The sequence below is a fragment of the Verrucosispora sp. WMMA2044 genome, from assembly GCF_027497155.1.
In the GTDB taxonomy this organism is placed as follows: domain Bacteria; phylum Actinomycetota; class Actinomycetes; order Mycobacteriales; family Micromonosporaceae; genus Micromonospora; species Micromonospora palythoicola.
Map to the genome: position 1 here is coordinate 4,765,583 of NZ_CP114913.1, position 55,222 is coordinate 4,820,804.

At 72.1% G+C, this 55,222-nt stretch carries 59 protein-coding genes and 1 tRNA gene (2 of these 60 cut by a window edge); 23 read left to right on the top strand and 37 right to left on the bottom strand.

Features of this window, described 5'->3' with window-relative positions:
• Window positions 1-1,081, bottom strand: the 5' portion of a protein-coding gene (gene metG, locus O3597_RS21615) for a methionine--tRNA ligase (RefSeq protein WP_281602222.1). 722 nt of this gene lie to the left of the window's left edge; only the first 1,081 of its 1,803 coding nucleotides appear in the window; it begins with the start codon at window positions 1,079-1,081; its stop codon lies beyond the left edge, outside the window.
• 158 nt (window positions 1,082-1,239) lie between these two features.
• On the opposite strand from metG, the gene O3597_RS21620 reads away from it, so the two are divergent.
• Entirely contained in the window at window positions 1,240-2,166 is a 927-nt protein-coding gene (locus O3597_RS21620; RefSeq protein WP_281602223.1) for a hypothetical protein, read from the top strand.
• A 9-nt stretch (window positions 2,167-2,175) separates the two neighbouring features.
• Here O3597_RS21620 and rsmI read toward each other — a convergent pair whose 3' ends face one another.
• Window positions 2,176-3,024 (bottom strand): 16S rRNA (cytidine(1402)-2'-O)-methyltransferase, encoded by an 849-nt coding sequence (gene rsmI / locus O3597_RS21625; RefSeq protein ID WP_281602224.1) that lies wholly within the window; start codon window positions 3,022-3,024, stop codon window positions 2,176-2,178.
• Between the two features lie 192 nt (window positions 3,025-3,216).
• Here rsmI and O3597_RS21630 point away from each other — a divergent pair, with 192 nt between their 5' ends.
• Window positions 3,217-4,797: a phospholipid carrier-dependent glycosyltransferase gene (locus tag O3597_RS21630; RefSeq protein ID WP_281604607.1), complete on the top strand. Its 1,581-nt coding sequence runs from the start codon at window positions 3,217-3,219 to the stop codon at window positions 4,795-4,797.
• Between the two features lie 267 nt (window positions 4,798-5,064).
• On the opposite strand, the gene O3597_RS21635 is transcribed toward O3597_RS21630, so the two are convergent.
• Complete coding sequence (locus O3597_RS21635; protein ID WP_208020853.1) at window positions 5,065-5,445, bottom strand: hypothetical protein; 381 nt, start codon at window positions 5,443-5,445, stop codon at window positions 5,065-5,067.
• Window positions 5,446-5,679: 234 nt separating this feature from the next.
• Here O3597_RS21635 and O3597_RS21640 point away from each other — a divergent pair, with 234 nt between their 5' ends.
• Window positions 5,680-6,336, top strand: a complete 657-nt coding sequence (locus O3597_RS21640) for a 4'-phosphopantetheinyl transferase superfamily protein (protein ID WP_164446201.1) — start codon at window positions 5,680-5,682, stop codon at window positions 6,334-6,336.
• Window positions 6,337-6,430: 94 nt separating this feature from the next.
• On the opposite strand, the gene O3597_RS21645 is transcribed toward O3597_RS21640, so the two are convergent.
• The 9 genes from O3597_RS21645 to O3597_RS21685 all read right to left on the bottom strand — a co-directional run bounded on the left by O3597_RS21645 (window position 6,431) and on the right by O3597_RS21685 (window position 17,846).
• Window positions 6,431-8,854 (bottom strand): DUF4132 domain-containing protein, encoded by a 2,424-nt coding sequence (locus O3597_RS21645; RefSeq protein WP_281602225.1) that lies wholly within the window; start codon window positions 8,852-8,854, stop codon window positions 6,431-6,433.
• The gene (locus tag O3597_RS21650; protein WP_281602226.1) at window positions 8,854-9,249 is read right to left on the bottom strand and encodes a hypothetical protein; all 396 of its coding nucleotides are present in this window, start codon (window positions 9,247-9,249) and stop codon (window positions 8,854-8,856) included. Before O3597_RS21650 ends, O3597_RS21645 begins: the two co-directional genes overlap by 1 nt.
• Window positions 9,250-9,306: 57 nt before the next feature.
• Window positions 9,307-10,752 carry a family 43 glycosylhydrolase gene (locus O3597_RS21655; protein ID WP_281602227.1) on the bottom strand — a complete coding sequence of 482 codons (1,446 nt, stop codon included), beginning with the start codon at window positions 10,750-10,752 and terminating at the stop codon, window positions 9,307-9,309.
• A gap of 390 nt (window positions 10,753-11,142) precedes the next feature.
• Window positions 11,143-11,219: transfer RNA gene (locus tag O3597_RS21660), tRNA-Ala, on the bottom strand.
• Between the two features lie 216 nt (window positions 11,220-11,435).
• A complete protein-coding gene (locus tag O3597_RS21665; protein WP_281602228.1) occupies window positions 11,436-12,368 on the bottom strand; it encodes a hypothetical protein in 933 nt (310 codons plus the stop codon).
• A gap of 184 nt (window positions 12,369-12,552) precedes the next feature.
• Complete coding sequence (locus O3597_RS21670; RefSeq protein ID WP_216592750.1) at window positions 12,553-13,161, bottom strand: GNAT family protein; 609 nt, start codon at window positions 13,159-13,161, stop codon at window positions 12,553-12,555.
• Between the two features lie 61 nt (window positions 13,162-13,222).
• Window positions 13,223-14,536, bottom strand: coding sequence for a gephyrin-like molybdotransferase Glp (glp, locus tag O3597_RS21675; protein WP_164446207.1), 1,314 nt, complete (start codon window positions 14,534-14,536; stop codon window positions 13,223-13,225).
• Entirely contained in the window at window positions 14,533-15,486 is a 954-nt protein-coding gene (locus O3597_RS21680) for a UTP--glucose-1-phosphate uridylyltransferase (RefSeq protein WP_281602229.1), read from the bottom strand. The genes glp and O3597_RS21680 overlap by 4 nt, the downstream gene beginning before the upstream one ends.
• A 236-nt stretch (window positions 15,487-15,722) precedes the next feature.
• Entirely contained in the window at window positions 15,723-17,846 is a 2,124-nt protein-coding gene (locus O3597_RS21685) for a diguanylate cyclase (RefSeq protein ID WP_281602230.1), read from the bottom strand.
• A gap of 91 nt (window positions 17,847-17,937) precedes the next feature.
• Between O3597_RS21685 and O3597_RS21690 the strand changes: the two genes are divergently transcribed.
• On the top strand, window positions 17,938-18,594 hold the full coding sequence (locus O3597_RS21690; protein ID WP_281602231.1) for a 5-formyltetrahydrofolate cyclo-ligase: 657 nt from the start codon (window positions 17,938-17,940) through the stop codon (window positions 18,592-18,594).
• A 61-nt stretch (window positions 18,595-18,655) separates the two neighbouring features.
• Entirely contained in the window at window positions 18,656-19,045 is a 390-nt protein-coding gene (locus O3597_RS21695; RefSeq protein WP_164446210.1) for an FmdB family zinc ribbon protein, read from the top strand.
• Between the two features lie 134 nt (window positions 19,046-19,179).
• Here O3597_RS21695 and O3597_RS21700 read toward each other — a convergent pair whose 3' ends face one another.
• Window positions 19,180-19,341: a hypothetical protein gene (locus tag O3597_RS21700; RefSeq protein ID WP_164446010.1), complete on the bottom strand. Its 162-nt coding sequence runs from the start codon at window positions 19,339-19,341 to the stop codon at window positions 19,180-19,182.
• A 176-nt stretch (window positions 19,342-19,517) separates the two neighbouring features.
• On the opposite strand from O3597_RS21700, the gene O3597_RS21705 reads away from it, so the two are divergent.
• Window positions 19,518-19,913: a hypothetical protein gene (locus O3597_RS21705; protein ID WP_281604608.1), complete on the top strand. Its 396-nt coding sequence runs from the start codon at window positions 19,518-19,520 to the stop codon at window positions 19,911-19,913.
• Window positions 19,914-19,966: 53 nt separating this feature from the next.
• On the opposite strand, the gene O3597_RS21710 is transcribed toward O3597_RS21705, so the two are convergent.
• Window positions 19,967-20,452, bottom strand: coding sequence for a DUF2231 domain-containing protein (locus O3597_RS21710; protein WP_164446211.1), 486 nt, complete (start codon window positions 20,450-20,452; stop codon window positions 19,967-19,969).
• Between the two features lie 127 nt (window positions 20,453-20,579).
• Between O3597_RS21710 and O3597_RS21715 the strand changes: the two genes are divergently transcribed.
• Window positions 20,580-21,446 (top strand): oxygenase MpaB family protein, encoded by an 867-nt coding sequence (locus tag O3597_RS21715; RefSeq protein ID WP_164446212.1) that lies wholly within the window; start codon window positions 20,580-20,582, stop codon window positions 21,444-21,446.
• A 25-nt stretch (window positions 21,447-21,471) separates the two neighbouring features.
• On the opposite strand, the gene O3597_RS21720 is transcribed toward O3597_RS21715, so the two are convergent.
• The 11 genes from O3597_RS21720 to O3597_RS21770 all read right to left on the bottom strand — a co-directional run bounded on the left by O3597_RS21720 (window position 21,472) and on the right by O3597_RS21770 (window position 30,170).
• A complete protein-coding gene (locus tag O3597_RS21720; protein ID WP_164446213.1) occupies window positions 21,472-22,404 on the bottom strand; it encodes a PD-(D/E)XK nuclease family protein in 933 nt (310 codons plus the stop codon).
• Window positions 22,405-22,447: 43 nt separating this feature from the next.
• Window positions 22,448-23,062 carry a MarC family protein gene (locus tag O3597_RS21725; RefSeq protein ID WP_164446214.1) on the bottom strand — a complete coding sequence of 205 codons (615 nt, stop codon included), beginning with the start codon at window positions 23,060-23,062 and terminating at the stop codon, window positions 22,448-22,450.
• A 40-nt stretch (window positions 23,063-23,102) separates the two neighbouring features.
• Entirely contained in the window at window positions 23,103-23,963 is an 861-nt protein-coding gene (locus O3597_RS21730) for a PHP domain-containing protein (RefSeq protein WP_164446215.1), read from the bottom strand.
• A gap of 24 nt (window positions 23,964-23,987) precedes the next feature.
• Window positions 23,988-25,190 (bottom strand): hypothetical protein, encoded by a 1,203-nt coding sequence (locus O3597_RS21735; RefSeq protein WP_164446216.1) that lies wholly within the window; start codon window positions 25,188-25,190, stop codon window positions 23,988-23,990.
• Window positions 25,191-25,246: 56 nt separating this feature from the next.
• Window positions 25,247-26,050 carry a SigE family RNA polymerase sigma factor gene (locus tag O3597_RS21740; protein WP_281602232.1) on the bottom strand — a complete coding sequence of 268 codons (804 nt, stop codon included), beginning with the start codon at window positions 26,048-26,050 and terminating at the stop codon, window positions 25,247-25,249.
• A 102-nt stretch (window positions 26,051-26,152) separates the two neighbouring features.
• Window positions 26,153-27,028 (bottom strand): PH domain-containing protein, encoded by an 876-nt coding sequence (locus O3597_RS21745; protein ID WP_164446217.1) that lies wholly within the window; start codon window positions 27,026-27,028, stop codon window positions 26,153-26,155.
• Between the two features lie 6 nt (window positions 27,029-27,034).
• A complete protein-coding gene (locus O3597_RS21750; RefSeq protein WP_007455302.1) occupies window positions 27,035-27,193 on the bottom strand; it encodes a hypothetical protein in 159 nt (52 codons plus the stop codon).
• A gap of 116 nt (window positions 27,194-27,309) precedes the next feature.
• Window positions 27,310-28,008, bottom strand: a complete 699-nt coding sequence (locus tag O3597_RS21755) for a DUF6758 family protein (protein WP_348650302.1) — start codon at window positions 28,006-28,008, stop codon at window positions 27,310-27,312.
• Window positions 28,009-28,175: 167 nt separating this feature from the next.
• Entirely contained in the window at window positions 28,176-28,799 is a 624-nt protein-coding gene (locus O3597_RS21760; protein WP_281602234.1) for an RNA methyltransferase, read from the bottom strand.
• Between the two features lie 244 nt (window positions 28,800-29,043).
• Complete coding sequence (locus tag O3597_RS21765; RefSeq protein ID WP_281602235.1) at window positions 29,044-29,511, bottom strand: hypothetical protein; 468 nt, start codon at window positions 29,509-29,511, stop codon at window positions 29,044-29,046.
• A gap of 143 nt (window positions 29,512-29,654) precedes the next feature.
• Window positions 29,655-30,170 (bottom strand): MaoC family dehydratase, encoded by a 516-nt coding sequence (locus tag O3597_RS21770; RefSeq protein ID WP_164446220.1) that lies wholly within the window; start codon window positions 30,168-30,170, stop codon window positions 29,655-29,657.
• Between the two features lie 589 nt (window positions 30,171-30,759).
• On the opposite strand from O3597_RS21770, the gene trxA reads away from it, so the two are divergent.
• From trxA to O3597_RS21785, 3 genes are all read left to right on the top strand, one after another.
• On the top strand, window positions 30,760-31,122 hold the full coding sequence (gene trxA / locus O3597_RS21775) for a thioredoxin (protein WP_164446221.1): 363 nt from the start codon (window positions 30,760-30,762) through the stop codon (window positions 31,120-31,122).
• A 148-nt stretch (window positions 31,123-31,270) separates the two neighbouring features.
• Window positions 31,271-31,711 (top strand): hypothetical protein, encoded by a 441-nt coding sequence (locus O3597_RS21780; protein ID WP_164446222.1) that lies wholly within the window; start codon window positions 31,271-31,273, stop codon window positions 31,709-31,711.
• Complete coding sequence (locus tag O3597_RS21785) at window positions 31,708-32,646, top strand: HTTM domain-containing protein (protein WP_281602236.1); 939 nt, start codon at window positions 31,708-31,710, stop codon at window positions 32,644-32,646. The genes O3597_RS21780 and O3597_RS21785 overlap by 4 nt, the downstream gene beginning before the upstream one ends.
• A 66-nt stretch (window positions 32,647-32,712) precedes the next feature.
• Here O3597_RS21785 and O3597_RS21790 read toward each other — a convergent pair whose 3' ends face one another.
• Window positions 32,713-33,111: a DUF393 domain-containing protein gene (locus O3597_RS21790; protein ID WP_164446223.1), complete on the bottom strand. Its 399-nt coding sequence runs from the start codon at window positions 33,109-33,111 to the stop codon at window positions 32,713-32,715.
• A gap of 91 nt (window positions 33,112-33,202) precedes the next feature.
• On the opposite strand from O3597_RS21790, the gene O3597_RS21795 reads away from it, so the two are divergent.
• Entirely contained in the window at window positions 33,203-35,263 is a 2,061-nt protein-coding gene (locus O3597_RS21795) for an intein-containing Rv2578c family radical SAM protein (RefSeq protein ID WP_281602237.1), read from the top strand.
• Window positions 35,264-35,305: 42 nt separating this feature from the next.
• Entirely contained in the window at window positions 35,306-35,713 is a 408-nt protein-coding gene (locus O3597_RS21800) for a CoA-binding protein (RefSeq protein WP_281602238.1), read from the top strand.
• Window positions 35,714-35,717: 4 nt separating this feature from the next.
• On the opposite strand, the gene O3597_RS21805 is transcribed toward O3597_RS21800, so the two are convergent.
• Window positions 35,718-36,914, bottom strand: a complete 1,197-nt coding sequence (locus tag O3597_RS21805; RefSeq protein WP_281602239.1) for an acyl-CoA dehydrogenase family protein — start codon at window positions 36,912-36,914, stop codon at window positions 35,718-35,720.
• A gap of 183 nt (window positions 36,915-37,097) precedes the next feature.
• Here O3597_RS21805 and O3597_RS21810 point away from each other — a divergent pair, with 183 nt between their 5' ends.
• Window positions 37,098-37,574 carry a DUF4190 domain-containing protein gene (locus O3597_RS21810; protein ID WP_164446227.1) on the top strand — a complete coding sequence of 159 codons (477 nt, stop codon included), beginning with the start codon at window positions 37,098-37,100 and terminating at the stop codon, window positions 37,572-37,574.
• A 6-nt stretch (window positions 37,575-37,580) separates the two neighbouring features.
• On the opposite strand, the gene O3597_RS21815 is transcribed toward O3597_RS21810, so the two are convergent.
• The gene (locus O3597_RS21815) at window positions 37,581-38,486 is read right to left on the bottom strand and encodes an SDR family NAD(P)-dependent oxidoreductase (protein ID WP_281602240.1); all 906 of its coding nucleotides are present in this window, start codon (window positions 38,484-38,486) and stop codon (window positions 37,581-37,583) included.
• A 122-nt stretch (window positions 38,487-38,608) separates the two neighbouring features.
• Between O3597_RS21815 and O3597_RS21820 the strand changes: the two genes are divergently transcribed.
• Window positions 38,609-39,157, top strand: a complete 549-nt coding sequence (locus O3597_RS21820) for a DUF4190 domain-containing protein (RefSeq protein ID WP_281602241.1) — start codon at window positions 38,609-38,611, stop codon at window positions 39,155-39,157.
• A gap of 55 nt (window positions 39,158-39,212) precedes the next feature.
• On the opposite strand, the gene O3597_RS21825 is transcribed toward O3597_RS21820, so the two are convergent.
• Window positions 39,213-40,169 carry a CoA ester lyase gene (locus O3597_RS21825; protein WP_281602242.1) on the bottom strand — a complete coding sequence of 319 codons (957 nt, stop codon included), beginning with the start codon at window positions 40,167-40,169 and terminating at the stop codon, window positions 39,213-39,215.
• 112 nt (window positions 40,170-40,281) lie between these two features.
• Here O3597_RS21825 and O3597_RS21830 point away from each other — a divergent pair, with 112 nt between their 5' ends.
• Both O3597_RS21830 and O3597_RS21835 read left to right on the top strand, forming a co-directional pair.
• Window positions 40,282-41,133 (top strand): SDR family NAD(P)-dependent oxidoreductase, encoded by an 852-nt coding sequence (locus O3597_RS21830; RefSeq protein ID WP_281604609.1) that lies wholly within the window; start codon window positions 40,282-40,284, stop codon window positions 41,131-41,133.
• Window positions 41,134-41,193: 60 nt separating this feature from the next.
• Window positions 41,194-41,913, top strand: coding sequence for a GNAT family N-acetyltransferase (locus O3597_RS21835; RefSeq protein WP_164446231.1), 720 nt, complete (start codon window positions 41,194-41,196; stop codon window positions 41,911-41,913).
• A 15-nt stretch (window positions 41,914-41,928) separates the two neighbouring features.
• Here O3597_RS21835 and O3597_RS21840 read toward each other — a convergent pair whose 3' ends face one another.
• Window positions 41,929-42,855 carry a DMT family transporter gene (locus O3597_RS21840; protein ID WP_166458255.1) on the bottom strand — a complete coding sequence of 309 codons (927 nt, stop codon included), beginning with the start codon at window positions 42,853-42,855 and terminating at the stop codon, window positions 41,929-41,931.
• Between the two features lie 142 nt (window positions 42,856-42,997).
• Between O3597_RS21840 and O3597_RS21845 the strand changes: the two genes are divergently transcribed.
• A complete protein-coding gene (locus tag O3597_RS21845) occupies window positions 42,998-43,708 on the top strand; it encodes an HAD family hydrolase (protein ID WP_281602243.1) in 711 nt (236 codons plus the stop codon).
• A gap of 43 nt (window positions 43,709-43,751) precedes the next feature.
• Here O3597_RS21845 and O3597_RS21850 read toward each other — a convergent pair whose 3' ends face one another.
• Window positions 43,752-44,276 (bottom strand): hypothetical protein, encoded by a 525-nt coding sequence (locus O3597_RS21850; protein ID WP_281602244.1) that lies wholly within the window; start codon window positions 44,274-44,276, stop codon window positions 43,752-43,754.
• A 22-nt stretch (window positions 44,277-44,298) separates the two neighbouring features.
• Window positions 44,299-45,168, bottom strand: coding sequence for a PhzF family phenazine biosynthesis protein (locus O3597_RS21855; protein ID WP_164446234.1), 870 nt, complete (start codon window positions 45,166-45,168; stop codon window positions 44,299-44,301).
• A 108-nt stretch (window positions 45,169-45,276) separates the two neighbouring features.
• On the opposite strand from O3597_RS21855, the gene O3597_RS21860 reads away from it, so the two are divergent.
• The 3 genes from O3597_RS21860 (at window position 45,277) to O3597_RS21870 (ending at window position 48,423) form a co-directional block, all read left to right on the top strand.
• Entirely contained in the window at window positions 45,277-46,587 is a 1,311-nt protein-coding gene (locus O3597_RS21860) for a CBS domain-containing protein (protein WP_281602245.1), read from the top strand.
• Window positions 46,580-47,209 (top strand): DUF1003 domain-containing protein, encoded by a 630-nt coding sequence (locus O3597_RS21865; protein ID WP_164446235.1) that lies wholly within the window; start codon window positions 46,580-46,582, stop codon window positions 47,207-47,209. Before O3597_RS21860 ends, O3597_RS21865 begins: the two co-directional genes overlap by 8 nt.
• Before the next feature lie 65 nt (window positions 47,210-47,274).
• The gene (locus O3597_RS21870; RefSeq protein WP_164446236.1) at window positions 47,275-48,423 is read left to right on the top strand and encodes an Mrp/NBP35 family ATP-binding protein; all 1,149 of its coding nucleotides are present in this window, start codon (window positions 47,275-47,277) and stop codon (window positions 48,421-48,423) included.
• 65 nt (window positions 48,424-48,488) lie between these two features.
• On the opposite strand, the gene O3597_RS21875 is transcribed toward O3597_RS21870, so the two are convergent.
• Together O3597_RS21875 and O3597_RS21880 are read right to left on the bottom strand one after the other, a co-directional pair.
• On the bottom strand, window positions 48,489-48,908 hold the full coding sequence (locus O3597_RS21875) for a preprotein translocase subunit TatB (RefSeq protein ID WP_164446237.1): 420 nt from the start codon (window positions 48,906-48,908) through the stop codon (window positions 48,489-48,491).
• 75 nt (window positions 48,909-48,983) lie between these two features.
• Window positions 48,984-50,303, bottom strand: coding sequence for a trypsin-like peptidase domain-containing protein (locus O3597_RS21880; protein ID WP_281602246.1), 1,320 nt, complete (start codon window positions 50,301-50,303; stop codon window positions 48,984-48,986).
• A gap of 186 nt (window positions 50,304-50,489) precedes the next feature.
• Between O3597_RS21880 and O3597_RS21885 the strand changes: the two genes are divergently transcribed.
• A complete protein-coding gene (locus O3597_RS21885; RefSeq protein WP_281602247.1) occupies window positions 50,490-51,164 on the top strand; it encodes an O-methyltransferase in 675 nt (224 codons plus the stop codon).
• Between the two features lie 84 nt (window positions 51,165-51,248).
• On the opposite strand, the gene O3597_RS21890 is transcribed toward O3597_RS21885, so the two are convergent.
• On the bottom strand, window positions 51,249-52,718 hold the full coding sequence (locus tag O3597_RS21890; RefSeq protein ID WP_281604610.1) for a leucyl aminopeptidase family protein: 1,470 nt from the start codon (window positions 52,716-52,718) through the stop codon (window positions 51,249-51,251).
• Window positions 52,719-52,868: 150 nt separating this feature from the next.
• Window positions 52,869-53,036 (bottom strand): DUF3117 domain-containing protein, encoded by a 168-nt coding sequence (locus O3597_RS21895; RefSeq protein WP_013283866.1) that lies wholly within the window; start codon window positions 53,034-53,036, stop codon window positions 52,869-52,871.
• A gap of 190 nt (window positions 53,037-53,226) precedes the next feature.
• Between O3597_RS21895 and O3597_RS21900 the strand changes: the two genes are divergently transcribed.
• Window positions 53,227-54,051 carry a PaaX family transcriptional regulator C-terminal domain-containing protein gene (locus O3597_RS21900; protein WP_164446239.1) on the top strand — a complete coding sequence of 275 codons (825 nt, stop codon included), beginning with the start codon at window positions 53,227-53,229 and terminating at the stop codon, window positions 54,049-54,051.
• Window positions 54,048-54,839 carry an enoyl-CoA hydratase-related protein gene (locus O3597_RS21905; protein ID WP_164446240.1) on the top strand — a complete coding sequence of 264 codons (792 nt, stop codon included), beginning with the start codon at window positions 54,048-54,050 and terminating at the stop codon, window positions 54,837-54,839. The genes O3597_RS21900 and O3597_RS21905 overlap by 4 nt, the downstream gene beginning before the upstream one ends.
• A 45-nt stretch (window positions 54,840-54,884) precedes the next feature.
• Here O3597_RS21905 and O3597_RS21910 read toward each other — a convergent pair whose 3' ends face one another.
• Window positions 54,885-55,222, bottom strand: partial view of a hypothetical protein gene (locus tag O3597_RS21910; protein ID WP_164446241.1) — the 3' portion only. It continues 286 nt past the right edge of the window; 338 of the gene's 624 nt are visible here — the last part of the coding sequence; its start codon lies beyond the right edge, outside the window — the gene reads right to left on this strand; it ends in the stop codon at window positions 54,885-54,887.

Consider the following 55,222-nt stretch of genomic DNA (forward strand, 5'->3'; position numbering starts at 1 on the left):
AGATGACCACCCGGCGCGAGGAGGAGAACTTGCGTCCCTCCATGGTCAGGAACTCGCTGGAGACCACCTCGGTGGGCAGGTTGAGCCGTCCCAGCCGGCCCGGCTCGCCGTCGCGACCGCCCTCACCGGAGTAGCCGGCCAGCAGCGCGGGCCAGATCACCGAGTGGAAGACGATGTTGTCCTTGCCCATGAAGTAGTACGCCTGCGAGTCCTTCCCCTCCCCGTCGGTGGACCACCACTTCCGCCAGGCCTCGGGGTCACCGGTGCGCCGGGCCCATTCGATGGACGCGGACAGGTAGCCGATGACGGCGTCGAACCACACGTAGATCCGCTTGTCGGTGCGGTCACGCCAGCCGTCGAGCGGAATCGGCACCCCCCACTCCAGGTCCCGGGTGATGGCCCGGGGGTGCAGGTCGTCCAGCAGGTTCCTGGAGAAGCGCAGGACGTTCGGACGCCAGCCCTCCCGGGTGTCCAGCCACTGCCGCAGCACGTCGGCCAGGGCGGGCAGGTCGAGGAAGAAGTGCTCGGTCTCGACGAACTCCGGCGTCTCCCCGTTGATCTTCGACCGTGGGTTGATCAGGTCGATCGGGTCGAGCTGGTTGCCGCAGTTGTCGCACTGGTCGCCCCGGGCGCTGTCGTAGCCGCAGATCGGGCAGGTGCCCTCGATGTACCGGTCGGGCAGGGTCCGACCGGTGGACGGCGAGATGGCGCCCATGGTGGTCTTCGGCACGATGTACCCGTTGCGGTACATCCCCTCGAACAACTCCTGCACCACCGCGTAGTGGTTGCCGGTGGTGGTGCGGGTGAACAGGTCGTAGGAGAGGCCGAGCCCGTGCAGGTCCTCGACGATCACCCGGTTGTACCGGTCGGCCAGTTCCCGTGGCTTCAGCCCTTCGGCGTCGGCCTGCACCTGGATCGGGGTGCCGTGTTCGTCGGTGCCGGAGACCATGAGCACGTCGTGGCCGGCCATCCGCATGTACCGGGCGAAGACGTCGGAGGGAACGCCGAAACCGGAGACGTGGCCGATGTGGCGCGGGCCGTTGGCGTACGGCCAGGCCACTGCCGCGAGAACGTGACTCATGGACAGAAAGCCTAGTGACCCCCGCGAGGTGACCGCGAACCAATAGGGGTCCCTGGCCGGCAGGATGACCCGACCACCCCCGGCAGATAGTCCGAATTGTCGTCGACACGCTGCTTGAGCTGCCCGATCAACCACCATCAGCGGTGTCAAATGAACGCGTGACTGGCAGCCGAGCCGCCCGAGACCACTCCGACGGCCCTTCCCCCGACGCCGGGCCGGACTCCACCGCGTCGCTCACCCAGGTGGTGGCGCCCCAGCCCCGCGCGGTGCCCTCGGCGGCGCCGGACGGTGCGGCCGGGCCGGACCGGACCGACCCCGCGACGGTCGAGTCACGGACCGGAGTCGAGGTGGAGCCGACGACCGGTGCACCGGTGGACACGCTGCCCCGGCGGGTTCCGGTCCGGCCTGTCGGGCGTCGCGGCCGTCGGCACCGCTCGCGCGACGACGGTACGCCGGACGAGGACACCTTCTGGGCACCGATCGAGCAGGTCCACTGGGACGGCACGCCGGTGCGGCAGGACACGCCCGGCGGCACCGATCCGTGGTGGCAGCGGTTTCGGCCGGCGCGTCGACGCCGGGAGCGGAGCAGCCATCCACCGGATCCCCTGGCGGGGTTGTCCGCGTTGATCGGGTTGAGCCTCGCGGCGGCCTTCTTCGCCTGGGTCAGCGCCGGCCCGTTCTGGCTCGCGGTCGGGCACGCCACCTCCGGCACCGTGGTCGTCACCAGGTGCTCCGGCGACGGACTGACCCAGCGGTGCCGGGGCATCTTCACGGCGACGCAGGAAGAGTTCCGGATCCACGGCGTACGGGTCAGCGGGGTGCCCCGGGAAAGTGCGGTGCCCGGTTCGGTGCTGCCCGCCCGGGTGACCGGCCCGGACGGTCACGTCGCGTACACCGACCGTGGGGTGGGCGCCCAACTGCGCTGGCTGCTCGGGATGCTCACGGTGCTCGGCTGCGCGCTGGGCATCGCCCGTTGGACCGGCGCGACCCGGCTGCCCGATCCGACCGAGCGACGCTGGGCGATCGTTGCCTCGCTGGCCGGCCCGCCGCTGACCGCCCTCGGCTTCCTGATCGCCGCCTGGTGACATCCGGCTTCACCGATGCACGAGCGTGTAGACGTCGCGCCGGCGCAACCCGTACTCGGCCGCGACGTCGGTGATCGCGTCCCGGCGACTACGACCCGCCGCCTCCCGCTCGGCCACCTCCGCGCGCAGCGCGTCGTCGTCGGGACGGATGGCGGGTGCGGCGGGGGCGCCCGCCACCACGAGGGTGATCTCGCCGCGCGGGTCGCCGTCGGCCGCCCATCGGGCCAACTCACCGAGGGGGCCACGCCGCACCTCCTCGTACGTCTTGGTCAGCTCGCGGCACAGGGCGGCGGGCCGGTCGGCACCGAACGCGTCGGCCAGGTCGGCGAGTGCGGCGACGATGCGGTGCGGGGCCTCGAAGAGGACGAGCGTCCGTTCCTCGGCGGCCAGGGCCCGCAGGCGGGCCCGCCGGGCGCCCGGGGCACGCGGTAGGAAACCCTCGAAGCAGAACCGGTCGCAGGGCAGCCCGGACAGAGCGAGGGCGGTGGTGACGGCGCTGGGGCCGGGCGCGGCGGTGACCGGCACCCCGGCCTCCAGCGCGGCACGGACCAACCGGTAGCCGGGATCGGAGACGCTCGGCATGCCGCCGTCGGTGACCAGCGCGACCACGTATCCCTCGGTGAGCACGTCGACAAGTTCCGGGGTACGCCGCTCCTCATTGCCCTCGAAGTACGAGACGATCCGGCCGGCGATGGTCACGTCGAGGTCGCGGGCGAGCCGGTTCAGTCGGCGGGTGTCCTCGGCGGCGACCACGTCGGCGGCGGCGAGCGTGTCCCGCAGTCGGCTGGAGGCGTCGGCCGGGTTGCCGAGCGGCGCGCCGAGCAGAATCAGGCGACCGGTTTCGGACATTCCACCCACAGCAGCGCACTCCTTCATCGACGGGCGTACCGGATATGGGGACGACGGGCGCCAGCGGCCCCCTTGGCAGCCTACGATCGCCGGGTGACGAGTGCGTCGACAGCACAGAGCGCGAGCCCCGACCAGCCCTCGGAGCCGGCGGCGAGCCCAGCCACCGCCCCCGGACCAGCGGAAAGTGGCGTACCGGCGACGATCCGCCGCCGGCTGGCCACCGTCGAGGCCGGGCTGGACGACCGTTCATGGCTGGCCACGGCGGTGGTCGTGGTCATCGCGGCGGTTCTCCGGTTCGCGAATCTCAGCCATCCGCCGGGCAAGATCTTCGACGAGGTCTACTACGCCCGGGACAGCTGGGGGCTGATCGACAGGGCCGTGGAGTGGAACTACACCAACAACACGCCGTCGTACGTGGTCCACCCGCCGCTGGGCAAGTGGTTGATCGGGTTCGGCGAGTGGGCCTTCGGCTACAGCGACGCCGAGCACGGCATCTCGGTGCCGGGTCACCTGTTCACCACCGCCCCGGAGTTCGGCTGGCGTTTCTCGGCGGCGCTGCTGGGCACCCTGTCGGTGCTGCTCATGGTCCGCATCGGTCGCCGGATGTTCCGTTCCACGGTGCTCGGTTGCGCCGCCGGCCTGCTGCTCGCGGTCGACGGATTCCACCTGGTGCTGTCCCGCACCGCGCTGCTCGACATCTTCCTGCTCTTCTTCGTCCTGGCCGCCTTCGGCGCGCTGGTGCTCGACCGGGACGCGACGCGACGCCGGTGGGCCCGGGCCCTGGAGTCCGGGCTGGATCCGACCGCCCGGGGGCGGGCCGGCCGGCCCCCCGGCGGCTGGCGGAACTGGCCCTGGTGGCGGCTGGCCACCGGGGTGCTGCTCGGCTGCGCCTTCGCAGTGAAGTGGAGCGCGCTGTTCTTCGTACCCGTCTTCGCGCTGCTGATGGTCCTCTGGGACGTCGGCGCCCGGCGCTCGGCCGGCGTACCCCGGCCGTGGCGGGACACCCTGCTCGACGGCGTGCCCTGGATGGTGCTCGCCGGTCTGCTGATGGCGGTCACCTACGTCACGACGTGGTCCGGTTGGCTGTTCAGCCAGGAGGGCTACTACCGGCTCGCCGAGCGGTACCCGGACGCCGGGCTCAGCGACGCACCGATCGTCGGCCCGCTGTGGAACCTGATCCAGTACCACCAGGCCGCGCTCGGCTTCCACGGCCAGCTCGACGAACCGCACAAGTACCAGTCGTGGCCGTGGCAGTGGCTGCTGCTGGGTCGGCCGGTGGCGTTCCACTGGACCGGCGAGGGCCCATGCGGTGCGCCGACCTGCGCCGAGGAGGTGCTGCTGCTGGGCACCCCGCTGCTGTGGTGGTCGTTCCTGCCGGCGCTGGTGGCGCTGGTCTGGCTCGGCCTGGCCCGGCGGGACTGGCGGGCCGGAGCGCTCCTGCTCGCCGTGGCGGCCGGGCTGCTGCCCTGGTTCTGGTTCGCCCTCGACGGCCGGACGATGTTCTCCTTCTACGCCGCGCCCGCGCTGCCGTTCCTGGTGCTCGCCGTGGTCTACGTGCTGGGTGCCATCGCCTCACCGGCGGGACCGAGCGGCAGCCTGGCCGTGACCGGCGCGGACGAGGAGGCGAGCCGCGACCGCCGGCTGGTCGGCGGGGTGATCGCGGGGGCGTACGTGGCGCTTGTCGTCCTCTGCTTCGCGTACTTCTATCCGATCTTCGTGGGCTGGACGCTGCCGTACGACGACTGGTCGGCGCGCATGTGGTTGGGCGGCCGCTGGATCTGACACCAGAAGGGCCCGTACGCCTCGGCGTACGGGCCCTTCGTGGGTAAACAGGACGCGCCCCGATCGCCTGCCACGGGGGAAGCGGGCGATTGGGGCGCGCACCTGCAGCTTAACCACCCACGACCGGGGGCACAACGGGGCGGCGTGGGTCAGATTTCCGACGATCGCTGAATGCGACAAGAATTCGGGGTCGCCGCTGCCGCTGCGTGACGTCTCGCGGACGCTGCGCCTAGCAGGCACCGCCCAGGGCCCTGCTGAACCGATGCGTCATGCCGGTCGGCTTTCCGCGGCATCGCCCGGCGTCGAATTGTCGTCCGGGCGGGACGACCCGCCCGACAGGTAGTCGTGTCGTCGCGGGCGGCGCGGCAACCAGCCGAAGAACCGGTCCTGCAACGACGTCGCTCCGGCGACGTGCAGGTCCTCGGCGGCGGCGGCGAGACAGGCGCCCAGGTAGACGCTGAGCATCGCCCGATCCACGCCGTACTCGGTGAGCAGCTGTTCGCGTCTGGGCGCACAGGGCCAGTCGGCGGCGCAGGTGCCACACGTCCAATCGGGGGTCACCGGAGCGTGCGCGCCCGCCCACCCCGGGGCGGCGTCTCCGTTCGCCGCCGCCGTCGTGACACCCGAGCGATCCGTAACACCCGTCATCGCGCTCCTTTCCGCCTCCACCGGTGGCGGCGGGCATGCCCACCCACCGCCGGGTCGAACATGCCCGTGCGCACCTACAGCGTCCGGGAACGCTGCGCCGTTACGTCGTTGCGGTACGTTGACCAACCATGGCCGCCGCGACCTGCCCCAGGCATCGCCTCAACCTGCTGCGTCCATCGTCGCCGGTCGCTGGTGCCGTCACCACTGACCGAAAGCACGATCCCGGAGCCGCAGGTGCGTGACCTGCTCCCGCCCGCCGTCGCGGTGGCCGTGGCGGGTCCGGACGACTGGTCCGGGCAGTTGCACCCGGCCGAGGCGACCTGCCTCGGGGACCGCGCGGTGGACAGCCGCCGCCGCGACTTCACCGCCGGGCGGGTGTGTGCTCGCCGGGCGATGGCCGCGCTCGGTCTGCCGCAGGTGGCCGTACCGGCCGCCGCCGACCGCTCACCCGTCTGGCCGGCGGGCCTGGTCGGCACCATCACCCACACCCGCGGCTACTGCGCCGCGGCCGTCGCGCGCAGCGACGAGATCCGCGCGGTCGGCATGGACGCCGAGCAGAACCGCGAACTCGGTCCGGGAGTACGCCGACTGATCTGCCTGCCCGAGGAGGACGAGCAGGTCGAACGGCTACCGCCGGGCACCTGCTGGCCCGCGGTGTTCTTCAGCGCGAAGGAAACCGTCTACAAGGTGTGGCATCCGGTCGTCGGCAGCTGGCTGGACTTCCACGACGCACTCGTGCACCTCGATCCCGATGCCGGGACCTTCACCGCGCGGATCTCACCCACCCGGGTCGCCGACGCGGCGACAGCCCGGCCACCCGCGCTGATCAACGGACGCTTCGCGGTCGACGCCGCGCTCGTCCGCACCGCCGCCGTACTCACCCCGCCGTAGGGAGCGGGTGCCACCGACGGACGCCGGCACCGCCCTGGACGCCGAGCCGACGGCCGCACCTCGTGCTGAGGTGCCCACACGGCCTGCCCGACGGTCACCCGGTGGATCTGATCTGGCGGGTGATCGACGCGTCGGTGATCTCGGTGTCCCTGGCCAGCAGGATCGCCTTGCTGAGGATGACCGCGAGCAGGCCGTCGCCCTCGAACGGCAGGAACTGCTGCTCCCCCGCCCGGCCCGCGCCCCGGTCCGGCACGATGCAGAGGTACTCGTCGTTCGGGCTCATCAGGATGTTGCCCGAACCCAGGTGGATCCGGTACGTGCGCAGGTCACCGTCGACCACCAGGAAGCGGCCGTCGATGCGGGCCCGCCGGCCCACCGCCAGCCGGGGCAGCAGCTTGGCCAGCAACTCCCGTCGGGTCTCGGCGGTAGCGGACAACTCCCCGAAGCTGTACGACGACCAGTAGTCCCGGAACCGGCCCTGCGGGCCGCCGTCCGACCAGGTCGGATCGTTGCCGACGCTGGCCACCCCGACGAAGAGGTCGACGTCCCGCATGACCTCGCTGAACACCAGCGGCGGGATCCGGTCCAGCGGCAACGGATCCCCCGGCCGGGCGGCCGTCCACCGTGCTGCCGAGTAGCCGCCACCGGAGGCGTGCGACCAGTTCTGCGCTGCGGCGATCGGGTAGAAACGCACCTGGTCGGTGACCAGCCGCAGATAGGACCCGCTGTCCGTGGTGTCGGTCGTCCAGTCGTCGCCGATCCCCTCCACCCAGTATTCGGCGCGCAGCCCCCACCCGGGTAGCTCCTGGAAGGTCGGCGGGTAGGAGTCGTCGACCATCAACCGCAACCGGTCCGTCCAGCCTCGCGCCGCGGCCAGGGCGTGGAACTGGTGCTGACGCAGGATGTGCCCGGCGAACCGGTTCGAGTACGTGCCGGTGGTCTCCTCGGCCGGCGTGAGCAGGTAGACCTCCCGATGTGCCTGCTTGAACGGCTGGACGATCCGGTGGCGGGTCAACCACTCCCGCCAACCGACCACCTCCGGCACCGGCCGGCCGATCGGGTGCCAGATCCGCACCTCGGCGTCGTCGCCGGCGACCACCGCGGTGTCGTCCACGGTGCGCAGCGCGCCGTCGGCCCAACCGCAGGGTGCCCCGTCGACCAGCCACAGCAACCGGCGGGCCAGCGTGCCGACCAGCGGGTGATCCAGGTAGCGCTGCCGCCACTCGGCCATGGTCCAGGTGCGCTGAGCCAGGAAGAGCCGGTCCAGCCGGGCAACCTGGGCGGTGAGCATGCCGCCGATCTCCTTGGCCAGGGCCTTCAGGTCGGCCAACTCCGCCGCGTGCTCCCGGCGTACCGACGCCGGTGGGCTCTTCACCTGCCGGCCGGCCTCGGTGTACCAGGTCAGCGTGACACCTGTGGACACGATCGACAGCTCGGCCCGGCAACCGCCGAGCGGTACCTCGTGCCGCCCCACCCCGGTCAGGCCGTAGTCCGGGACGGCCAGTTCCTCGATCTCGTCCCGGCTGATGCCGAGGGCGGCGGCACGAGCGTCGAGCGCCTTGTCGATCTCCTTGCGGGTGCCCTTGAAGGTGACCCGGGCCGACAGCCGAGCGAGTTGCGCCAGCGCCGGCCCGCCGTCGAGCCGCCCGAGCACCCCGACCGCCGCGTTGGCCACCTTCGGGCAGGCCGGTCCGACGCCGGGTAGTCGACGCAGCATCGCCTCGACGAGTCCGCCGATCCGGCGTACCTGCTCCGGTGCCGGTCCGGTCCGCTCGACCAACCAGAGCAGGCCGCGCAGCAGGTCGGCGTTCACCGAGCTCGGCGGTGCGTGCGGGACGCGGGAGGCGCTGGCCAACCACCTGTCGATGAGCTGCCCAGCCTCGTGCGGGTCCACCTCGGCGAGCAGCCGGGTCGCCTCGGTCGACCAGCCGGCGCTCGGGCGGGGCATGGTGGCGGTGCTGGCGTGGCCGACCAACTGCCGCCACGCCGGGTCCAGGGTGGGCAGCTCGGTGAGGATCTGCCGGGCCCAGGGGTCGTCCGGGTCGAGCCGTGGCCCGGCCACCTCGGCGATGAACTGCCGCAACCGCTGGCTCTCGTCGGACCGGTCGACGAGCGCCTCCATCAGGTCGGCCGGAATCGGGCCGGTGGCGGCCAGGCCACGGGCCACCGTCTCCAGCGCGGTCGGTGACAACGCGTACGGCTCGTCGACGGCGAACGCGGCGAGCTCCTGGAGCTGCTCCGGTGCCAGCTCGGTGGGCAGCCGGCGGGACAGCTGGCCGATCAGGTCGCGCGGCGGCCAGGCGTGGACCCGGTCCTGCCGCACGAGGGCGGACATGGCCAGCACGAGACGCGTCACGTCCGGACGGGACAGTGCGCGCAGTGCGGCGCGTACCTCGGGGTTGTCGCGGCAGAGCCGGGCATGCGTGTGCAGGTGCCCCGCCAGCTTGTCCAGGTCGTTCGCGGCAACCAGCTCGCGTGCCCGGTCGGCGTACCAGACGGGTTCGGTGGTGGTGGTCATCAGCCGCCGACCAGCGGGACGAGCTTGAGGAAGGTGACCTCGGTGTCGCGACGCAGATCGACCTCGTCGTCCAGCTCCTCGACCTGGCGGTCGCCGACCAGCACCACGAAACCGTTGCTGCGGAACGCCTGCTCGGCGAGGGCGATCTGCCGCTGCGGGTCGACCCGACGCCGGGGCCGTTCGCCCGGGTCACCGTTGAGTGCCCGCTCGGTCGAGGTCGGCTGCACCAGCGCCCGGCGCGGCTGCGGGCTGGCCGCGTTGTGCTCGGCGACCTCCTGGTGGATCCGCCGGCGGATCAGCTCACGAAGCGTCAACCGCTCCTCGAAGATCTGCAAGGCCCACGCGGGGGTCCGGGCCCCCGCGGTGCTCTCGTCCACAAAGGTCACCGTCGCCATGTCGCGTGAGTCTAGGTAGGTCCTCCGACAGTCCGGCCCGACGCGGTCGCGGACGGGCTACTCCAGGGCGAAGGTGGCCGACGCGCGGGCGGCCGTGTCCGGCACCGCCTCCAGGTAGAGCAGGCCGTCGCGGTGACGGACGTACTGGCCGGGGAAGTTGACCGACTCCAGGGAGACCTTCGTCGGGTCGGCGAGCCCGGCGCGGCGGGTGAAGGTGGCGTCCTGCCGGAAGAGGTTGGAGCCGTCGTTGCGTTCCACCCAGATCTGGTGGTTGCGGTGCCGCAGGAAGTAGCCGGGGTAGTTCGTCGACTCCAGCGAGATCGCCGCGGAGTTCGACAGGCCGGCGACGATCCGGAACTGCGAGTCGGCCAGGTTCGTCACGTTCGGCTCCAGCCGGACCCGGAACTCCCAGTGCCGCAGGTAGCGATCGGGCAGGTCGTGGGCGCGCAGCCGGACCGGGGTCAGGCCGTCCGGCACCGGTACGCCGAAGTTCGGGGTGCCGTCGGCGTTCCAGTAGACCCGCTGGATCCGGGTCCGCCGGTTCGGGTCGTTGAGCGGGTCGTAGCCGTTGCCGAGGTACCGATCGTAGTTGCGGGAGTGGTAGACGATCACGTCGCTGCCGTCCTCGGCGACGGTGAACGAGTTGTGCCCCGGGCCGTACTGGCCGGTCCGGCTGTCGCTGGCCAGCACCGGTGTGCTGCGCTTGCTCCAGGACGCCGGGTTCAGCAGGTCGCTGTTCGCCGAGGCGGTGAGCAGCCCGACGGCGTAACTGGCGTCGGTGGCGCTCGCCGAGTAGGTCATGAAGACCCGGCCGTTGCGGATCAGCACCGCCGGCCCCTCGTTCACCCGGTAACCCCGGGTTTCCCAGGCGTACGTCGGGGTGGCGATCAGGGTCGGGGTGCCCGCGTACGTCCAGGGGTTGACGGCCCGGGCGAGGTAGATGTTCGAGTTGTTGCCGGCGTACTCCGCCCAGGCCAGGTAGCGCTGGCCGTGGTGCACGAAGGTGGTGGGGTCGAGGGAGAAGCTGTTGCGCGCCGGCTGGAGTTGGCCACGCTCCGTCCACGGGCCGTCCAGCGGGTTCGCGGCGCCGCTCTCCAGCACGTACGGCCGGATGGCCCAGATGTCGTCGGTGCGGCCGGCGGCGAAGTAGACGTACCACCGGCCGTCGATGAAGTGGATCTCCGGGGCCCAGATGTGCGCGCCCATCTCGCCGCTGCCGTGCCGGCGCCAGATCACCCGCTCGGCCGCGGTGGCGAGCCCCTGGAGCGTGGTGGCGCGGCGCAGCACGATCCGGTCGTACTCGGGCACCGTGGCGGTGAAGTAGTAGTAGCCGTCGGTGTGCCGGTAGATGTGCGGGTCGGCGCGCTGCTCGGCCAACGGGTTGGTGAACGTGACGGCGGCGGCCCGCGCCGGAGCGGCCGGCCCCACCAGGGAGCTGATCGCCGCCATCACCAGGGCGGTCACCGCTGCCCAGCTGCGGTACATAAGCTTCCGACGCGCCATCGCCTTCGCCCTCCCACCCACCCACCGCGAGCCGGTCATCCGTGACGGGCACGGTCCCCGTCCGACCGTGCCCGCCGTGCCCGCTACCCCATTGATAGCGTTAACATTCATGGACGTCAAGGAAATGACATCTATCCGAATCTCGGCCGTAACGCGCAGGCCGCAGCAACACGGCCGTCCCGCAGCCAGGCCTTGCTGATCGCCCACGCAGGACGGACGTGAGGTGGGATGCTGTTCAAAAGGGGTGAAACTGCTCGAAGGGTGGCCCGGCCATCGACTCGGTCACCCCACATCCGGTCAGTCCGTACCGCCTGCGGCGCCGGCATTGCCGGTCAAACGATCAAGGCGGATTCCCGATCATCCGAGAACCCGCCTTTGAACTGCTGATACTGGTGGAGCTGAGGGGATTTGAACCCCTGACCCCCTCGATGCGAACGAGGTGCGCTACCGGTCTGCGCCACAGCCCCTCCGCCGGACAACCGGCGTCGGTCCCACCCGGCTGTCACCGGGCGGGCCGGCGACAAGGCTAACAGGTCGAGCGCTGCCGCCGCGAACCACCCCGCCCACCCGCGTCTCGCACGATCGCGCAGTTTCCCCGATAGTGCGGCCTTCGGCCGGCCCGAGCCAGCGCTTTCCCCGAATCTGTCGCCTCGCCCGTCGAGGGGCGTGAGCGCGGGGCGGGGTCAGGCGCTGTTTGAGCCGGGGCCGGCCTCGTAGGGGCGGCCACGCAGGCCGCCGGCACGGCGGTAGGAGACCGAGCCGCCGTTGGCCGCCTGCGGCAGGTCGGCCGGGCGGTCCAGGCCCATCGCACTGCGCCGGACGGACTCCCGCTGGGCTGCCAGGCGGCGCTGCGCCTCCCGGCGGGCCGCCGCCCGGCGCGCCTGCTCCCGGCGTACCTCTGCCTGACGGGCGGCCAGCCACGCGGCCTCGCGGGCCAGGGCCCGGCGGCGACGGCGGTCGGCCACCGCGCGGGCGCGCAGGTGTACGACGTACACGATCAGCAGGGTGGCGGTCACCGCGAAGCTGATCCAGAAGCCGGGGCCCACGACCAGCACGCCGACCAGCTCGACGGCGTTGAGCAGCACCAGCGCGGCCAGAACCCGGCGACGGCGGTAGATGGCGGGGGTGTGGTGGTGCCGGCGGTCGGGGCGACGGCGGGGACGGTTCCCGCCCGCCGGCACGGCGCGCAGCCGGCTGGGCCTTGCGGAACGTCGCGGCAGCGCCCGTCCGGCGGCCCCACCGCGCGCTGCCGCATCGCCGGAGGAGACAGCATCTGGCGCACCGGCGGCACGCGAGCGCGGTACCCTGCCGGGTGCCTCGCCTGAGCGAGGCGGGGCGGGAACCGCACGCCGCAGGGCCGGCGGACCGGAGACCGGAGTGGCGAGTTCCCCCGAGTCGGGATCCTCGCTGAGGGTGATGACCAGGGCGCGGGACGGGTTGACCGGCCGCCGTCCCGGGACAGTGCGGCGACGTCGGGGGCGCTGGAGCACCCGCGCCGTCGACTGCGCCCGCTCCGCCACCAGCCGCTCGGCGGCGTCGTACCGGCGGACCAGCGCCGGCGCGAGGGCGAGCAGCCCGGCGGCGGCGAGGACGGCGAGGAGCACCGAGGTCGGCACCCTCACCCCTCCCGTCACCAGATTCGGAGCAAACGCGAGCCGGCCGCAGGATCTTCCACCGATCGGCGTCGGCGACGTGAATCGTGCGGAGCGGGCAGCGCCTGCCGCAGCTTGCAGTTACCTGAGGTTACGGGTCACCGTCGCGGGAACCGCCGCGCCGCGCCGATCCCGCACGTGGGACGGCTCACGGGGTACGGGCGCGCAGCCGGTGCCAGCGGGCCAGCAGGCCACCCTCGGCGGCGATCTCCTCGCTGGTCATCGCGTAGCCGATGTGGTCGCGCCAGGCACCGTCGATGTGCATGTAGCGCGCGTGGTACGCCTCCTCGCGGAAGCCCAGCTTCTCCACCACCCGACGGGACGGCCGGTTCTCCGGGCGGATGTTGACCTCGATCCGGTGCAGACCGCCGGGGCCGAAGGCGTGGTCGACGGCCAGGGCCAGTGCGGTGGGGATGACACCTCGGCCGGCCACCCGCCGGTCCACCCAGTAGCCGACATATCCGGAGCAGAAGGCCCGGCGCACGATGTTGCCCACGTTGATGTGGCCGACCAGCCGCTCCACACCGTCGGAGTGCAGGCAGACCGCGAACGGCATCCCCTCGCCGGTGCGGGCCGAGCGTCGCTGGTCACGGTAGACCCAGCGGAACGTCGCCGGGGAGTTCAGGTCGTCCCAGTCACCGGGTAGCGACGACTCCCAGGGGGCCAGCCACTCCCGGTTGGCGCGGCGCACCTGCGACCAGGCCGCCGCGTCCGACCGCCGGTACGGCCGCAGGAGTACCGGGCCGTCGGAGAGCACCGCCGGCCAGCCAGGCGCCCGTCGGAACACCGAACCTCCACTCCCGAGCGTCACCGGTGGGTCACCGGCGGCGGTCCAGCAGCAACACGTCGACGGTGGAGCCGGCGGCGGCGGCGGTCACCCGCTCGCCGAGAACGAGAAGTCCGTTCGCCTCTGCCAGGCCGGAGAGCGTGAACGGGCCGCCGTTGAGCGGCTGGACAGTGTAACCCCCGCCACGCCGCTCGGCGACGTGCGCGGGCCGGAACTCGCGCAGCCCGGCCGGCGAGGCGACGGTCTCCAACAGGTGCGCCCGTACGCTGGGCCGGAACACCGGCTCCGCGCCGGCCAGCAGATTGATCGCGGGCCGGGCCAGCACCTCGAAGCCGATCATCGCGGCCCCCGGGTCGCCGGGCAGACACACCACCGGCACCTCCTCGGCACCGACCGTGCCGAAGCCGAGGGCGGTGCCCGGGTAGAGCGCCACATCCGTGAAGGTGACCGGACCCGCGCGGCTGCCCTCTCGACGGGACAGGATCCGGCGGACCATGTCGCCCGGCCCGGTGCCGGTGCCGCCGGTCGTGATGATCAGATCGGCCCGCAGGGTCTGGTCCTCCAGCAGCCCGCGCAGCCCTTCCGGATCGTCGTCGCAGATGCCCACCCGGTAGGCCAACGCCCCCACCTCCGCCGCCGCGGCGGTCAGGGCGTGCGAGTTGGCGTCCACCACCTGACCCGGCTGGCTGCCCCGCCCCACGTCGACGAGTTCGTCGCCGGTGGCCACGATCACCACCCGGGGGCTCGGACGCACCACCACATGTCCGATGCCGGTCGCGGCGAGCACCGCCACCAGCGCCGGCGAGACGTAGGTGCCGGATCGGGCGAGCAGTGCACCGCCGGTCACCTCCTCGCCCGTCCGACGGACCCCGTACCCCCTTTTCGGGACCCGGAAGATCTCCACCGCCGCCATGCCCTGGTCGGTCCACTCCACCGGCACGACCACGTCGGCACCGATCGGCAGTGGTGCGCCGGCCGCCACCGAGAAACACGACCCCGGCGTGAGTCGGACCGGCCGCCAGCTTGCCGCACCGAGATCACCGACGACGTTGAGCCGTACGGTGCGACCGCCCGGCCGACCCGACTGGACCGGGACGTATCCCACGCCCCGGCCCCCACCGGCGATGTCCTCCCAGCGCGCGGCGTACCCGTCCACAGCGGCCTGGTCGAAGGCCGGGAAGGAGTGCGGGGCGACGACGTCCTCGGCGAGGACGTTGCCGTACGCCTGGGTGAGGTCGAGGTCGAGCGGAGGCAGCGCGCGCAACCTGCGCAGCACGCTGCCCAGGTAGTCGGCGAGCGGCGTCAACCCGTTTTCGGCCGCCTCGGCGTCGGCCGTCGCGGTCATGTATTCGGACCGCCCGACGCGTCGGAGTTGACGAACTCGGCCAGCCACTTGCGGAACTCGCTACCGAGGTCCTCGCGGTCGGCCGCGATCTGGACCACTGTCTGCAGGTAGCCCAGCGGCATGCCGGTGTCGTAGCGGGTGCCGCGGTAGACGATCGCGTGCACCGGTGTGCCCTCGGTACGCAGGATCTCCATCGCGTCGGTCAGCTGGATCTCCCCGCCGCTGCCGGGCTCCGTCCGGCGGATGGCGTCGAAGATCTTGCCGGGCAGCACGTACCGGCCCAGCACGGCGAGGTTGCTCGGCGCGTCCTCCGGCTTCGGCTTCTCCACCATGCCGGTCACCTTCACGACCTCGCCGATGTCGGCCAGCTCGGACTCGGCCGGCTCGACGGAGGCGATCCCGTACCGCTTCGTCTCCGCCGGGTCGACCTCGAAGAAGGCGAGCACCACCCCGCCCGTACGCGCCTGGAGTTCCAGCATCGCGGGCAGCAGCGGCTCACTGAGGTTGACGAACTCGTCGCCGAGCAGCACCGCGAAGGGCTCGTCGCCGACGTGCGACTCGGCGTACCCGACGGCGTGCCCGAGACCCAACTGCTCCGGCTGCCGACAGGTGTAGATGGATGCCAGTTCCTCGGTCCGCTTGACGGCGGCGAGCAGGTCGGGCTTTTCCGCGAGCCGTTCCTCCAGGTCAGGACGACGGTCGAAATGGTCCACCATCGACGTCTTGCCCCGGCCGGTGATCAGCAGCACGTCGCCGATGCCGGCGTGGGCGGCTTCCTCGACGATGTACTGCAATACCGGTCGGTCGACCACCGGCAACAGTTCCTTGGGAACGGCCTTGGTGGCCGGCAGGAACCGGGTGGCCAGTCCGGCGGCCGGGATGACGGCCTTGACGGCACGGGGACGGCCGGTGGCGGCGGTCGCTGAGGGGTTCGCTGAGTGCTCCGACATGTCGCGAGACTATCGGCCATGGCCCTGACTCGGCGGGTGAGGACCGGAAGACGCGCCGCCCGCCGGACCGGTTCTGCCGGTTGCCGGTGGTGCCCCGGTCAGGTCGGCGGACCGTCGGTGGCCGGCCCGCCAGGACCGGCCTCGGCCCACCCGACGGGTCGTCACCGACAGGTCCGGGCCTGGACCGACGCTGGTGCCGGCAGGTCAGGACCCGGCGGACCGACGCTGGTGGCAGGTCAGGGCCTGGCCGACGGGTCGCCGGTGGTGATCGGCGCGTCGGGTCCGGCCCTGGGCAGTCCGTCGGCGGGGCTGCGGGCGACCGGCGGCACCGGTACCTCACGGGTCGGCGACGGCTCCCGGGCCGGCGCCAGGCGCCAGGTGTCCCGGCTGGCGGTCTTCGCCGCGTACAACGCCTCGTCCGCCGCCGCCAGCACCTGCGGGCCGGTGTCGGCGTGGTCGGGAAAGACGGCGATGCCGACGGAGACGGTCACCGGGATCAACTCGCGGACACCGGCGTGCCCCACCACCGTCACCGGGGCGTCGCGAACGGCCGCACCGAGCCGCTCGGCGACGATCGTCGCGCCACGGGCGTCGGTCTCCGGTAGCAGCACCACGAACTCCTCGCCACCCCGCCGGAAGGCCAGGTCCACCTCGCGGATCTCGCCGCGTACCCGCCGGGCGAACTCGGCCAGCACGGTGTCCCCGGCGGCGTGCCCGTAGGTGTCGTTGACCCGCTTGAAACGGTCCAGGTCGAGGGCGAGGACGCTGACCATGCGGCCGAACCGGCTGGCCCGTTCCACCTCCCGGCGCAGCGACTCGCGCAGGTACCGGTAATTCCACAGCCCGGTCAGCGGATCGGTGAGCGACAGTCGTTGCGCCTCCTCGTGTACGCGCACGTTGTCCACGGCGACCGCCGCGTGCCGGGCGAAGGTGCGCAGGGTGGCCAGGTCGTCGTCGTCGAACTCGTCACCGCCGAGGCGGTCGTAGAGCGCCAGCACGCCCAACACCACCTCCGCCGGTCGCCCCGGGACGGCAGCCGCCGAGGCGTCGCCGCCGGTCGGGTCGGGCGCGGCGAACGGCACCGCGATGTACGTCCGGCAGCGCGGCTCGTCCGGGTCGATGCTCGCCGCCTCGGCCCGACCCCGACGGGGCTGACCGGTCGCCGCGACCGCGCCGACCACCCCGCTGCCCAGCGGCACCCGCAGTGGCGCGGTGCCGGGCCCGCGCTCGTCGAGCCCTTCGCAGCACCGGGCGACGAGTTGCTCACCCTGCTCGGTGAGGAGTACCGCTCCCGCGCGGGCCCCGGTCGCGGCGAGCGCGCTGTGCAGGATCACCCGCAGGATCCGGGGCAGGTCGTGGGTACTGGCCAGGGTGTCACCGAGCACCGCGAGGTGTCCGCGCAACTGGTCCCGGCTGCTGGTCAGCGCCGCCAGGTAACCGCCCGTCTCGCGGGTCATCCGATTGAAGGCGACGGCCAGCTGGCCGATCTCGTCGCGGCTGTGTACCGGCACTCGGGCGGTGAGATCGCCGGTGGCGACCCGGTCCGCCGCACCAGCCAGTTCCACGAGTGGCCGGGTGGTGACCCGGGCCAGCCGCCAGGCGGCTGCCACGCCCAGCAGGGCGGCCATCAGCACCACGGCGACCAGCACCGCGTGCAGCCCCGGTGGCTGGTCGCTTGGTACCGAGAGCACCAGGGGCAGCGGCTGGCCGACGGTCGGGCCGGCGCGGCGTACGTAGCGACCGTCGGTGGTGCCGGCGACGTGCTCGTCGCGCAGCGAGGCCGCGGCGGCGAGCACCGCGTCCCGACCGTTGCCGGATTCGGTGGTGTGGGCCACCTGAACCGGCGCGGCCCCGTCGAGCAGGGTCACCGCCACCCCGGTCACGGCGGCGAGCCGCGCGACGAAGGCCGGGTCGACCGGCTGGGCGGCGGCCACCGTACCCAGCGCCGAGCCGGCGGCGTCGCGTAGCTGCACCCGCGCCACCAGGGCGTTGACCGCTCCGCCGGGCGCAGCCTGCGCGGTGCAGTCCCGCCAGGGCGCCGGGGGCGGGTCCGGCGTGGCGTAGCCGACCCGACCGGTCACGTCGGTGACGAGCACCGCGGTGGCCAGGCCCCGGCTGACCACCTGCGCGGCCGCCGCGGCGTGGTCAGCGGTGACGGCGACCGCGTCGGCCGCGGCGCGTAGCTGCTGGCAGAGGGCGTCGACCGAGGTACGTACGGCCGTGGCGGCCACCGCCAGCCGTTCGGTGGCACGACTGCGGTCGACCGCCGCTACGGTGGACGCGACGAAGACGGCACCGAGCAGGACCGGGCCGAACGCCACCGCCAGGAAGGCTGCGGTCAACCGCCCGCGTAGCGTCAACGCTTCCCCTTCCCCCCGGAAGTTGCGCGACCGTTGCCTGCGATGCTGACACAGAGCAACGGGTAGGCAAGCGTTGCGTGAGGAGTGTTGCGTGCCGGAATTTGCGGAAGGAGCGGAAGTGGCGCATGACGCGAAGCGGGCCACCCGGATCGAGTTGCTCGCGCGGCGCCGCGCCCGCACCGAAGCTGAGCGCGCTGCCGCCGCAGCCCGCCTGCAGGCCGAACTGGCGCCCCTGGTCAACCGGCTGCGGCCGGGTCGGATAGCCGCGTACGCCCCGGTCGGTGGCGAGCCGGGCGGGTCGGAGCTGCCGACGGTGCTCGCCGAGGTGCTGCCCGCCGGGGCGGATCTGTTGCTGCCGGTGCTGCGCGACGACCTCGACCTGGACTGGGCCGCCTGGGACGGACCGAAGGCGATCATCGCCGCCGGGCGGGGCATCCGCGAGCCGACCGGCCCCCGGCTGGGGGTCACCGCCGTGGCCACCGCCGACCTGGTGGTGGTGCCCGCGCTGGCGGTGGACCGACGTGGGATCCGCCTGGGTCGCGGCGGCGGGTCGTACGACCGCGCCCTGGCGCGGGTGCCGGCGACCGTCCTCACGGTGGTGCCGCTGTACGACGGTGAGCTGCTTTCCGAGTTGCCGGCCGAACCACACGACCTGCCGGTACGGGCGGTGGTCACGCCGACCGACGGCCTGCTGACCCTCGCGGGTGTCGTGCCCCACACTTCCGCTGGACGAACCGGGGGGCGATGACGCACCATTGGCACTCGAATACGTCGAGTGCCAATCGGCCGTGCCAGATCCGGAGGGGAACGTGCCCACGTACCAGTACGCCTGCACCGCGTGCGGTCACCAGCTCGAGGCGGTGCAGTCCTTCTCTGACGAGCCGCTGACCGACTGCCCGGCGTGCGAGGGACGACTGCGCAAGCTGTTCAACTCGGTCGGCATCGTCTTCAAGGGCTCGGGCTTCTACCGCACCGACTCCCGCTCCTCCGGCTCGGACACCACGTCGAACGGTTCCGGCGGCAAGTCGGAGTCCTCGTCGTCCGGCTCCAAGTCCGCTGACTCCGCGAGCTCCTCGTCGAACGGCTCTGCCTCGTCCGGCGCCGGCTCGTCCGGCTCCGGCAGCGGGTCGTCCGGGGGTTCGTCGGGAGGATCCTCCGGCGGAGCGAGCAAGGCGACGGCCACCGCCAGTTCTTCCTGACCGATCGGCGTGCCCTGGCCGCGGGGCTGCCCGGCAGGGACATCCCCGGGCCACCCGCTGCCGGGCAGCACGCCGGCTGTCCGGCAGGCCAGGCGCGGCAGAGCGTCAGCCTGCCGGGGCGGCGACTCCCGGCCTCAGTCCCAGTGTGGCGGACGCTCGGCGAGCAGCCAGTCGTCGTTGCCGCCGGCCCGCTCGCCCCACCCGTGATCGGTGTCGTCCGCGGTCTGCTCCGGCAGCACCACGAAGTCGTCGGTCAACTCGACCGCGCGATCGTCCTCACCCCGCCAATCGCTCACGAGCGACAACACTAACGCAGCTGCGGCATCGCTCCGGTGCCCGAGCAACTTCGGGGATGGTGCTGCCTCGCGCGCGCGAGACCCGGCACTATCCCCGAAGTTGTCCGGATCAACCGCCACGGGCGCGGCCTGGCGGTGCGGCGATGAGGTGGTTGGTAGCGTCGGACGGCGTGACGATGCCCCGACCCGGTCAGGATCCAGACGACCCGTGGCGCCGGCCCGACTCCGGCGACGGGTCCTCCTCCGGCCCTCCGGCGGAGCACGTCCCGGCACCGGTCGACGCCAGTCAGCCCCCGCCGCCGGGCCCGTCCGGATCCGGCCCGCTTTCCACCGTTGCCTCGGGCGGGCCGGGCGGCTACAGCGGGCCGCCACCCACCACCGCTCCGCCGCCCGGTTGGCGCCCCCCGGTGCACCTGCGGGCAGCGCCGCCCCGCCAGCTGCCGGCTCAGGACATGGCCAGCCTGGACGCGCAGGAGCAGCGGGCACAGCGGGTCACCTGGGCCGTCGGCGCGGTCGCCGGAGCCGTGCTGGTGGTGCTGACCTGTCTGCTCTGCACCCGGCTGCTGTTCTGAGCAGGCACCCAGGCGTGACGGCGGGCGTACCAGCTCGGGACGGCTGTGGCGGCCTACTCGTAGGTGTTGCCCCAGACCATCTCGGCACCCGAGTGGCCGCTGAGCCAGACGTAGACGAGGGCCGCGACGCCCAGCCCCAGCACCACGACCGACAGCACCGCCGGCACCCAGCCGGGCAGCTTCGGCGCCCGAGGATGGCCGCTCGTGGCGACGAGCAGCAGGATGACCGCCAGGCCGAGTCCAAGCGTGACGAGGAACAGCACGTCGCCGTGCGCCGCGTGCTCGTTGATCTTGTCGAGGATCTCGCCGGAGAAGCCCCGCTCGATCTGCCGGGCCTGCAGCGCCTCACCGGACTCCGTGGCGACCCAAGCGGTGATCGGCGCGACCACCGCCAGGACCGCCACCGCCCAGTCCAGTCGGGCGCGGAACCGGGGCAGCACGATGTACGCGAGGGCGAGCAGCACCAGCAGCGGCACCAACACGACTACGGCGTGTACGACCAGTACGTGCAGGGGCAGGCCCAGCGCCTTCTCGAACATCGGCACCTCCGAGAGTGATCGTGAATGTCAGCGTACGGGCCCGTGCTTGATCCGCCCAACGCCCTGATGCTCCACACGCAGGCCCGACCAGACAGGTTCACGTCGGTTCGCGTGGCACCCTTGACAGGTGGAAACCGTCGACGTCGGCCTGTTCGGTCCCGCCTCGGTCACCTGGAAGCTGCACCAGGAGCCGATCCTGTTCGTCGCCGGCCTGCGCTCGCTCTACCTCCAGGCGCTGCACCCACGGGCCATGGCCGGGGTGGCTCAGAACAGCAACTACCGTCAGGACGCCTGGGGGCGTCTGATCCGCACCGCCGACTACGTGGGTACCACCGTCTACGGCACCACCAATGAGGCGGAGCAGGCCGGCCAGCGACTGCGTCGGCGGCACGCCCGGATGACCGCGGTCGACCCCGGCACCGGCGAACGGTTCCGGATCGACGAACCGGACCTGCTCCGCTGGGTCCACGTCACCGAGGTGGAGTCGTTCCTCGACACCGCACGGCGGGCCGGCGTACCGCTGGACGCCGACGAGGTGGACCGCTACTACACCGAGCAGCGGCGTACCGCCGCCCTCGTCGGGCTGGCGCCCGAGACCGTGCCCGGCACCGCCGCCGAGGTGGCCGAGTACTACCGGCGGGTCCGGCCAGAGCTGCGGATGACCCGGGAGGCCGCCGAGACCGCCCTGTTCCTGACCGCGCCACCCCTGCCCTGGAAGCTCAGTCTGCCGGCCCGGATCGGGCTGAACCTCGGCCCGCCCCGGTGGGCGTACCTCGGCATCGCCGGCACCGCGCTCGCCCTGCTGCCACCGTGGGCACGGCGGCTGTACGGCGGGCTGGGCCTGCCGACCACCGCGCTGTCGGCCGACGTGACGGTACGCGCGCTGCGGCTCGCACTCACCGCCCTGCCCCGCGACTGGCGGGAGAGCCCGATGCAGCGCGCCGCCAAGGAACGCGCGGCGCGACTCACCGCCGCCACTCCCTCCACCACCTGACGCACGGCGGGAGGTCGATCGCGGATCAGTCCTCCGTCGTCGGTGCGGCGAAGCGTTCCACGGCGGCCCACGGCTCCTTGCCCGGTAGGGCGGAACCCGTGGGGCAGATGCGCCGGTAGTCGCACCAGCCGCAGCGCGGGCCGGGGGCGGTCGGAAAGACGTCGTCCGGATCAGCACCGTCGGCGACCGACCGCTCGGCGGCCATGATGTCGCGGGCGGTCTCCTCCGCGCGAGTCACCTGCCGCGCCAACGACTCGACACTGTGCTCGTGCGCGGCGACGGTGCCGCTCGGCAGATGGTGCAGCTCGACCCGGCGGCACGGCCGGCGGAACACCCGCTCGGCCGCGTACGCGTACAGCGCCAACGCCTGCGAACCGCGCGCGTCGTCGCCGTCCAACCCGGAGCGGCCGGTCTTGTAGTCGACGATGACCAACTCGGGCCCCTGCGGGCCGGGCCGCGAGTCGATCCGGTCGGCACGGCCGTTGAAGGCCAGCACCCCGGTCTTCACCGCCACCACGCGCTCCACCCCGATCGGCTCGTCGGCCGGGTCCAGCCCGGCGACGTACGCCTCCAGCCAGCCGAGGGCCCGCCGGTAGGACTCGCGCTCCTGCTCGTCGTCGCGGTAACCCTCGCGTACCCAGGTGCTCTTGAGCAGCGTCGGCAGCACTTCGGGGCGACGTCGATCGGCGGGCAACGCGTACCAGTTCTTCAGGGCGGTGTGCACGCTGGCGCCGAGCGAGTTGTGCGCCCAGGGCGGGCCCTTCGGCGGTGCCGGGCGATCGACGTAGGAGTAGCGGTAACGCCGTGGACAGTCGGCGTAGGCACCCAGGCGGCTCGGGGTGCAGACGAACAGCCGCTCCGGCATGCCCTCGAAGCCGAGCTGCTCGGGCTGCGCGTCGCGGGGCCGGGGCGGGCGGCCACCGGCGGCGGGTCGTCCGGCTGGAGAGGCTCGTCGCACCACCTGATCCTGCCATCCACCCCCGACAGACCGGGCGAGCCGGTCAGCCGGCACCGTTGTACTGGGCCACGAACGCCGCGATCGCGTCCGCGATGAGCTGTACGGCGATCGCCGCCAGCAGCAGGCCGGCGATCCGGGTGAGCACCTCGATGCCGCCCGGACGCAGCACCTTCACGATGCCGCCGGAGAACCGCAGCACGATCCAGACGGTGAGCATCACCGCGACGATGGCGGCGGCGATCGCGGAGAAGTCGGCGGGTCCGTCACCCTGCTGCACGAAGAGCATCGTCGCCACGATCGCGCCGGGCCCGGCCAGCAGCGGCGTGCCCAGCGGCACCAGGGCGATGTTGGCGGTGGCCTGCTTGGTCGGGTCGTCGGTCTTGCCGGTCAGCAGTTCCAACGCGACCAGGATCAGCAGCAGCCCACCGGCGGCCTGCAACGCGGGCAGGTCGACGTGCAGGTAGGCCAGCAGCGTCTGTCCTGCCACCGCGAAGATCACGATCACGCCCAGCGCCAGCGCGACCGCCTGCCAGGCGGCCCGGTTGCGCTCCCGCGCGGACAGCGGTCCGGTCAACGCCAGAAAGATCGGCATCATGCCGGGCGGGTCGACGATCACCAGCAGGGTCACGAAGACCTCGCCGAAGAGCTTGAGATCCACCCGGTCACCGTAGCCGTGCCGGTCGGCGTCGAAACCCAGGTCAGCCCGAAGCGACCTCGGTCACCCCGGAGGATGCCGCCACGATCCGTTCGTACGCGTCGACACCGGTGGTGAAGGCACCCAGCCGTACCGTCTTGTGACTGCCGTGAAAGTCCGAGGAGCCGGTCACCAGTAGACCCAGCTCGGCCGCGAGACCGCGTACGTGGTCCCGCTCGCCGGGTGAATGGTCCTCGTGGTCGGCCTCCAGCCCGACCAGTCCCGCCGCGGCCAGGTCGGCGATCAGCTCGTCCGGCACGATCCGGCCACGCCGGCTGGCCCGGGGATGGGCGAACACCGGCACGCCGCCGGCCGCCCGGATCAGCCGGACGGCCCGGAACACGTCGGTGTCCTCCTTCGGCAGCCGGTACCGCTGACCAAGCCAGTCCGGCCCGAACGCCTCGGTGGTGGTGGCAACGAGCCCGGCCCGGATGAGCGCCTGAGCGATGTGCGGCCGGCCCACCGTCCCGCCACCGGCCAGCGCCAGGATCTCCGGCCAGTGCACGTCGATGCCGTCGGCACGCAGCAGGTCCACCGTGCGTTCGCCCCGGGCCAACCGCGCCGCCCGCACCCTGGTCAGCTCGGCCACCAGTTCCGGATGCGCCGGGTCGAAGAGGTACGCCAGCAGGTGCAGCGGCACCGGCGGCTGTTCACCGTCCCACCGGCAGGAAAGCTCCGCGCCACGGACCAGCCGCAGCCCGGTCGGCAGGGCACGCAGTGCCGGCTCCCAGCCGTCGGTGGTGTCGTGGTCCGTGATCGCCACCACGTCCAGTCCCGCCGTCGCGGCAGCGCGCATCAGCTCGGCCGGGCGGAGAGTGCCGTCACTGGCCGTGGAGTGTGTGTGCAGATCGATCCGGGAGGTCATCGCCCGCAGTCACCGGTCGCCCGGTCAGCCACCGCTCACCACCACCGGTAGCTCACCGGCAGGCACGCCGGGCAGGGCGGTCGGCGCGGCGGGACGGCCCGCGACGACCCGGTCGACGGCCACCCGCACCAGGCCACCGGCGGCGTCGGCGTAGTAGGCCGTGTCCTCGGTGCGCCAGACCACGGTGCCGGTCATCGGCGGTCCCGCCGGCCGTACCGCGGTGGGCTTGTCGAACGTGACCAGGTCCACCAGCAGCGCCGAGTCGACCCCCGCCGACCGCCCGTTGACCAGCAGCCAGCGCCCGTCCGGCGACACCGCACCCAGGCCGTCGCCGGCCGTCTCCGGCCCACAGTCAGGCCGGCTGGGTGCCAGATCCCGGGCCGGGTCGAGCAGGGTCAGGCAGGTGGGCAGCCCGACGCCCGGGGTGGTCCCACCAACCAGGCGTCCATCGGGCAGCGCGCCGAAGATGTGAGTGCTGGCTCGGTCACCGCCCAGGTCCAGCGAACCGGGTCGCAGGGGCCACAGCACGTGCCCGGGACGGTCGGGCGCCAACCTGACCAGCACCGCCCCGTTGACGAACCGCAGCGGCACCGCCTCGGCCGGTGCCTCGGCTCGTACGGTGTCGGCGAGTTCGCCGTCGACGATCCCGGCGACGGCCAGCACCGTGCCCTGCTTCCAGGCGACCTGCCGGCCCTCCGCATCCAGAACGATCTCGTCGGCACCGGCCAGCAGCACCTGCGCCGTGCCGTCCGCGGCCACCGCCCACAGGAACCGTCCGGCCAGGGTCGGTGCCCCGACGGCCAACCAGCCACGCCCGTCGGTGAGCCGGTGCACCCGTTCCACCTCGCCGATGCCGAGCAGCGGCACCCGTCGACCCTGCGCGGTGGCGATCGAGTCGTCGATCAACAGGTCGACCTCGGCGATCGGGGCCGCGGTGTCCGGCCCGGGTGGCGCGGTGACGCGCTCGACGAGCGGCCGCTGGTCGGGGTCACCGATCACCACCGTCCCGCCCGCCGGCGGCCGGTTGTCGCGCACGTGCAGGCTGCCCACGCTGACCGTCACGACCACCAGCACGGCCAGGCCCATCCCGGCCAGGGTGCGGCGACGTTGGATCCGGTCGGCCCGGCGGATCGCCACGCCGGCCGGGTCGACGGCGACCGCGCGCGTCACGGCCGCCCGCCGGGACAGCATCTCCCGGAGGGCGCCTTCAAGCTCGTCGGACGGCACGTCCAATTGACGATCCGGGAACCGGCTCTGGTTGTCATGAGCTGCCGGTTTCCGCTTCACCGCCGCTCTCCGACCAGCGCGCCGGGCTGCGCTGCCGCCGGTCCGGGTGCCGATGCGGGGTTGTCACGCCCGTCGGCCCCGGCCGAGGCGGGCGTGCCGCGCGAGGAGATCCGGTCAGGCGAGGCCGTCGCACCGCCGACACCGGCGCCAAGGGCCGGGACAACCCCGCCGGTGGCTGTGCCAGCGGGCCGGCGCCGGGCGGCCCGCACCGGACGCCCGGCGTCCTCCGGTTGCGGACTTCCGGGCCCGGTCCGGTCGGTCGACTGCTCGGTTGACTCCGACCTGCCGGCACGCAGGCCGAAGGGTTCCTCCGCGCCGATGCGTCGACGCAACGTGGCCAGTGCCCGGGAGGTCTGACTCTTCACGGTGCCCGGCGAGATGTCGAGCATGGCGGCGGTCTGTGCCTCCGACATGTCCTCGTAGAAGCGCAGCACCAGCACCGCGCGCTGCCGGGCGGGCAGGGCCCTCAGATGCCGCCAGAGCACGTCCCGGTCCAACTGGCGTTCGAGTTCGTCCGTGGCGGCCTGCTCGGGCAGCACCTCGGTCGGACGCTCGCCGTGCCAGCGACGCCGCCACCAACTCGTCGAGGTGTTCACCATGACTCGTCGGGTGTAGGGCTCGATCGCCTCGATCCCACCCAGCCGCTTCCACGCCAGGTACGTCTTGGTCAGCGCGGTCTGGACAAGATCCTCGGCCGTGCCCCAGTCGCCGGTGAGCAGGTACGCGGTCCGCAGCAGGGCACCGGAGCGGGCCGCGACGAAGTCGCGGAACTCCTCCTCCAGCGCGTTGCTGCTGGCCACACACCACCTCCGTGCCTGATCCTGCCGCAGCCTGCCACAGCGGGACCAGCGGGTCGAGGACGGAAGGTGCCGCAATATCTCCGATGTTCGGTCGAGAAAGTTTCAGGCTCCGTCGTCGGCCTTGGCCTCGTCCTGCTCCTTGCCCAACCGGGCCTCGACCGCCTGCGGCTCGTACATCTCCTCGACGACGCGCAGATAGAGCTCGTTGGGGTTGGGCAGGTTCTTGACTTCACGCAGCGCCTGCTCCTGACCGGCGGACTCCAGCACGAAGGTGCCGTAGTTGAGCGCCCGGCCCGCCGGCGACTGTTCGTACTTCATGTCGGTCACCCGGGTCAACGGCATCATCGCCACGTGCCGGGTGATGATGCCGTTGACCACCATGACCCGCTTGTTGGTCAGGATGAAGCGGTCGTACCACCAGTCGGCGACCCGCCACGCCACCCAGCCCATCACCGCGAACCAGAGCAGCACCGCGATCGTGGTGAGCGCGCCGACGTCCTGACCGGCGAGGAAGCCGGAAAGGTAGCCGAGCACGAAGGTCGCTGCGACACCGACGATGATCGGGGTGGCGAGGTGAACCCAGTGCCGCTTCCACTCGCCCCGGTACCGCTCGGTCGGGAACAGGTACCGGGCCACCAACGAGCTGGGCTCGTCCTCCAGCGGCAGCACCCGACGTGGGGTGGCGCCGCTGGCATCGGCGCGCAGGCCGGCCAACTCCTCCTCGGAGATCTCCGGGGGGAGGTAACCGGCCTCCGGATCGCGCACCCAGGCCCGCCCGGACCGGCCTTCGCCGGCGTACCCCGGGCCGTCGCCGTAACCGACGTCGTCGGAGAAGGACGGACCGTCGGAGGGGCGAGGGCCGGCACCGTAGCCCGGCCCGTCGTCGGGATCGATTCGAGGAATCGGCTCTGTGTCGCGTTCCCGGCGGGCCCGGTCGGGATCGTCGGGATCGAAGGGTGGGCCGGAGGGGCTTCCCATCGGAGGCTAGGCGACCAGTGAGGTGAAGAAGTCGCCGAAGCCCTGGGCGATGTCCATGATGCCGCCGCCCAGCGACTTGAACACGTCCGCGGCGGAATTTGGCCGGTAGGCGACAAAGAAGATCAAGAATGCGATTCCGGCCCAGGTGAGGACCTTCTTGACCATGGCGGGCCATCCTCTCGCGCGGCGCCGGGTCCCATTACCGCAGCGGCACCCAGAGTATCAGCGTGGTGTCTTACCGTGAATATCTGCGTCCGTTCTCCGACATTCCGGGAGACTTGTCAAGCCTTCCCGTGCAGGTACGGAGATGGAGCGCCGTACACGAGCTCGGACGGCGTCCACTCGACCAGGTCGTGCAGCAGCACGTCCTCGGCGAGCAGATGCCCCGCACTCGCCGGCCAGGCTATCGCATAGAGCCACATTCCCCGAGCCTCGCCGGCGTACGCGCTTCGATCTGGTAGCGAGTTCACCAGCCACAGTGGAGTCGGGTGACCGGCCACCCTGATCCCGGCGCGTCCGACATGGCCGGGATGCCCCGGGCCGGGGTCGGTCAGCGCCTCGACCAGTTCCGGTCCGGCGTCCGGCCCGGGCACTCCGGCGTATCGCGTACCCAGCCCCACGCCGGGCTCCTCGGCTACGAAGACCAGATCCGCCGGGCCACCACCCAACGGTGCCGGCCCGGCGCAGGCGACCACCGTGGCCCGCACTCCGAGCCGATCGTCGCCGGCCCACGCCACGCCGGTCGTGGTCCAGCCCGGCGGCAGCGGCCACGGACACCACAGCGGAACCGCCGGCTGCTGCGGCTGGGCGGCGGCCCGGATGTGGTCGACCACGCTGGCCACGATCTCCGCGCCGATGTGCTCGGGCACGTGCAGGGGCGCGACCGGCCCGCAGTCGGGGCAGCGGGATTCCGGATGCATCAGATCCGGTGGCCGGACCGACCCCCCACATCTGGGACAACTCACCGCAACCGTCACCACTCCACCGTCACCCCCCAACCGCCCCCCGTCAACCCCACTCCCCCGATTCCCCCACCCCACCACCCGTCCCCACCCGCGTCCCCCACCCGCACGATCATGAAGTTGTCATCTCGCTCCTCGGCGTGTCGCGACAACAACTTCATGGTCAACAGCAGCGGAGGGTGGGGTCAGGTCGGGGGTGGGCCGGCGTGGGCGCGGATCCAGGCGTGCATGGCGATGCCGCTCGCCACCCCGGCGTTGATCGAGCGCGTCGAGCCGTACTGGGCGATCGAGAAGACCTGGTCGCACGCGGAACGGGCGGCCTCGGAGAGCCCCGGACCCTCCTGACCGAACAACAGGACGCACCGCCGGGGCAGCGTGCTGGTCTCCAGTGGCCGGCAGCCGGGCAGGTTGTCGATGCCGACCAACGGCAGGTCGTGCTCCGCCGCCCAGACGATCAACTGATCGATCGTCTCGTGGTGGCGTACGTGCTGGTAGCGGTCGGTGACCATCGCGCCGCGGCGGTTCCAGCGCCGCCGGCCCACGATGTGCACCTCGGCCGCGAGGAACGCGTTGGCGTTGCGGACCACCGTGCCGATGTTGAGATCGTGCTGCCAGTTCTCGATCGCCACGTGGAAGTCGTGCCGCCGCCGGTCCAGATCGGCGACGACGGCCTCGCGTCGCCAGTAGCGGTAGCGGTCGACCACGTTGCGCCGATCCCCCGCGGCGAGCAGTTCCGGGTCGTAGCGGGGATCCTCCGGCGGGTCGCCGGGCCAGGGGCCAACGCCGACGTCGAGCTGCTCACCGGTCACGGTCACGCAGGTTACGCCCCGCCGCCCGGAGCACCACCCACCGCCCGGAGCACCGGGAGCCACGCGGACCGCCCGCACGCCGGCGGCCGACCGCCGTCACCGTCGAGCGCCCCGATCACCGCACCGCTCAGCGCGGGCATGGGCCCGCCGGCCGGGGCCCGGCGAGGCCGCCGGTCACCGCACGGGCGAGGGCGGCGGTCACCGCACGGCGAGGGCGGCGGTCACCGCACGGCGAGGGCGGCGGTCACCGCAGGGCGAGGGCGGCGCCGAGCCGGTCGAGGAATCGACGGTCGGCGGGCGCCAGCACGCCGCCGGGCACCGCCGAGGACGCGGTACGACAGACGCGGGCGGCCACCGACTGCACCCACTGTCGGTAGGCGGCCGAGTCGGCGGGATCGGCATGCCGAGCCAGTACCCGCACGACGGCCCGGCAGGCGGCGAGTACGTCCACCAGCTCGGTGAGCGGTGCCGCCGGCCGGGACGGCCCGTCATGCCGGGCGTAGATCGCGGCCACCACCGCCCGGACCAGATCGCTGTCGAAGGCTCGTCCGGCCGCCACCGCGTCCAGTCCGGCCAGGCCCGCCGCCACGCTCCGGGGCGGACGCCCCGGGCCGGGTTGGGCGGCGGCCACGATCACCCGGCCGGGCAGACCGGTCAGCAGGTCCCACTCGGTGGCGGAATAGGCGGTGGCGGTGGTGATTCGCTCGCTCATGGCGGGACCTCCGGCGCCAGCATATTCGCCCGGGACGGGGACCGAACCCCTACGGCGGGAACCCGCCGTGGCGTGCCACCGCCTCCCCATCGGCTGCGGTCGACCGGCCGCGACGGGTCCGGGCTCGGGACGTCACCACTAGGTCAGCGTGGTTCGGGAAAGCTGGGCCGCTCGGGGTCGACGCCGTCGGGCACGGCTGCCGCCGCGTACTCCCGTTTGGGGACCATCACCTTGCGCCGGAAGACGCAGACCAGCGTGCCGTCCTGGTTGTACCCGCGAGTCTCCACCGCCACCACGCCACGATCCGGCTTGGAGGCGGACTCCCGCTTGTCCAGCACGGTGGTCTCGCCATAGATCGTGTCGCCGTGGAAGGTGGGTGCGACGTGCCGCAGCGACTCGATCTCCAGGTTCGCGATGGCCTTGCCACTGACGTCGGGCACCGACATGCCGAGCAGGAGCGAGTAGATGTAGTTGCCGACCACGACGTTGCGCCTGAACTGACTCGCGGTCTCGGCGTAGTGCGCGTCCAGATGCAGCGGATGATGGTTCATGGTGAGCAGGCAGAACAGGTGGTCGTCGTACTCGGTGACCGTCTTGCCCGGCCAGTGCCGGTAGACCGCGCCGACCTCGAACTCCTCGTAGTAGCGGCCGAACTGCATCCTGGTCTCCCTCGACGGAGGCGGCGAAGTTCGGCACAGCATGCCTTATCGAGGGTTAAGGAGAAGCGGGGGGCGCGACGGGCGGCGGAATGTCACACCAGCCGAGACCGATCAGCACCGGAGCGGCTGGGGTCCGGCGCGGCTGGACCGAGGCCGGACGCAATGAGCGGCGGGGCCCTCCCCGGCACCCGCCGCCCACGCTCTGATGCTTCAAGATTCTGCCGTACGCCAGTCCGGTCGCACAGAGACCGAGGTCACATTTATCTTTTTGTTACATTACTCTGAGTGACAGATCATCGGTCAAAAAGCGATCTCCGCAGGTCGAATCACTGCTAGTCAGCGCCGAAGTTACCGCTTCGTACCCGGTCAGAGCGTTGATCTCAGTGGAAACGCTCCCATTACGGGCGGTCACGCAAATGCGACATGCATGTGCGATCTGCGGACGCCGCCGAAGACCGACGGCGATCGATGCGGACAAAGGCCCCATCCGTACTGCGACCAGGGTTACGGTGGCACCACGACGGGAATGCGAAGGGGTACGCCCGGGTTCCACCAGACGTAGCTGTTCCGCGTGATCGGAGAGACTCACATGGCAACCGTCGAGCTGACCACGGCTAACTTCGACCAGGTGACCGAAGGCGACGGCATCGTGCTGGTCGACTTCTGGGCCGACTGGTGCGGTCCCTGCAAGCGGTTCGCTCCGGTCTACGAGCGATCGTCGGACAAGCACGCGGACATCACCTTCGGCAAGGTGGACACGGAGGCGCAGCAGGAAATCGCCGCCAAGTTCGACATCCGGTCCATCCCGACCATCATGGCGATCCGCGACGGCGTGATCGTCTTCGCCCAGCCGGGCGCGCTTCCGGAGTCGGCTCTGGAGAACCTCATCGAGCAGGTTCAGGCGCTCGACATGGACGACGTGCGCAAGAAGCTCGCCGAGCACAAGCACTGATCTCATCTCGGCACGCTGGCCGGGCCCCCGATCGGGCCCGGCCAGCGGCGTCTGCGCACCCATCCGCTCACCGGGCCCGTCACAGCTGGGACACGGCCCGCCGATCAGGCCACTGCAACGCACGCCGGTGCCGTATCTTCGGCATCCGATGGATGCGTTGACGAGCCGCGGCCGTACGGTCCGGGTGGCGGTGACGGCACTCGGGCTCGCCGTCCTGCTCGCCGGCACGGCCTGGGGCGCCGACGACCACTTCCCGTTCGGCCCCTTCCGGATGTACTCCACCTCCGATCCGGCCGACGCGGACGCACCGGACACCCGGGTGGAAGGGGTCGACCGCAACGGCGATCTCGTCGACCTGGGCGAGGCGGCGACCGGCATCCGCCGGGCCGAGATCGAGGGCCAGCAGAGTCGGTACGTCGCCGACCCCAGCCGGTTGCGCGAGGTCGCCGAGGCGTACGGCCGACGCCACCCCGACGCACCGGAACTGGCCGAGGTCCGGATCGTGATCCGGTGGCACGACGTCACCGACCGCCGACCCACCGGCCGGTGGCTCGACGAGACCGTCGTCCGCTGGCAGGTCACCCCATGAGCCGCTGGCTCACCGAGGCGGTGCCGCGCGGTCGCGTCGCCGCGTTCCGTACGCTTGTCTACCTGTTCGTCGCCGCCGACCTGGTCGTCTTCACCCCCTGGGTACGCGACCGCGTCGACGTACCCGGCAACCTCTACCAACCGCTGTTCGTCGGGCGCGTACTGCCGCTACCCACTCCCACCGCGACGCTGGTGAGCGTGATCTTCTGGGCCCTGCTGCTGCTGGCCCTGCTCGCCGCGACCGGACGCGCTCACCGGCTGCTCGGCTGGACGGTCTTCGCGCTCTACCTGGAGTGGATGATCATCGCGATGAGCTACGGCAAGGTGGACCACGACCGGTTCGCTCTGCTCGTCGCACTGGCCGTGCTGCCCACCGCCGGCCGCGCCCGGCACGGCGACCCGACCAGGACGGAGGCCGGCGGTTGGGCGCTGCGGGTCACCCAGATCTCGGTGATCTGCACCTACTTCCTGGCCGCCTGGGCCAAGTTCCGTTTCGGCGGCCTGGACTGGGCCACCGGCTCGGTGCTCGCGAAGGCGATCATCCGACGTGGCACCGACCTGGCGGACCTGATCGCGCAGGTGCCCCACCTGCTGCTCGTCGCCCAGTTCGGCATCCTCGCCTTCGAACTGCTCAGCCCGCTGGTCTTCGTGCTGCCCGAGCGCTGGCGGCTGGCCATGGTCGGCTTCTTCTACTCGTTCCACCTGGTGACGATCGCGACGATCACCATCTCCTTCGCGCCGCACCTGGTCGCCATGACCAGCTTCCTGCCGCTGGAGAAGGTCCGCCCGGTCGTCGCGATGCGACGGCTCCTGGCCCGCGGGTCCAGGCCCGATCAGCGAGGACTCGACGCGGATCCACTGTCGGCCGCCACCGCCGCTCCTGCGAAGACACGACGTGGTGGCCGCGAGCCGGTGCCGGACCCGACAGCGCCCTGACCGGTCCCCGATCCGTGCTCGGCACGAGAACCGGGCCGACAGCGGGCGGTCCGTCCTGGCGAGGTGTCAGCCGCTGGAGGGGCCGTAGAGGCGGTCCCGGGTCTCCTGGGGCAACGAGCAGGCGGCCGTACCGCCGGGCATCCGGTGCCGGTTACGGGCCACCCAGCGGTACACGGGCCAGGCGACGGCGCGTACCGGTGGGATCCGCAGCCCGGCTCCGGCGATCCGCCACCCACGTCCGCTGCTGGCGAGCAGCGCGGCGATGGCGTCCGGGCCCGCGGCCCGGCTGCCGTCGGCGCCGACCCACTGCACCGCCTCCTCGCACTCCGCCTCGGTCAGGCCGAGCCGGTCGAGGTCGGCGAACTGCCAGGGCACGACACGGGCACCGGTCGGGATGCGGCGCTCGATGAACTCCGCGCAGCGGGTGCAGAAGGCGCAGTCCCCGTCGTAGACGAAGGTCGACATGCCTTCATCCTCCCCCCACACCGACCGACCCACACGCGGGTGTCCGGCGAGTCACTTGCACGCCACTAGGACATGTGTTCGAATACTGGCCATGCGCTGGGAGAACCTGACCGCTCCCCCGGTCGAGGGAGATCCCGGACGGGCAGCGCCAGCGACGCCACCCCTGCCGCTGGCGCTGCCCGATGCGGTCGTCCGCACCTTCGACACCCCCGAATTCGCCGGCATGACCTTCTACGAGGTGCGCGCCAAGTCGATCCTCAACAAGGTCCCGGGCACCTCCCGCGTCCCGTTCGAGTGGACCGTCAACCCGTACCGGGGATGCAGTCATGCATGTTTTTACTGCCTGTCAGGGGACACTCCAATCCTGATGGCCGACGGAGGCATCAGGCCGATACGCGATCTGGAGGTGGGCGACCGCATCTATGGAACCGAACGGCGAGGTGCCTACCGTCGGTACGTGGTGACCACCGTCCTGGCCAAGTGGTCGACGACGAAGCTCGCCTACCGGCTCACGCTCGAGGACGGCACGACACTTGTCGCGAGCGGCGACCACCGCTTCCTGACCGAACGGGGTTGGAAGCACGTCACGGGCACCATGCAAGGCGACGGCCAGCGGCCCTACCTGACCACGAACAACCGCCTGATCGGCACCGGGCGATTCGCAGCGGGACCGAAGGAGAACGACGCCTACCGAAAGGGCTATCTCAGCGGCATGATTCGCGGGGACGGCAACCTCGGCACCTACGTCTACCCGTACGGTGTCGTGCACAGGTTCCGGCTCGCACTGGCCGACGAGGAGGCGTTGCACCGCACCCAGCAGTATCTGTGGGCGTTCGGAGTAGAGACGACACGGTTCTCCTTCACACCTGCGAGTTCACACCGCAGAGCGATGGAAGCGATCCGCTCCTCCAAGGCAGCGGATGTCGACACCATTCGAAGACTCATCACGTGGCCCGCGCAACCCGACGATGACTGGTACCGAGGTTTCCTCGCCGGCATCTTCGACGCCGAAGGGAGTTGCAGCCGGGGGATCCTGCGGATCTCGAATACTGACGACGCCATGCTGACCCGGACAGCGGACGCGTTACGTCACTTCGGCCTGTCCGCCGTCCTTGAGGACCGTGGGCTGGCCAACCGGGTCCGCACCGTGCGGCTGACGGGTGGCCTCGCTGCACGTCTGCGGTTTTTCCACCTGACTGGCCCTGCCATCAGCCGCAAACGGTCGATCGAGGGGGCTGCGGTGAAATGCCAGGCCAGGCTCCGGGTCACCGCGATCGAATGTCTCGGATTGGAGCTTCCCCTGTGGGACATCACCACGGGCACCGGTGACTTCGTCGCCGACGGGGTGGTGAGCCACAACTGCTTTGCCCGAAATACCCACACCTACCTTGACTTCGACGCGGGGGCGGACTTCGACAGCCAGGTGGTCGTCAAGGTCAACGCGGGTGAGCTGCTGCGTCGTGAGCTGGCCGCGCCGCGCTGGCGCGGGGCGCACGTGGCGATGGGCACGAACGTCGACTGCTACCAGCGGGCCGAGGGGCGTTACCGGCTCATGCCGCCGATCATCGAGGCGCTGCGCGACTTCGCCAACCCGTTCTCGATCCTGACCAAGGGCACGCTGATCCAGCGTGACCTGCCGCTGCTGCGACAGGCGGCCGAGGGCACCCGGGTGTCCGTCGCCTTCTCGGTCGGCTTCCTCGACGAGCGGCTGTGGCGCTCGGTCGAGCCCGGCACGCCGAGCCCGCGCCGCCGGCTCGACGCGGTACGCCGGTTCGCCGACGCCGGCTTCGAGGTGGGTGTGCTGATGGCGCCGATCCTGCCCGGCCTCTCCGACTCGGACGAGTCGATCGAGGCCACCGTGGCGGCGATCGCCAACGCCGGTGCCGCCAGCGTGACGCCGCTACCGCTGCACCTGCGCCCCGGCGCCCGCGAGTGGTACGCGCAGTGGCTCGGGCGGGAACATCCCCGGTTGGTGCCGCGCTACCGGGAGCTGTTCGGCGCGGGCGCGTACGCGCCGCAGTCCTACCAGCGGGAATTGACCGCACGGGTCCGCATCGCCGCCCGCCGGCACGGGCTGATCCGGTCCGGAGCCGGCGAGCACCGTGCTGCGCCGCAACCAGCACCAGCGCCGGAGCAGCTGAGCCTGCTCTGAACGGACCGGGCGGGCTGACGGCGGCGCGGCTACAGTCGTCGGATGCGTTCCGCCAAGCAGATCCTCGCCGACGCCGGCGTGATCGCCGTCGTGGGCGCGTCCCGCGATCCGTTCAAGGCCGCCCACCGCGTGCCGCTGGAGATGCAGCGGCACGGCTGGCGCATCATCCCGGTCAACCCGACCGCCGACGAACTCTTCGGCGAGCCGGTGTACCGGTCCCTGGCCGACATCCCGCACCCGGTCGACCTGGTCGACGTCTTCCGGCCGGCCGACGACGCCGTCGATGTGGTGCGGCAGGCGGTGGCGATCGGCGCTCCGGCGGTGTGGTTGCAGCTCGGCATCGTCTCGCCGCAGGCCCGGCGGATCGCCGAGGAGGCCGGCATCGACTACGTGGAGGACCGCTGCCTGATCGTGGAGCGGGCCGCCGCCGGGCTGACCCGCCGGAGCTGACGACTCAGAGCTTGTAGTCGCGGAGCAGGCCGCGGGAGATGATGGTCTTCTGGATCTCCGAGGTGCCCTCGCCGATCAGCAGGAACGGGGCCTCCCGCATCAGCCGCTCGATCTCGTACTCCTTGGAGTAGCCGTAGCCGCCGTGGATGCGGAACGCCTCCTGGACGACCTCGGCGCAGTACTCCGAGGCGAGCAGCTTGGCCATCCCCGCCTCGACGTCGTTGCGCTGGCCGGCGTCCTTGAGCCGGGCCGCGTTGACCATCAGGGCGTGCGCCGCCTCGATCTTCGTACCCATCTCGGCCAGCTTGAAGGCGATGGTCTGGTGCTTCGCCAGCGGCTGGCCGAAGGTCCGGCGCTGTTGGGCGTACCCGACGGCCAGTTCGAAGGCCCGGATGGAGATGCCGCAGGCGCGGGCGGCGACGTTGACCCGACCGACCTCGATGCCGTCCATCATCTGGTAGAAACCCCGACCCACCTGGTCGGCTCCGCCGAGGACGGCGCTGTCGGGGACGGTGACGCCGTCGAGCACCATCTCGGTGGTCTCGACGCCCTTGTAGCCCATCTTGTCGATCTTGCCGGGGATGGTCAGGCCCGGGGCGGTCTCGCCGAAGCCGGGTTCCTTCTCCAGCAGGAAGGTGCTCATGTTGCCGTAGACCGAGTCGGCGCCGGTCTCGGTCCGGACCAGGGTGGCCACCACCGACGAGTACGCGCCGTTGGTGAGCCACATCTTCTGGCCGTCGATGACGAACCGGTCGCCGTCGCGGACGGCCTTGGATCTGATCGCCGAGACGTCGGAGCCGCACTCCGGTTCCGACATCGAGAAGGCACCGCGCACCTCGCCGGTGGCCATCCTCGGCAGCAGCCGGGCCCGCTGTTCGGCGGAGCCGTGCTGGGAGATCAGGTACGCCACGATGAAGTGCGTGTTCACGATGCCGGAGATCGACATCCAGCCCCGGGAGAGTTCCTCCACCACCAGGGCGTAGGTCAGCAGGGACTCGCCGAGACCGCCGTGTTCCTCGGCGATGGTGAGACCGAACAGGCCCATCTCCTTCATCCCGTCGAGGATGTCGGCCGGGTACTCGTCGGTGTGCTCCAGGCGCTGCGCGTGCGGGATGATCTCCTTGTCGGCGAATTCCCGGACGGTCTCCAGGATCGCCCGCTGCTCGTCGGTCAGGCCGGGCGTCTGGGCGAGTCGAGCCATCTCAGCCTCCGGGGATTCAGCGCCTACTCACTGGTAACTAAACGCTCGATCAGTATCGGTCGCCCGACCCGGGGGGCCAAGGTGACCAGTCCACCCAACCGCTGTGAAAAGGTTCACCGCTGCGGGTAGCGTCCCGCAATGAGGGCCCCGCGACCAGGGACGTTGGGACCGTAGGAGGAGAGCGTGGGCCAACCACCGGAGCCGGACCAGCCACCGTCGCCCTACGAGCCACCCCCGGGTGGGCAGCAGCCGCAGTACGGCCAGCCGTACGGACAGCAGCAGGGCGAGCAGCCGGCGTACGGGCAGCCGTCGTACGAGCACCCGGGCCAGCCGCCGCACGGCCAGCAGTGGGCTCAGCAACCCCCGTACGCCCCACAGGTGCCCTACGGGCAGTACGGGCCGCCGGCCGGCCAGGGCGGCGGGCGCGGCACCAACGTGCTGGCCATCCTCTCGCTGGTCTTCGCGTTCGTCTTCGCTCCCGTCGGCATCGCCCTCGGTCACCTGGCCAAGCGGCAACTGCGCACCAGCGGCGAGGACGGCGAGCAGCTCGCCACCTGGGGCCTGATCCTCAGCTACATCTTCACCGGCCTGCTCCTGCTGGCCTGCTGCGGCTGGCTGGCCCTGGCGATCTGGGCCGGCTCCGACGGCACCAGCACCTGAGGCCGTTCAGCGGAACTGGGCCTCCCGGACGCTGTTGCCGCCGTCGACCACCAACATCTGCCCGGTGATGTACGACGCGGCCGGCGAGCAGAGGAACGTGATCGCCGCAGCCACCTCGTCGGGCGTGCCGGGACGCCCCACCGGCGTACCCAGACCCTGCTTGATCTCGGCCATGGTCGAGGCGGCGGTGTAGATGGTGCCCGGAGCCACCGCGTTGACCGTCACCCCGTCGGCGATCATCTCCATGGCCAGCGCCCGGGTCAGGCCCACCACGCCCGCCTTGGCCGCCGCGTACGCCGCCTCGGTGGGCAGCGCGTTGACCGGACCGGCGGTGGCGGCCAGATTCACGATCCGACCCCAACCGCGCTCGGCCATGCCGCCGATGAAAGCCCGGCTGCACAGGAAGGCGGTGGTCAGGTTCCGGTCGATCTCGCCCCGCCACTCGTCGTAGCTGAGCTGCGCCACCGGGCGCAGCACCTCCGGGCTGGCCCGGCTGGCCAGACCCGCGTTGTTGACCAGCACCTCGACGTCGCCGAGCTGCTCGGCCACGGCGTCGGCCAGCGCGCCCACCTCCGACTCGTCGGTGAGGTCGGCGACGAAACCGGTCACCCCGAGTTCGCCGGCCCGCTCGTGGATGCGCCGGGTGGTCGACACGATCGCCACCCGGGCGCCCAGGTCGGACAGTCGGCGAGCGGTGGCGTACCCGATGCCGTCCGGGCTGCCCGCCCCCGTCACCAGCGCGACCTTGCCGTCCAACCGCATGGTCACCGGCTCGGGCAGTGACGCCGGTGCGTCCTGGTCGCCGGGCTCCGGTGCGGTGGCAGGGCGTGGCCGCCGGCTCAGGCCCGGCCGGCTGACGTCCCGTCTCGGTCTGTTGCCGGAGCGGTCCGCCGCGCGCGCGTCAATCCCCATGCCGAGATCCTGCCCTTTCCCGCCACTGTCGGGCAACGCGCACCCGATGCCGGGCGCGTCGCGAGGTGCGCGGCAATGACTACCCTGACTGCGCCACATCATCGCGACGGAAGAGAAGCCCGATGACGCAACCCCCGCCGGCCGGCGGCTGGCCCGACCCCGCATCGACCGGCCAGCCGTCCAGCCCGCCCGCCGACCCGACGCTGCCGGTCAGCTCGCAGCCGGCTGTTCCACCGCAGCCGTCCGGATACGATCCGTATCAGCCGCCGGTCGACCCGTACGCCGGGATGAAGTCGGACCCGGCCGCCGCGCCGTATCCGCCGGCCGGTTACCCGCCGGCCCAGCCCGCCGGTTACCCGCCGCCGCCCCCGCCCGGCTACGGCTACCCCCCGCCCGGGTACGGCTACCCGCAGCAGAAGACGAACTCGATGGCGATCGTCGCCCTGGTCCTCTCCCTGATCGGGATCGGCTCGTGCATCACCGCCCCGGTCGGCGCCATCATGGGGCACGTGGCCATGCGCCAGATCCGGGAGACCGGCGAGGGCGGCGAAGGGATGGCCAAGGCCGCCATCATCGTCGGTTGGATCCTCACCGGCCTGCTCGCCCTGGTGATCATCGGTTACGCCATCGCGATCGCCTTCGCGATCGCCAACTCGTCCTCCACCACCTGACCGGCGAACGCCCGCCCCGGCCGAGGTCGGGGCGGGCGCGGGGTGATCGCTGCGGCTACTCGGCCGGCGGGTCGAACGTCGAGGTGCGGGTCAGGCCGGCGGCCCGGCCCTTGGCGGCGATCACCAGCGCCATCTTGCGAGACGCCTCGTCGATCATCTCGTCGCCGAGCATCACCGCACCCAGCCGGCCACCGGCCTCCGAGGTGTAGTGCTGGTACGCGTCGAGGATCAGTTCGGCGTGGTCGTAGTCGGCCTGAGCCGGGGAGTAGACCTCGTTCGCGGCATCAATCTGCCCGGGATGCAGCACCCACTTGCCGTCGAAGCCGAGCGCCGCCGACCGCTTCGCCACCTCGCGGAACCCGTCGGTGTCCCGGATCTGCAGGAACGGGCCGTCGATGGCCTGCTTGTCGTGCATCCGGGCGGCCATCAGGATGCGCATCAGGATGTAGTGGTACGGGTCGCCCGGGTAGTCGGGGATGAGGGCGCCGACCACCAGCGACCTCATGTTGATCGAGGCCATGAAGTCGGCCGGACCGAAGATGATCGTCTCGACGCGGGGCGACGCGGCGGCGATGGCGTCGACGTTGACCAGCCCGGCGGCGTTCTCGATCTGCGCCTCGATGCCGATCCGGCCCACCTCCAGGCCGAGGGTCTTCTCCAGTTGGGTGAGGGTCAGGTCCAGCCACTGCACCTGCGCCGCGTCCTGCACCTTCGGCAGCATCACGCAGTCGAGGTTGGCCCCCGCGCCCTCCACCACGTCGATGACGTCCCGGTAGGTCCACGGGGTGGTGAGGTCGTTGACCCGGACGACCCGGGTCTTGCCGGCCCAGTCACCCTCGTTCAGCGCGGCCACGATGTTCTTGCGGGCGTCCGGCTTGGCCAGTGGGGCGACCGCGTCCTCCAGGTCGAGGAAGACCTGGTCGGCGGGCAGGCCCTGGGCCTTGCCGAGCATCTTGACGCTCGATCCGGGCACGGCCAGACAGGACCGGCGGGGACGCCCGACAACCGCCATCGACGGCGCTCCTTCCAAGGCACGGCCACAGCGCCGCCCCTGACTCGACGATCTTCCAAAGGTGCTTGTGACGCCACGGTAACCTCGTGCCGTGACCGCGGTGAATGGACCTGTGGAAGATGTCACTGACCGTCGACTGGTCGTGATCACCGGGGCCAGCTCCGGCATCGGATTGGCCGCCGCCACCAAGCTGGCCTGCCGGGGCGACCGGGTGGTCCTGGTCGGCCGGGACCCGGCCCGACTGCGAGCCGCCGCGGACGAGGTACGCGAGGCGTCCGGGGAGCGGCCCGAGGTGTTCCGTGCCGATTTCGCCGCCCTCGACGACGTCCGGCAGTTGGCCGAGCGGCTGCGCGCCGCGTACGACCGGATCGACGTGCTGGCCAACAACGCCGGCGCGATCGTGCTCCAGCCGGTCACCACCGTCGACGGTTTCGAGCTGTCCGTCCAGGCCAACCACCTGGCGCCCTTCCTGCTCAGCAACCTGCTGGCCGACCGGGTACGCCGCATGGTGGTGACCGCCTCCGGCGCGCACCGCAGCGGCACCCTCGATCCGGACGACCTCAACGCGCCGCTGCGCCGTTACCGACCGATGTCCGCGTACGGCACCAGCAAGCAGGCGAACATCCTGTTCACCGCGGAGGCGGCCCGGAGGTGGCCGCAGGTCGACTCGTACTGCTTCCATCCCGGGGTGGTGCGGACCCGGTTCGGCAACGAGAGTCGGGTGGTCGCCCTGGGCATGCGTCTGCTGCCGTTCCGCAGCCCGGCCAAGGGCGCCCAGACGCTGGTCTGGCTCGCCAACCAGGACCGCTCCCGGTTGACAAGCGGTGGTTACTACTTCGACTGCCGGCCACGCCGCCCGTGGCCCAAGGCGGCCGACCCGCGGCTCGCGGCGCGACTCTGGTCGGCCAGCGCCGCCGCGGTGGGGATCCCGGACGGGCCGAGCCACCCGGGGCGCCCGGCCTGAGGTCGCATCGGGCGGGCAACCGGGTCGCCCCGGTCGGGAAACATTGCGATACTCCGCGCCATGACCGTCGCCGAGGGCGTCAACCTGCAAGTGCTGGGCAAGGATGAGGAACTGGCCGCCCGGTTGGACGCGGAGCTGACCAGCTTCAACCAGCGGGCCACCGGCGCCACCGACGAGGCGGCGCTGTCCGTCCGGGTCACCGACGCCGCCGGCGAGCTGATGGCCGGGCTCACCGGATGGAGCTGGGGCGGCTGTGCCGGGATCAACATGGTCTGGGTCCGCGCGGATCGCCGTGGCGAAGGCTGGGGCGGTCGGCTGCTGGCGGCGGCCGAGCAGGAGGCCCGACGGCGCGGCTGCACCGAGGTCTCGGTCGCCTCGTTCTCGTTCCAGGCGCCGGGCTTCTACCGCCGGCACGGCTACCTGGACACGGGTCGCCGGGAGGGCATCCCCGGTGGTCACGTCGACCACCAGTTCTGGAAGTCGCTGGTCAGCGACCCGGCCGCCGCGGTGCGCCTGGTCGCTCTGGTGGAGCTTCCCGACGGCGCGGTCGAGGCCGGGCAACGGTACGAGGACACCGTGCTGGCGCTGCTGCCACGCCACGGCGGACGGCTGGAACGCCGGCTGCGCACCGGTGACGGGGGTACCGAGGTGCACGTCATCCGGTTCGACACCCGGGCCGGATACGAGACGTACCTGGCCGATCCGGAGCGGATCGCACTGCGGCTGGCGCTCGGCGAGGCCGCCCCGCAGACCCGGGTGCTTGAGGTACACGAGGTGTGACCGGCGGGGTCGGCGTCAGTCGCGGACCGGAGCGGCGTCCGCCGGCACCGCCGTGCTGACCCGTGTCGCACGCCGGGCCGTGCGGGCGCTGGACAACACCACCACGGCCACCCCGACCAGCAACAGCGACAGGCCGGGCAGGGTCACCGGGTCGGGCAGCTGACCCAGCCACGCCCAGCCGATCAGCGCCGCGCCGGGTGCCTCCAGCAGGATCAGTACGCTCACCGTGGTGGCCGATACCCGCCGCAGCGCGTAGCTGAACATCGAGTGGCCGAGCAGCTGTGCCCCGCCGACCAGGGCGAGCACGGCCAGCCAGGTGCCGGTGTCGAAGCCACTGAGCGGCACCCGGCCGACGAGACAGACCACCAGCAGGATCAGACCGCACACGCCGTAGCAGATGGTGGTGTAGGTGGCGTTGCTGACGGTGACCCGGGCCCGTTCACCCAGCGCGGTGTACACCGCCGCGAACAGCCCACCGGCCAGCGCCAGCAGATCGCCGGTGAAGGCCTGACCCGAGACGGTGAAGTCGGCCCCGGTCGCCAGCACCGCCCCGACCACGGCCACCCCGATGCCGGCCCAGACACCCACCGGCAACCGGCGGCCCTGCGCCCGGGCGATCAGCCCCTGCCAGACCGGCTGGGTGGCCACCAGCGCCGTTGCCGCAGCCACCGAGGTGAGCTTCGCACTCGGCATCCAGGCGGCGAAATGCGCCGCCAGCGCCATCCCGGAGAGGACGCAGAACATGCCCTCCCGGCGACCCGCGCCACTGGTGACGAAGCGGAACTCGGACCGTCGGCGGGTCAGCGCGAACGGACTCAGCACCGCGACGGCCAGCATGTTGCGCCAGAAGGCGACCGCCAGGGCGGGTGCGGCGGCGAACGCGATGAGCGGCGCGGACGACGAGACGGCGAAGACGGCGACGGCGAGGGCCGCGCCGGTCATCAGGTCGAGCGGCGGACGATGAGGTTCGGTGACCACGAGGTGCAATCTTCACACGTCGCAGGGGCACCACTTTCCGTCAGCGTTCGGTTACGATCATGCGCGTCCTCGCCCAGGCTCCCCCTTCCGCCCGGAGTCGGTTTCCATGCCCACGTTCCGGGCGGTGCTGTTCGACTTCTTCGGCACGTTGACCCGTCCGGTTCAGCGCGGCGAAGGTCACCTCAGCACCGCCGAACTGCTCGGCTGCCCGCCGGACACCTTTGTCGAGGTGCTCGACCGCAGCTTCTACGAACGCGCCAGCGGGCGCTTCGGCACGGTCGAGGGGACCCTGCGCTGGGTGTGCGAACAGGCCGGCGTACACCCTTCGGCGGAGGCGTTGCGAGCTGCCGCCGTTGCCCGACACCAGGCCGTACGCGCGGACACCCGGTTACGGGACGAGGCCGTGCCGACCCTGCGGGCGCTGCGGCGGCGGGGCGTGCGGACCGGCGTGATCAGTGACTGCACCCACGAGCTGCCGACGTTCCTGCCGGAGCTGGCGATCGCCCCGCTGCTCGACGTCCGGGTGTTCTCGGTGCAGGCGGGGCGATGCAAGCCGGACGCGAGCCTGTACCTGGCCGCCTGTGCGCGGCTGGGCCTGCCGCCAGCAGACTGTCTCTACGTCGGTGACGGCGGCAGCCAGGAGTTGACCGGTGCGCAGCGCGCCGGCCTGAGCGCGGTCCGGCTCGCCGCACCCGATCTCGCCGACCACCTGGTGTTCAACCTCGACGTCGACTGGGCCGGCCGGACCCTGAAGTCCCTCTGCGAGGTCGTCGACCTGCTCGACGAGGCCCCCAGCCCGGTCGGCGCACCCGCGTAGCCACGCAGCCAGCCCGGGCCGGCGTCTCCTCGGACGAGGTTGGTCAGCGCCGCCGGACGCGGTGCAGCCGGAACGGCCGTCGGGTGGCGCGCACCGCCGGCGTCGGCCGGGGCTGCTCGGCCAGCGAGCCGGACGGCAACTCGGCACCGTGCGCCGGCTGGCCGGTCGGCGCGAGCCGCACCAGGGCGCATCCGTCGGCGGCCCAGCGGGCGACGAGCTCCGTGGTGGGTCCGGGCGCGTTGAGCCGTTTGGCCGCCACCAACGGGGCGAGCGTGTCCCACTGCTCGGTGCCGGGTGCCACCCGACTGACCCGCGCCGGCCAGGTGACGATCCGGCCACCGTGATCACCGCGCTGCGTCACCTGGGCCTCGTCCGCCTCGGCCAGGCCCGGCGCGGACTGCTCCCCGGGGCCGCTGACCACGAACAGCGCGGCCTCCAGGGGTACGCACCACAGGGCCAGCGGCGGGTCGCCGGCCACCGCGACCCAGGCCACCGAGGCCTTCTTCATCGCCTCGTCGACCAGTGGGTGGTTCTCGGGCTCGTCGGTCACCGGGGCATCCTCTCGCATCCGGGCCGGTCGGCGTCGGCCGTCAGCCGACGAAGGGCGGGACGAGGATCTCCCCGCGTGCCACCGGCATCACCTGACCGGCGACGCTCGCGCCGACCGCCGCGCCGCCGGCCGCGGTCACGGTGCAGGCCAGCGAGGCCGGTCGACCCATCTCGACGCCCTGCCGGACGGTGTACGACGATCGTCCCTCGCCGGGCAACAGGCCGCTGGCGACCAGCCACACTCCGAGACCGAGCGCGGCCGACCCGGTCGCCGGGTCCTCGGGTACGCCGAGTCCGGGGACGAAGACCCGGGCGTGCGCGGTTTGGGTCGCGGGGTTCCAGGAGAAGACGCTGACATGCTCGATGCCGTACCGCCCGGCCGCCACCGGGTCCACCCGGGCCCGGGCCAGGGCGTCGGGGCGTACCGGCAGGAACGGGAACTCCAGGCCGCAGCCGGCGACCCGTGGCGCCGGGCCGAGGTGGTCCTCGGCGCCGAGCCCGGTCATCTCCAGCAGCGGCTCCGGCTCCAGTTCGGGTCCGAGGGTGGGGCTGCCGCCGGTGAGGGTGGCGGCACCCTCGCTCACCTCGATCGGCAGCACCCCGGCACCGCACTCCTGGTTGACCTGCCCGATCGGAAAGAGGCCTCGGCGAGCGGCGGTGACCGCAGCGCCGACGCTCGGGTGACCGGCGAACGGCAGTTCGTCGACCGGCGTGAAGATCCGCGCCCGGTAGGTGGCACCGACCTGGGTGGCGGGCAGCACGAAGACCGTCTCCGAGAGGTTGAACTCGCGCGCCAGAGCCTGCATCTGGTCGGTCGCCAGCCCGTCGGCGCCGAAGACCACCGCGAGGGGGTTCCCGGCGTACGGACGGTCGGTGAAGACGTCCACGATCTCGTAAGCCAAGGTCGACATGTTGATAAACACTAGGCCCTCGCGGCGTATGTCCGGGTCACTGCCCGGCCGTGCCGCCCCTGGAGCATCGTCGGCCGGGGCGTCGACATACCACCTAGGCTGGTGCCCGTGAGCACGCCGACCCGGGTGTACATCGCCCGACTTTCCGGAGTCGCTGTCTTCGACCCCAACGGCGATCAGGTGGGCCGGGTACGCGACGCGGTGGCCCGGCTGCGCGCGAGCCAACGGCCGCCCGAGGTCGTCGGTCTGGTCGCCGAGATGCCGATGCGCCGGCGGATCTTCCTCTCCATCAACCGGATCACCTCGATCGACGCCGACGCCATCGTGCTGGGCAGTGGCACGTTGAACCTGCGCCGGTTCGAGAAGCGCCCGAACGAGTTGCTCGTCCTTCAGGAACTGCTGGACCGCCGGGTTCAGGTCGCGCCGGAGGGCCGGGCCGCGTCGGTGGTCGACGTGGCGATGGAGTGCAGTCGTGGCGGCGAGTGGTCGCTGACCCGGGTGGCGGTCCGCGAGCAGACCGGCCGGTTGGCTCGCCGGGGCCACCTGCACCAGGTCGAGTGGAACCAGGTACGCGGGCTCAGCGGGGTGGCGGAGACCCGGGGCACCGCCAACCTGCTCGCCGTGCTGGAGGACATGCGTCCGGCGGACCTGGCCAACGCGCTCCAGGACCTGCCCGACGCCCGGCGCAACGAGGTCGCGGCTGCCCTGGACGACCAGCGGCTCGCCGACGTGCTCAGCGAGCTGCCCGAGCACGACCAGGTGGAGATCCTCGCCGCGCTGGACCGCGAGCGGGCCGCCGACATCCTGGAGGAGATGGACCCGGACGACGCCGCCGATCTGCTCGGCGAGCTGCCGCCGCCGGAACAGGACGTACTGCTCGACCTGATGGAGCCGGACGAGGCCGATTCGGTGCGGCAGTTGCTCAAGTACACGCCGGGCACGGCGGGCAGCGTGATGACCTCCGAACCGGTCATCCTGCCCCCGGACGCGACGGTGGCGGAGGCCCTCGCGCGGATCAGGGAGCCCCAGCTCTCCCCGGCGGTGGCCGCGCAGGTGTTCGTGGCCCGGGCGCCGATGGCCACCCCCACCGGCCGCTACCTGGGCATGGTGCACTTCCAGCGGCTGCTCCGCGAACCCCCGGCCGATCTGCTCGGCGGGGTGGTGGTCAACGACATCGATCCGCTGCGTCCGACCACCCCACTGCCGGAGATCACCCGCCGGATGGCCACCTACGATCTGGTGGCCATGCCGGTGATCGACCGGAACAACCGGCTGGTGGGTGCCGTCACCGTCGACGACGTGCTGGACCACTCGCTGCCTCGGGACTGGCGGGACCGGGACGGCGCGTCGAGCGGCCTACCGAACGGTGCGACGACCCCGGCCGTTCCGGACCCGGCGACGGACGGTGGTCATGACTGAGCAGCGGCGCACGGAACGGCTCGACCTACCGCGGGAGCCCCGGGGCTTCAAGCTGCCCCGGGTGGACCAGGAGACGTTCGGACGCTGGGCCGAGGGCATCGCCCGTGGCATGGGTACGGCGAACTTCATCGTCTACATGACGCTGGTGATCAGCGCATGGTTCCTCTGGAACACTCTCGCCCCGGCGGGAATGCGCTTCGACCCGTACACCTTCACCTTCCTCACCCTGGTGCTCTCCATCCAGGCCTCGTACGCGGCGCCGCTGATCCTGCTGGCACAGAACCGTCAGGCCGACCGCGATCGGGTGGCGATGGAGGAGGACCGACGCCGGGCGACCATGCAGAAGGCCGACACGGAGTACCTGGCCCGGGAGATCGCCGCACTGCGGATCGCACTCGGCGAGGTGGCCACCCGGGACTTCGTCCGCTCCGAGTTGGCCCGGCTCGCCGAGGAGCTGGACGAGGCGGCGCAGCGGCGACAGCGGCTGGGGCGCCGGCACCGGGACGACCCGGCCGTCCGGGCCGGTGGTGAGGGGCTGGACGAGCCCCGCGACGAGGTGGACGGCGACCAACCGGGTGACGGTCGTCACGACCCGGCGGCCTCCCACCGCCCGGAGAGCTGATCGACTCGCTCACACCGCTGTCACCGGCACCGGTGACAGCCCGCCGCCGACGTAGCATTACGGGCATGTCAGCTCCCGTCAGCACCGTCAACGACGCCGTCCTGGCCGCCCTGGCCACCGTCAACGACCCGGAGATCCGCCGGCCGATCACCGAACTCGGCATGGTGCGTTCCGCCGAGGTCGGCGAGGACGGCGTGGTCCGGGTCGAGTTGCTGCTGACCGTGGCCGGTTGCCCGCTGAAGGACAAGCTCCGTTCGGACATCACCGCGGCCGTGGGCGCGGTGAGCGGGGTCAGCGGCGTCGAGATCGAGTTCGGGGTGATGAGCACCGAGCAGCGCCAGGAGCTCCAGGCGAAGCTGCGCGGCGGCGGCGCTACCGAGGAACCGGTGATCCCGTTCGCCCAGCCCGGCTCCCGTACCCGGGTGTACGCGGTGGCCAGCGGCAAGGGCGGTGTCGGCAAGTCCAGCGTGACGGTCAACCTGGCCGCCGCCCTGGCCGCCCGGGGTCTGTCCGTCGGCGTGGTGGACGCGGACATCTACGGGCACTCGGTGCCGCGGATGCTCGGTGCGGACGGCCGACCCACCCGGGTCGAAGACATGATCATGCCGCCGCAGGCGCACGGGGTGAAGGTCATCTCGATCGGGATGTTCACCGCCGGCAACGCCGCCGTGGTCTGGCGGGGTCCGATGCTGCACCGAGCGTTGCAGCAGTTCCTCGCCGACGTCTACTGGGGTGACCTCGACGTCCTGCTGCTCGACCTTCCCCCGGGCACCGGCGACGTGGCGATCTCGCTGGCCCAACTGCTGCCGAACGCCGAGATCCTGGTGGTCACCACCCCTCAGGCCGCCGCGGCGGAGGTCGCCGAGCGGGCGGGCGCGATCGCGTTGCAGACCCACCAGCGGGTGGTCGGTGTGATCGAGAACATGTCCTGGCTGGAGCTGCCTGACGGCTCCCGGATGGAGATCTTCGGTGCCGGCGGCGGCCAGACGGTGGCGGATTCGCTGACCCAGACGATCGGCGCGTCGGTGCCGCTGCTGGGTCAGGTGCCGCTGGACACCCGGGTCCGGGAGGCGGGCGACGAGGGCAACCCGATCGTGCTCGCCGAGCCGGATTCTCCGGCCTCGAAGGCGCTGGGTCAGGTCGCCGACCGGCTCGCGCTGCGTCGCGAGTCCCTGCTCGGCAAGCCGCTGGGCCTCAAGCCGACCGGACGCTGAGCGCCGGTCCACACCTCGCCCGGCCGGACCCGGTCGTGCGCTGAGGCCGCCTGTCGCGGCGGCGGTCAGGTGACGTCGTCGTAGCTGACCGCGCGGGGGGCCGGCACCGGGCTGGTGGTGCTCGCCGGGGGCGGGCCGGGCCGGCGTGGGTCGGCCGCGTTCGCGACATCCTTGAGTTCGTCGTGCACGCCGGTGACATCGGCGCGGAGACCGTCGTAGACGCCCTGAAGCGGCTTCCGGATCGCCTGCTCGTCCTCCTCGCTGAGCAGATGCTTGCGGATGAACGCCTTGGGGTGCAGGTCCTCCAACTGGATGTCGGTGCCCAGTTCCTTGCTCAGGTCGGTGGTGGCACTGCGGGCCATGGTGCGCAGGTTGCGCACCATCCGCAGCCCGTCACTGATCACCGCCGGCAGCCGGTCGCCGAAGATCAGCAGCGCCAGCAGCAGCAGCGCTCCGACCTCCCACACGTTCAGGTTCTCGAACACCCTCGGTCCCCCTTTCCCCCGGCTACCGCAGCCAGAGTACGCACGTCGGTGCCGCTGCCAGAAGAGGGTGAGGGGTCACTTCGCGTCCGCGGCGAGGGTGACCGAGGCGTTCTGTCGGGTCGAACCCCGGCGGTACTCGACGGTCACCACCGAGCCGGGCGCGTACTTGCGGACCAGGGCGATGAGGTCGGTCGGCTCGGTCATCGGACGACCGTTGAGCTTCAGGATCACGTCACCGGCGCGCAGTCCCGCACCGGCGGCCGGGCCGGACGGCTCGACCGTCGCGAGGCGTACGCCGGCACCGTTGGTGCCCGAGCCGGGCCCACCCACCTGGGCGCCGATCACCGTACGGCGGGCCTTACCGGTGCCGATGATGTCCTGGGTGATCCTTTTCGCCTGGTTGATCGGGATCGCGAAGGCAAGGCCGATGTTGCCGGCCTCCTGACCCTCGGCGACCAGCGACTTGATCGTGGAGTTGACGCCGATGACCCGTCCCGCCGCATCGACGAGCGGGCCGCCCGAGTTGCCGTGGTTGACTGCGGCGTCCGTCTGGATCGCGGCGTAGTAGCGCGTCGGTCCGCCCGGCTCACCGGCGTGCATCGTCCGGTCCAGGGCGCTGACGATGCCCGCGGTGACCGTGTTCGCCAATGACAGCGGGGAGCCCATCGCCAGCACCGGGTCGCCGACGGCCAGGGCGTCGGAGTCGCCGAACTCGACCGGGCGCAGCCCGGTGCGGGAGACCTTGATCACCGCGATGTCGGACTCCGCGTCCTGTCCCACCACCGTCGCGGACGCCGAGCTGCCGTCGTTGAAGATGACCGACGCCTTCCCGGTGCCGCCGGCCACCACGTGGTCGTTCGTGATCACATGCCCGTCGGCACTGGCGATGAAGCCTGAGCCCTCGCTGGTGCCACCCAGGCCGGCGACCCGGACGGTGACCACGCTGGGCAGCACCCGCTCGGCGACGCCGGCCAGCGATTCCGGCGGGCGTTGGGCGAGCGTGGGCGCCGCACCGGGGACCGCGCCCAGCACCGTCGCACCGGCGCCGCCACGGATCGCGAAGGCGTAGCCCAGGGCACCACCGAGCGCGCCGGCGAGCAGGGCGGTCACCAGCGGGATGAGCAGCAGTTGCTGGAGTCTCGGCCGGCCAGGCGCGTCGGGATCGACGACCGGTTCCGGTTCGCTGCCGACGACCGGTGCCGCGGGCAGCACCACCGCCGCCGGTGCGTGCGGGTCCCGCCACGGATCGGCGAGCGCGTCGGACCACCACGGCGACCCGGCATGGCCGCTGTCCTGCGGTGTCGCCGGTCCACCGGCCGGCGGATGTCCGGCCGTCGGATGCCCGGCCGGTGCTCCGCCTACGCCGGGCTGGCGCCAGTCCCAGCCGTCGGTCACTCGGTGCCTCCCACTCCCGTCCCCCGGTGTCCACGCGTCCGCGGTCCGGCGCGGGCTACGGGACACCGCTTCCAGGATTGCACGGATGCGCCGCGCCGGGTCAGCGGTTGTCACCGCGGGTGGATGCGCCGCTGCGCTCAGAGCTGGCCGCCTTTAGAGTCACAGTGCCCAACCGCCCTGCGCATCATGCTCGTCGCCCGGAGGTGCCCCATCGCCACGGTCGCCGGTTCCGGCAGTTCGACGAACCCGGCCCTGCAGTTCGCCGAGTCGTACGTCACCGAGGACCTCGTCCTGCGGACCGCCCGCAGCCTCGCCCGCGAGGTCGGCCTGGACGCGGTCACCGCAGGCGCGGGTGCCGCGTTGCGCCTGCTCGCCGCCGCCGGCAACGCCCGCGCGGTGGTCGAGGTCGGCACCGGCACCGGCGTCAGCGGGGTGTGGCTGCTGCGCGGGATGCGGGCCGACGGGGTGCTCACCACCATCGACGTCGAGGTGGAGCATCAGCGGATCGCCCGGCGCATCTTCGCCGAGGCCGGCTTCGTCTCCGGCCGCACCCGGATCATCACCGGCCGGGCGCTGGACGTCCTGCCCCGGCTCGCCGACGGCGCGTACGACCTGGTCTTCGTCGACGCCGAGGTGACCGGCTTCACCGCCTGCGTGGACGCCGCGTTGCGCCTGCTGCGGCCGGGCGGCGTGCTGGTGCTCAACGGTGCGCTGGCCGGCGGCCGGATCGGCGACCCGGCCGCCCGGGATGCGGAGACGGTGATGGTGCGCGAGACGGTGAAGGCCATCCGCGAGTCGGAGCACTGGATTCCGGCGCTGCTGCCGGTCGGCCACGGGCTGCTGGCCGCAGTGCGCTGCTGAGCCGAGGCACCCGGCCGCGCTGGCGGGCCGGCAGCGGTACCGAGCGGCCGGCTGCGGGGTCAGCCGGCCGCGCCCCGCACACCGTCAGTCCAGCGCAGCCAGCCAGCGCAGCAGCCCGCGTACGCCCCAGCCGGTCGCGCCCCGGGTCAGCTCCGCGTCGTTGCGTTCGCACCAGGAGGGTGCGGACATGTCGATGTGCAGCCAACGGTCGGCCAGGTCGCCGGTGAACTCCCGCAGGTAGAGCGCGGCCAGCACGGAACCGCCGCCCTGCGTCGGCGCGCTGTGCAGGTCGGCCAGGTCGCTGCCGAGGTGCTCGACGTAGTCGGCGGGCAGCGGCATCCGCCAGGCCGACTCACCGGCCGACCTGATGGCCGCCAGCAGGTCCTCGGCGAGCTGGTCGTTGTCGCTGTAGAGGGCGCCGGTGCGGGTGCCCAGCGCCACCGCGTTGGCGCCGGTCAGGGTGGCCAGGTCGACGAGCAGGTCGGGCTTGAGTTCCTGGACGGCGTACGCCAGCGCGTCGGCGAGCACCAGCCGTCCCTCGGCATCGGAGTTCGTCGTCTCGCTGGTCATCCCGCCGTAGTGCCGCACGACGTCGCCGGGCCGGAACGCGGCCCCGCTGACCATGTTCTCGGCCAGCGGCGCGAGCGTGGTCACCCGGACCGGCAGGCCCAGCGTGGCGGCACCGAGGGTGGCCGCCACGACGGCGGCGGCACCGGCCATGTCCTTGCGCATCAGCTTCATCGCCGGCACCGGCTTGATGGAGATGCCGCCGGTGTCGAAGGTGATGCCCTTGCCCACCAGGACCACATGGGTCCGGGCCTCCGCGGGATGCCAGTCCAGCTCGACCAGGCGCGGGCCGCTGGCCGATCCGCCACCGACGGCGAGGATGCCGCCGAAGCCCTCGGCGGCCAGTTGCGCCGGCTCGCGGACCCGCAGCGTGAGCCCGGGCAGGTCGGCCGCGGCCTCGGTGACCTGCTCGGCGAACCACTGCGGGTTCTTCACCGAGGAGGGCATGTTGGTGAGGTCGCGGGCCAGTCGGGTCATCCGGGCGGTGGTCCGCGCCACCTCGACGGCCTGCTCGTACGCCTCGGGGTCGGTGACCGCCAGGTCGACGTCGGAAAGCGCGGGCGCGTCGGTGTCCGCACCCAGCCGGAACCGGTACGACGCCAGCAGCAGCCCTTCGGCCAGTCCCCGCACCGCCTCGGGTGCCACCCCGCTCGGCAGCGCGAGTGTGACATGAGTCTCATCTTTGCTGGCACGGGCCAGCGCCGCGCCGCTCGCCCGCCAGGCCGCCTCGTCGGCCGCGCCGATCCCCAGCAGCAGCAGCAGCCGCCCGGGACCGCCCCCGGGCCGCAGCTGGGTGTGCACGTCACCGGCCCGGCCCCGGAACCGCGCCGCCGGGATCAACGCGGCCACCTCGTCGGCGATCCCGTCGGGTGGGGCCACCGCGGTCGGCACCGACTCGGCCGGGGCGTCGTCGGCGGCGCCGGGCCGCACGGGCAGGACCAGGGTGTCGAGCCGTTCCGGCTCGGCGGTCAGACGGATGGCGAGCACGCGGAGCCGTACCTCCTGGAGACGGACGCGCGGTGGGTCGGCCCGCGCGAAGGTGTGACGGCTCTGAGCCACCGGTGGGACCGGTGGCTCAGAGCCAGGAACCAGACGAACTGTCCGCGGCGACGAGCGTCGCCGACGCACCGGCCACACTCAGCCGGCGGCCGCCTTCAGCGCGTCGCCGAGAGCAGTCGCCTCGTCGGGAGTCATCTCGACGACGAGCCGGCCACCGCCCTCCAGCGGGACCCGCATGACGATGCCCCGGCCCTCCTTGGTGACTTCCAGCGGACCGTCGCCCGTCCGCGGCTTCATCGCCGCCATGTTGTCTCCCCTCAGACCTACACCAGGGTCGGTGGGTTGCCCCACATCCACTTCGCCATGACCACCCGCAACTTGCACGTGGGTGTCGACCGACGATTTTCCCTGATGAACACCGCCGGACCCAAACCGAAGCAGCATTGATGTAACAGCATCTAGCTTATCCTTAGATGGCCTGTCACAATGTGCGGTCATGCAGGCACGGTCGGCACTCTTCGACCTGTACGGCGACCACCTCCGGCCCCGGGGTGGTCGCGCACCCGTTGCCGCGCTGGTCAAGCTGCTGGCGCCGCTCGGGATCGCGCCACCTGCCGTACGGACGGCGGTCTCCCGAATGGTGCGCCAGGGCTGGCTCGAACCGACCAGGCTGGCCTCCGGACCGGGATATTCGATCACACCGAAGGCGGCCCGCCGACTCGACGAGGCCGCCTCCCGGATCTACCGCACCGGTCGGGTCACCTGGGACGGGCGCTTCGACCTGCTGGTGCTGGACGCACCGAGCGCACGCCGGGACCGTCAGCGCCTCGCCGCCAACCTGCGGTACCTCGGCTACGGCACGTTGGACGAGCAGACCTGGGTGGCCACCCGTCCAGCCGAGGACGTCGACCTGCTGCTCAGCGAGGCGGGCGTACGCTTCGAGCGGTTCAGTGCGGCGCACGCCGCCGGCACGCCGGGCGCGATGGGGCTGGTCCGCCGGGCCTGGGACCTGGCCGAGATCGGCCGGGCGTACGAGGAGTTCGTCACCGAGCAGCGGACGCTGCTGACCGGCGTCACCGCCCGCAGCGGCGACGAGGAGGCGTACGCGGCCCGGTTCCGGCTGGTGCACGCATGGCGTACCTTCCTGTTCCGGGATCCGCAGCTGCCACCGGCGCTGCTGCCCGAGCGCTGGCCCGGCATCGCCGCGGCCAGCTTCTTCGACCGCCACGCGGCTCGGCTCCGACCGGCCGCCGACCGGTACGTCGAGCAGTGCCTCGACGGTGGACACCGGTTAGCCCGACAGAAGGGTCGCCAGACGTGACCGAGCCGCTGCTCGTCGACCGCACCGACGCCGTCGTCACCCTCACCCTGAACCGCCCGACGGCGATGAACTCGCTCGACGTGGCGCTCAAGGAGGCCCTGCGGGACACCCTCGCCGAGTTGGAGTCCGACCGTGGTTGCCGGGCGGTGGTGCTGGCCGGGGCGGGCGGGTCGTTCTGCGCCGGACAGGATCTGCGCGAGCACGTCGACACCCTCCAGGCGGGCGACGACAACCCGCTGGACACCGTCCGGGCGCACTACAACCCGATCGCCGCCCGGCTGGCGAGCCTGCCGAAGCCGGTGGTGGCCGCCGTCCGGGGCATGGCCGCCGGGGCCGGGGCCTCCCTCGCCTTCCTGGCCGACATCCGCATCGGTGGTCCGTCCACCAGCTTCCTGATGGCGTTCGCCAAGGTCGGGCTGGCCGCCGACACCGGCGCCTCGTGGACCCTGCCTCGGCTCGTCGGCCACGCCAAGGCCGTCGAGCTGCTGATGCTGGCCGAGCCGGTACGCGCCGAGGAGGCCTGCCGGCTGGGGCTGCTCAACCGGATGACCGACGACGACGAGCAGGTCCTGCCCACCGCGCAGGAACTCGCCGCCCGTCTCGCCGCCGGGCCGACCGTGGCGTACGGGGCGATCAAGCGTCAGCTCTCCGTCGCCGACGCCGGCACCCTGGCCGACGCGCTGGCCGCCGAGGCGCAGGCGCAGGCGATCTGCGGCGCGACCGCGGACCACCGGGCAGCCACCATGGCCTTCGTCAACAAGCAGAAGCCGGCGTTCGAGGGCCGTTGAGCGGTCGCCGGCCGATCAGGGACCGGCCCGGGCGGACCCGGTCGGTCAGTCGTCCTCTTCCGGGTCCTGATTGGCCTCCGCGCCGAGCACGAACGCCTGCATGGCCAACTCGTCGCCCGAGGGAGAGACGAAGGCCGGCAACTCCCGGGGGCCGAGTTCCTGCACGTACGCCCAGAACAGCCGGACCGCCTCCGCCGGCGAGTCGGCCTCGATCGGCAGGTCCAGGCTGACCAGCCAGGTGCGGCGCTGTGGTGCCGGACCGAGCCGGTCGACCAGCTCGCGGAACGTCGCCGCGTCGAGTGGGGTGACCGGCCCGCCGAGGAGCAGCGCGTCGGCCGGCACCGGCTCGTCGAAGGCCCGCCGGGTGTACGCGATGACGAGTG

Coding starts and splice junctions, on each gene's coding strand:
- O3597_RS21765 (WP_281602235.1), bottom strand. CDS start 29,511: ATGAGCGAGCGAATCACCACCGCCACCGCCTATTCCGCCACCGAGTGG.
- O3597_RS21790 (WP_164446223.1), bottom strand. CDS start 33,111: ATGTCGACCTTCGTCTACGACGGGGACTGCGCCTTCTGCACCCGCTGC.
- O3597_RS21705 (WP_281604608.1), top strand. CDS start 19,518: ATGCCCCGACCCGGTCAGGATCCAGACGACCCGTGGCGCCGGCCCGAC.
- O3597_RS21835 (WP_164446231.1), top strand. CDS start 41,194: ATGACCGTCGCCGAGGGCGTCAACCTGCAAGTGCTGGGCAAGGATGAG.
- O3597_RS21770 (WP_164446220.1), bottom strand. CDS start 30,170: ATGCAGTTCGGCCGCTACTACGAGGAGTTCGAGGTCGGCGCGGTCTAC.
- O3597_RS21800 (WP_281602238.1), top strand. CDS start 35,306: ATGCGTTCCGCCAAGCAGATCCTCGCCGACGCCGGCGTGATCGCCGTC.
- O3597_RS21780 (WP_164446222.1), top strand. CDS start 31,271: ATGGATGCGTTGACGAGCCGCGGCCGTACGGTCCGGGTGGCGGTGACG.
- O3597_RS21795 (WP_281602237.1), top strand. CDS start 33,203: ATGCGCTGGGAGAACCTGACCGCTCCCCCGGTCGAGGGAGATCCCGGA.
- O3597_RS21650 (WP_281602226.1), bottom strand. CDS start 9,249: ATGGCGACGGTGACCTTTGTGGACGAGAGCACCGCGGGGGCCCGGACC.
- O3597_RS21635 (WP_208020853.1), bottom strand. CDS start 5,445: ATGACGGGTGTTACGGATCGCTCGGGTGTCACGACGGCGGCGGCGAAC.
- O3597_RS21680 (WP_281602229.1), bottom strand. CDS start 15,486: ATGTCGGAGCACTCAGCGAACCCCTCAGCGACCGCCGCCACCGGCCGT.
- O3597_RS21885 (WP_281602247.1), top strand. CDS start 50,490: ATGCTCGTCGCCCGGAGGTGCCCCATCGCCACGGTCGCCGGTTCCGGC.
- glp (WP_164446207.1), bottom strand. CDS start 14,536: ATGACCGCGACGGCCGACGCCGAGGCGGCCGAAAACGGGTTGACGCCG.
- O3597_RS21855 (WP_164446234.1), bottom strand. CDS start 45,168: ATGTCGACCTTGGCTTACGAGATCGTGGACGTCTTCACCGACCGTCCG.
- O3597_RS21870 (WP_164446236.1), top strand. CDS start 47,275: ATGTCAGCTCCCGTCAGCACCGTCAACGACGCCGTCCTGGCCGCCCTG.
- trxA (WP_164446221.1), top strand. CDS start 30,760: ATGGCAACCGTCGAGCTGACCACGGCTAACTTCGACCAGGTGACCGAA.
- O3597_RS21745 (WP_164446217.1), bottom strand. CDS start 27,028: ATGGGAAGCCCCTCCGGCCCACCCTTCGATCCCGACGATCCCGACCGG.
- O3597_RS21805 (WP_281602239.1), bottom strand. CDS start 36,914: ATGGCTCGACTCGCCCAGACGCCCGGCCTGACCGACGAGCAGCGGGCG.
- O3597_RS21820 (WP_281602241.1), top strand. CDS start 38,609: ATGACGCAACCCCCGCCGGCCGGCGGCTGGCCCGACCCCGCATCGACC.
- O3597_RS21895 (WP_013283866.1), bottom strand. CDS start 53,036: ATGGCGGCGATGAAGCCGCGGACGGGCGACGGTCCGCTGGAAGTCACC.
- O3597_RS21850 (WP_281602244.1), bottom strand. CDS start 44,276: ATGCGAGAGGATGCCCCGGTGACCGACGAGCCCGAGAACCACCCACTG.
- O3597_RS21815 (WP_281602240.1), bottom strand. CDS start 38,486: ATGGGGATTGACGCGCGCGCGGCGGACCGCTCCGGCAACAGACCGAGA.
- O3597_RS21750 (WP_007455302.1), bottom strand. CDS start 27,193: ATGGTCAAGAAGGTCCTCACCTGGGCCGGAATCGCATTCTTGATCTTC.
- O3597_RS21785 (WP_281602236.1), top strand. CDS start 31,708: ATGAGCCGCTGGCTCACCGAGGCGGTGCCGCGCGGTCGCGTCGCCGCG.
- O3597_RS21840 (WP_166458255.1), bottom strand. CDS start 42,855: ATGACCGGCGCGGCCCTCGCCGTCGCCGTCTTCGCCGTCTCGTCGTCC.
- O3597_RS21865 (WP_164446235.1), top strand. CDS start 46,580: ATGACTGAGCAGCGGCGCACGGAACGGCTCGACCTACCGCGGGAGCCC.
- O3597_RS21825 (WP_281602242.1), bottom strand. CDS start 40,169: ATGGCGGTTGTCGGGCGTCCCCGCCGGTCCTGTCTGGCCGTGCCCGGA.
- O3597_RS21845 (WP_281602243.1), top strand. CDS start 42,998: ATGCCCACGTTCCGGGCGGTGCTGTTCGACTTCTTCGGCACGTTGACC.
- O3597_RS21730 (WP_164446215.1), bottom strand. CDS start 23,963: ATGACCTCCCGGATCGATCTGCACACACACTCCACGGCCAGTGACGGC.
- O3597_RS21710 (WP_164446211.1), bottom strand. CDS start 20,452: ATGTTCGAGAAGGCGCTGGGCCTGCCCCTGCACGTACTGGTCGTACAC.
- O3597_RS21655 (WP_281602227.1), bottom strand. CDS start 10,752: ATGGCGCGTCGGAAGCTTATGTACCGCAGCTGGGCAGCGGTGACCGCC.
- O3597_RS21645 (WP_281602225.1), bottom strand. CDS start 8,854: ATGACCACCACCACCGAACCCGTCTGGTACGCCGACCGGGCACGCGAG.
- O3597_RS21900 (WP_164446239.1), top strand. CDS start 53,227: ATGCAGGCACGGTCGGCACTCTTCGACCTGTACGGCGACCACCTCCGG.